38 protein-coding genes and 1 pseudogene are annotated in these 42,701 nt (G+C 62.5%); 17 read left to right on the forward strand and 22 right to left on the reverse strand.

Going from position 1 to position 42,701, the window contains the following annotated elements; genetic code table 11:
- Positions 1-234 precede the first annotated feature (234 nt).
- The 11 genes from ACE3QM_RS18595 to ACE3QM_RS18645 all read right to left on the reverse strand — a co-directional run bounded on the left by ACE3QM_RS18595 (position 235) and on the right by ACE3QM_RS18645 (position 11,843).
- The gene (locus tag ACE3QM_RS18595; RefSeq protein WP_374423963.1) at positions 235-780 is read right to left on the reverse strand and encodes a glutathione peroxidase; all 546 of its coding nucleotides are present in this window, start codon (positions 778-780) and stop codon (positions 235-237) included.
- Between the two features lie 108 nt (positions 781-888).
- Positions 889-1,251, reverse strand: a complete 363-nt coding sequence (trxA, locus tag ACE3QM_RS18600; RefSeq protein ID WP_048411958.1) for a thioredoxin — start codon at positions 1,249-1,251, stop codon at positions 889-891.
- 139 nt (positions 1,252-1,390) lie between these two features.
- A complete protein-coding gene (gltS, locus tag ACE3QM_RS18605; protein ID WP_231463116.1) occupies positions 1,391-2,593 on the reverse strand; it encodes a sodium/glutamate symporter in 1,203 nt (400 codons plus the stop codon).
- 150 nt (positions 2,594-2,743) lie between these two features.
- The gene (locus ACE3QM_RS18610) at positions 2,744-3,688 is read right to left on the reverse strand and encodes a class I SAM-dependent methyltransferase (RefSeq protein ID WP_374423966.1); all 945 of its coding nucleotides are present in this window, start codon (positions 3,686-3,688) and stop codon (positions 2,744-2,746) included.
- Positions 3,689-3,783: 95 nt separating this feature from the next.
- Entirely contained in the window at positions 3,784-4,308 is a 525-nt protein-coding gene (coaD, locus tag ACE3QM_RS18615) for a pantetheine-phosphate adenylyltransferase (RefSeq protein WP_048411955.1), read from the reverse strand.
- 179 nt (positions 4,309-4,487) lie between these two features.
- Positions 4,488-5,459 carry a peptide ABC transporter ATP-binding protein gene (locus tag ACE3QM_RS18620; RefSeq protein ID WP_374423969.1) on the reverse strand — a complete coding sequence of 324 codons (972 nt, stop codon included), beginning with the start codon at positions 5,457-5,459 and terminating at the stop codon, positions 4,488-4,490.
- Positions 5,456-6,430: an ABC transporter ATP-binding protein gene (locus tag ACE3QM_RS18625; RefSeq protein WP_048411953.1), complete on the reverse strand. Its 975-nt coding sequence runs from the start codon at positions 6,428-6,430 to the stop codon at positions 5,456-5,458. Before ACE3QM_RS18625 ends, ACE3QM_RS18620 begins: the two co-directional genes overlap by 4 nt.
- A 10-nt stretch (positions 6,431-6,440) precedes the next feature.
- A complete protein-coding gene (locus ACE3QM_RS18630) occupies positions 6,441-7,355 on the reverse strand; it encodes an ABC transporter permease subunit (protein WP_048411952.1) in 915 nt (304 codons plus the stop codon).
- Between the two features lie 19 nt (positions 7,356-7,374).
- Positions 7,375-8,403, reverse strand: a complete 1,029-nt coding sequence (locus ACE3QM_RS18635; RefSeq protein ID WP_374423971.1) for an ABC transporter permease subunit — start codon at positions 8,401-8,403, stop codon at positions 7,375-7,377.
- Between the two features lie 557 nt (positions 8,404-8,960).
- Complete coding sequence (locus ACE3QM_RS18640) at positions 8,961-10,559, reverse strand: ABC transporter substrate-binding protein (protein ID WP_231463110.1); 1,599 nt, start codon at positions 10,557-10,559, stop codon at positions 8,961-8,963.
- Positions 10,560-10,721: 162 nt separating this feature from the next.
- A complete protein-coding gene (locus ACE3QM_RS18645) occupies positions 10,722-11,843 on the reverse strand; it encodes a beta-ketoacyl-ACP synthase III (protein WP_374423973.1) in 1,122 nt (373 codons plus the stop codon).
- 551 nt (positions 11,844-12,394) lie between these two features.
- On the opposite strand from ACE3QM_RS18645, the gene iscR reads away from it, so the two are divergent.
- From iscR to iscX, 8 genes are all read left to right on the forward strand, one after another.
- Positions 12,395-12,883 carry a Fe-S cluster assembly transcriptional regulator IscR gene (gene iscR / locus ACE3QM_RS18650; protein WP_231463103.1) on the forward strand — a complete coding sequence of 163 codons (489 nt, stop codon included), beginning with the start codon at positions 12,395-12,397 and terminating at the stop codon, positions 12,881-12,883.
- Between the two features lie 30 nt (positions 12,884-12,913).
- A complete protein-coding gene (locus ACE3QM_RS18655) occupies positions 12,914-14,131 on the forward strand; it encodes an IscS subfamily cysteine desulfurase (protein WP_374423976.1) in 1,218 nt (405 codons plus the stop codon).
- Positions 14,132-14,192: 61 nt separating this feature from the next.
- Complete coding sequence (iscU, locus tag ACE3QM_RS18660; protein ID WP_048411946.1) at positions 14,193-14,576, forward strand: Fe-S cluster assembly scaffold IscU; 384 nt, start codon at positions 14,193-14,195, stop codon at positions 14,574-14,576.
- A gap of 17 nt (positions 14,577-14,593) precedes the next feature.
- Complete coding sequence (iscA, locus tag ACE3QM_RS18665) at positions 14,594-14,917, forward strand: iron-sulfur cluster assembly protein IscA (RefSeq protein ID WP_048411945.1); 324 nt, start codon at positions 14,594-14,596, stop codon at positions 14,915-14,917.
- Between the two features lie 68 nt (positions 14,918-14,985).
- Entirely contained in the window at positions 14,986-15,519 is a 534-nt protein-coding gene (gene hscB / locus ACE3QM_RS18670) for a Fe-S protein assembly co-chaperone HscB (RefSeq protein ID WP_048411944.1), read from the forward strand.
- Positions 15,520-15,614: 95 nt separating this feature from the next.
- On the forward strand, positions 15,615-17,477 hold the full coding sequence (gene hscA, locus ACE3QM_RS18675) for a Fe-S protein assembly chaperone HscA (RefSeq protein ID WP_048411943.1): 1,863 nt from the start codon (positions 15,615-15,617) through the stop codon (positions 17,475-17,477).
- Positions 17,478-17,486: 9 nt separating this feature from the next.
- On the forward strand, positions 17,487-17,828 hold the full coding sequence (fdx, locus tag ACE3QM_RS18680; protein WP_048411942.1) for an ISC system 2Fe-2S type ferredoxin: 342 nt from the start codon (positions 17,487-17,489) through the stop codon (positions 17,826-17,828).
- Positions 17,829-17,960: 132 nt separating this feature from the next.
- Positions 17,961-18,155, forward strand: a complete 195-nt coding sequence (gene iscX / locus ACE3QM_RS18685; protein WP_048411941.1) for a Fe-S cluster assembly protein IscX — start codon at positions 17,961-17,963, stop codon at positions 18,153-18,155.
- 64 nt (positions 18,156-18,219) lie between these two features.
- Here the strand turns inward: iscX and ACE3QM_RS18690 are convergent, their stop codons facing one another.
- The gene (locus ACE3QM_RS18690) at positions 18,220-19,212 is read right to left on the reverse strand and encodes a hypothetical protein (protein ID WP_374423979.1); all 993 of its coding nucleotides are present in this window, start codon (positions 19,210-19,212) and stop codon (positions 18,220-18,222) included.
- A 178-nt stretch (positions 19,213-19,390) separates the two neighbouring features.
- Between ACE3QM_RS18690 and ACE3QM_RS18695 the strand changes: the two genes are divergently transcribed.
- Positions 19,391-20,026 carry a glutathione S-transferase family protein gene (locus tag ACE3QM_RS18695; protein WP_048411939.1) on the forward strand — a complete coding sequence of 212 codons (636 nt, stop codon included), beginning with the start codon at positions 19,391-19,393 and terminating at the stop codon, positions 20,024-20,026.
- A 92-nt stretch (positions 20,027-20,118) separates the two neighbouring features.
- Positions 20,119-20,739 (forward strand): uridine kinase, encoded by a 621-nt coding sequence (gene udk, locus ACE3QM_RS18700; protein WP_048411938.1) that lies wholly within the window; start codon positions 20,119-20,121, stop codon positions 20,737-20,739.
- Between the two features lie 348 nt (positions 20,740-21,087).
- Here the strand turns inward: udk and ACE3QM_RS18705 are convergent, their stop codons facing one another.
- Positions 21,088-21,486 carry a VOC family protein gene (locus ACE3QM_RS18705; protein ID WP_048411784.1) on the reverse strand — a complete coding sequence of 133 codons (399 nt, stop codon included), beginning with the start codon at positions 21,484-21,486 and terminating at the stop codon, positions 21,088-21,090.
- An 81-nt stretch (positions 21,487-21,567) separates the two neighbouring features.
- Complete coding sequence (locus ACE3QM_RS18710) at positions 21,568-22,359, reverse strand: inositol monophosphatase family protein (RefSeq protein WP_048411783.1); 792 nt, start codon at positions 22,357-22,359, stop codon at positions 21,568-21,570.
- 202 nt (positions 22,360-22,561) lie between these two features.
- On the opposite strand from ACE3QM_RS18710, the gene ACE3QM_RS18715 reads away from it, so the two are divergent.
- Both ACE3QM_RS18715 and ACE3QM_RS18720 read left to right on the forward strand, forming a co-directional pair.
- Positions 22,562-23,341, forward strand: a complete 780-nt coding sequence (locus ACE3QM_RS18715; RefSeq protein ID WP_231463814.1) for an RNA methyltransferase — start codon at positions 22,562-22,564, stop codon at positions 23,339-23,341.
- The gene (locus tag ACE3QM_RS18720; RefSeq protein ID WP_231463816.1) at positions 23,331-24,251 is read left to right on the forward strand and encodes a DUF1853 family protein; all 921 of its coding nucleotides are present in this window, start codon (positions 23,331-23,333) and stop codon (positions 24,249-24,251) included. Before ACE3QM_RS18715 ends, ACE3QM_RS18720 begins: the two co-directional genes overlap by 11 nt.
- A 47-nt stretch (positions 24,252-24,298) precedes the next feature.
- Here the strand turns inward: ACE3QM_RS18720 and fnr are convergent, their stop codons facing one another.
- Positions 24,299-25,045 carry a fumarate/nitrate reduction transcriptional regulator Fnr gene (fnr, locus tag ACE3QM_RS18725; protein ID WP_043590811.1) on the reverse strand — a complete coding sequence of 249 codons (747 nt, stop codon included), beginning with the start codon at positions 25,043-25,045 and terminating at the stop codon, positions 24,299-24,301.
- 109 nt (positions 25,046-25,154) lie between these two features.
- Between fnr and hemN the strand changes: the two genes are divergently transcribed.
- Positions 25,155-26,561, forward strand: a complete 1,407-nt coding sequence (hemN, locus tag ACE3QM_RS18730; protein WP_048411780.1) for an oxygen-independent coproporphyrinogen III oxidase — start codon at positions 25,155-25,157, stop codon at positions 26,559-26,561.
- A 67-nt stretch (positions 26,562-26,628) separates the two neighbouring features.
- On the opposite strand, the gene ACE3QM_RS18735 is transcribed toward hemN, so the two are convergent.
- Positions 26,629-28,044 (reverse strand): sodium:alanine symporter family protein, encoded by a 1,416-nt coding sequence (locus ACE3QM_RS18735; protein WP_048411779.1) that lies wholly within the window; start codon positions 28,042-28,044, stop codon positions 26,629-26,631.
- 754 nt (positions 28,045-28,798) lie between these two features.
- On the opposite strand from ACE3QM_RS18735, the gene ACE3QM_RS18740 reads away from it, so the two are divergent.
- Positions 28,799-30,787: a methyl-accepting chemotaxis protein gene (locus ACE3QM_RS18740; RefSeq protein ID WP_374423984.1), complete on the forward strand. Its 1,989-nt coding sequence runs from the start codon at positions 28,799-28,801 to the stop codon at positions 30,785-30,787.
- A gap of 201 nt (positions 30,788-30,988) precedes the next feature.
- Here the strand turns inward: ACE3QM_RS18740 and ugpQ are convergent, their stop codons facing one another.
- The 4 genes from ugpQ to ACE3QM_RS18760 all read right to left on the reverse strand — a co-directional run bounded on the left by ugpQ (position 30,989) and on the right by ACE3QM_RS18760 (position 34,805).
- Positions 30,989-31,741, reverse strand: coding sequence for a glycerophosphodiester phosphodiesterase (gene ugpQ / locus ACE3QM_RS18745; RefSeq protein WP_374423985.1), 753 nt, complete (start codon positions 31,739-31,741; stop codon positions 30,989-30,991).
- A gap of 144 nt (positions 31,742-31,885) precedes the next feature.
- Positions 31,886-32,899, reverse strand: coding sequence for a cytochrome d ubiquinol oxidase subunit II (locus tag ACE3QM_RS18750; protein WP_374423987.1), 1,014 nt, complete (start codon positions 32,897-32,899; stop codon positions 31,886-31,888).
- Entirely contained in the window at positions 32,896-34,236 is a 1,341-nt protein-coding gene (locus ACE3QM_RS18755; RefSeq protein WP_048411775.1) for a cytochrome ubiquinol oxidase subunit I, read from the reverse strand. Before ACE3QM_RS18755 ends, ACE3QM_RS18750 begins: the two co-directional genes overlap by 4 nt.
- Before the next feature lie 2 nt (positions 34,237-34,238).
- Positions 34,239-34,805, reverse strand: coding sequence for a GbsR/MarR family transcriptional regulator (locus ACE3QM_RS18760; RefSeq protein ID WP_048411774.1), 567 nt, complete (start codon positions 34,803-34,805; stop codon positions 34,239-34,241).
- A 315-nt stretch (positions 34,806-35,120) separates the two neighbouring features.
- Here ACE3QM_RS18760 and mutS point away from each other — a divergent pair, with 315 nt between their 5' ends.
- Both mutS and ACE3QM_RS18770 read left to right on the forward strand, forming a co-directional pair.
- Positions 35,121-37,667: a DNA mismatch repair protein MutS gene (mutS, locus tag ACE3QM_RS18765; protein ID WP_231463822.1), complete on the forward strand. Its 2,547-nt coding sequence runs from the start codon at positions 35,121-35,123 to the stop codon at positions 37,665-37,667.
- A 66-nt stretch (positions 37,668-37,733) separates the two neighbouring features.
- A complete protein-coding gene (locus ACE3QM_RS18770; RefSeq protein ID WP_048411772.1) occupies positions 37,734-38,159 on the forward strand; it encodes a hypothetical protein in 426 nt (141 codons plus the stop codon).
- Positions 38,160-38,223: 64 nt separating this feature from the next.
- Here ACE3QM_RS18770 and aceK read toward each other — a convergent pair whose 3' ends face one another.
- A complete protein-coding gene (aceK, locus tag ACE3QM_RS18775) occupies positions 38,224-40,014 on the reverse strand; it encodes a bifunctional isocitrate dehydrogenase kinase/phosphatase (protein WP_374423992.1) in 1,791 nt (596 codons plus the stop codon).
- A gap of 172 nt (positions 40,015-40,186) precedes the next feature.
- Positions 40,187-40,705 (reverse strand): annotated as a pseudogene (locus tag ACE3QM_RS18780) (pseudouridine synthase); the annotation flags it as partial.
- A 333-nt stretch (positions 40,706-41,038) separates the two neighbouring features.
- Here ACE3QM_RS18780 and ACE3QM_RS18785 point away from each other — a divergent pair.
- On the forward strand, positions 41,039-42,701 hold a 1,663-nt coding region (locus tag ACE3QM_RS18785), incomplete at its 3' end, for an NADP-dependent isocitrate dehydrogenase (RefSeq protein ID WP_374423994.1).

A 42,701-nucleotide genomic window follows, 5' to 3' on the forward strand; every position in this document is an offset into this window, starting at 1 on the left:
TTCGTTTCCGTCGCTGCGTTGTCTGCTGAGGAGGCGAACTATACGTCACGCCCCCTCACCCGTCAACACCTTTCGCGATAAAAACCGTAACAAAAGCAGGCCACACACCCCAAACCATTGATACGTCAGCGGATATCCACAAGGGGTATTTAATGAAGCCCCATCACACCCGCGAAACACCTAGCAAAACGGGCCGGGGAGCGACTCCGGCCCGTGCCTGAAATACGTGTTTCCTCAGTTTTTCACGCCCTCTTCCGGCTTCAGGAAGGGAAGGAAGGCCTTGACCACCTCGGGATCGTCCGGCTTGGTGCGCGTTCCTATGCTGATAACCTTGCTGGCGCCGGGCAGGATCAGGTATTTGTGGAAGTTCCAGGTCGGCGCGTCGTCAGTGGCCTGGATCAGCGCCTTGAAGAAGGGCTGCGCGTCCTTGCCGCGCACATGCCCCTTGCTCGCCATTGGGAAGGTCACGCCGTAATTGGCTTCACAGTAGGCGCCGATCTCGCTGTTGCTGTCCAATTCCTGGAAAAAGTCATTGCTGGGAAAACCCACCACCATCAGGCCGCGCGCGCCATAGTTCTGGTACAGCGCTTGCAGTTGCTTGAACTGCGGGGTGAAGCCGCAGTGGCTGGCGGTATTGACGACCAGCAGCGGGCGATCGGCATATTCGCACAGCTTGATCTCGCCCCCCATCAGGCCCGGCACGGTGTAGTTCAGCAGGGCTGGACACGCCGCCATGGCCGCCTGGCCGCAAAACATCAAGAGTATGCCTAATTTTTTCATCTCGCCCTCCTCGGCTTCGCCATGCTTGATGGCCACATAAGATAATAAGGCAATGCCTGGAGCATTGCCTTATCTATTGTCGCCGCTTCCGCCGACTGGCGGCTGCTGTCATTCCTGCTGGCTGGCGATATCGGCCCGTACCTTGTCCATGTCGAGCTCGCGCAGCCCCTGGATCAACTGCTCGAATTGCGCCGCCATCATCGCGCCGGCCTGGTTGAACACCATGATGCCGTCCTTGATCGCGATCAGTGTCGGGATGGAACGGATATTGAAGTGCGCAGCCAGGTCGCGCTCGTCTTCGGTATTGATCTTGCCGAACACGATGTCGGCGTGTTTTTCCGATGCGGCTTCAAAGGTAGGGCCAAACATTTTGCACGGGCCGCACCACGGCGCCCAGAAATCGAGGATGACCAGGCCTTCCTCTTTCATATTGGCGTTGAAGTTGTCGGCATTGAGGTTGATGTAAGCCATAAGATGTCTTTCGCTGTTCAGAGCGCCCGCCAGCGGCGGACTGTTGCAGCAAAGATAGGTACGCCGCGGCGGCATTGCAAGACTGTCGCCCAGTTGAATTTATCAATCCAAGCAATAGCGACGGCCTTGCTCCGCAAGCTCAGCCAATAAAAGGCAGGGCCAGATATAGCTTGATCACGATGGCGTTGACGATGTCGATGAAGAAGGCTCCGACCATCGGCACCACCAGGAAGGCCAGATGCGAGGGACCAAAGCGCTCGGTCACCGCCTGCATATTGGCGATGGCCGTGGGCGTGGCTCCGAGACCGAAACCACAATGGCCAGCGGCCAATACCGCAGCATCGTAATTACGCCCCATCACCCGGAAGGTAATGAAGATCGCGTACATCGCCATCGCCACGGTCTGCGCCAGCAACAACACAAAGATGGGCAGCGCCAACGCCGCCAGATCCCACAAACGCAGCGACATTAGCGCCAGCGCCAGGAACAGCGACAGGCTGACATTGCCGAGCACCGACACTTCACGCTCGAAGATCTGGTACCAACCCAGTGCCGCCAGCCCATTGCTGATCAGCACGCCAACGAACAACACGCAGACGAAGGTGGGCAGTTCCAGCGGCGTGCCCTTGAGCAGGCCGCCGATGAAAGTGCCGCCCAGCAGGCAGACGGCGATCAACGCCAGGGTTTCGATGAAGGAGTGCGGCGTGATCAGCCGCTGTGCGTCCGGCTGCTCGAAAGCCAGCGGCGGATCGTCGGCGTTGTGCTCGGCGCCCGGCGTCTTCACTTTCTTGACCAGGAAGCGCGCCACCGGGCCGCCGATCAAGCCGCCCAGCACCAGGCCGAAGGTGGCGCAGGCCAGCGCCAGTTCCGACGCCGAGGCCAGTCCGTATTTGGAAGTAAAGGTGCCGCCCCAGGCGGCGCCAGTGCCGTGACCGCCGGACAAGGTGATGGAGCCGGCCAGCAAGCCCATCAACGGGTCCAGGCCCAGCAGGCTGGCCAAGGCGATGCCCAGGGTGTTCTGCACCAGCAGCAAGCCGACCACCACCGCCAGGAAGACGCCGACGGTCTTGCCGCCCTGACGCAGGCTTTTCAGATTGGCGTTAAGGCCGATGGAGGCGAAGAAGGCCAGCATCAACGGAGTTTGCAGCGAGGAATCGAAGCGGACTTCGCTGCCGGTGAATTGACGGAACAGCAGCAGCAAGGCGGCGATCAGCAGGCCGCCGACCACCGGCTCGGGGATATTATAGGTGCGCAGTAGAGCGACATGCGCCACCAGTTTGCGCCCGAGCAGCAATACCAGCGACGCGGCCACCAGGGTGCCGTAGAAATCGAGTTGGATCATCGGGTCTCCATATTATTGATGAGCGAAGGCACGCGCTTGATTCAGACTAGCATGCGTCGAAATCTTGTCGCGCCCTGCAATACGATAGGAAACCCGGTGATAAAGTTCGGCTTCTAATTAATCGAAGCCTTATATATAGGATTCGGAACGCTAGCTGCGCTGAATCTGCCAACACTGGTGAATGGAGCGGTTGCGGAAGTCTTCCGGCACCGATTGCGCGCTGATGTCGCGGATGACGTAGTCTTCAGCCAACCTCTCGTCCAGCTTGAAGCTGCGCAGATTATTGGAAAAATACAAGGTGCCGCCCGGCGCCAGCAGCGCCATCGCGTAATCGATCAGCCAGACGTGGTCGCGCTGCACATCCAGGATGTCGCGCATCTTCTTGGAGTTGGAAAAGGTGGGCGGGTCCATCACGATCAGGTCGAACTGCTTGCCGCCATCCACCGCGTCTTCCAGGTACTGGAACACATCGGCGCGCACCAGTTGATGCCGGGCGAGGTCCAGGCCGTTGAGTTCGAAGTTGCGGCGCGACCAATCCTGATAGGTATTGGACATATCCACCGTCTCCGAACTGGCCGCGCCGCCGCAGGCGGCATAGACGGTGAAGCTGCCGGTATAGGCGAACAGATTGAGAAAGCGCTTGCCGGCGGCCTCTTCCCGCACCCGTTTGCGGGTGTTGCGGTGGTCTAGGAACAGACCAGTGTCCAGGTAGGCGTCCAGATTGACGATGAAGCGCTGGCCGAATTCATCGATGATGAAGTCGTCGCCCAACTGCCCCACTTTCTCATACTGGCTGACGCCCTTCTGGCGACGGCGGTTCTTCAGCGTCACCGCTTCCGGCGCCACGCCGGTCACAGCGCACAGGCTGTCCACCACCGCGTTGATCCAGTCGCGGTAGGCATCGTCTTCCATCTCCCAGCCGGTATCGTATTCCTGCAGATGAACGCGCTCGCCGTACAGGTCCACCGCGAACGGGAACTGCGGCACATCCTTGTCGTAAACGCGCCAGGCATCCAAGCCCTGGCGGCGCGCCCATTTGGCGTGGTGCTTGTAATTCTTGGCCAGGCGATTGGCGAATGGGCTGACGTCCAGCATGGGTCCTCGATTTCAACGGTGGCATGACAAAAAACAAACGCGCCGCTGACTGCTGGCGGCGCGCTGACGGATATCCGATTCTATTACAGCCGCGGCTATTCGGACGAATACATCTCGATCAGCTTGCGGTAAACCGGCTCCGGCAGGTACTGGCGAATCACGCTTTCCCAGCCGCGCGGTCCCACCAGGCCCTTGACCATCGTCGACGACACCTCGGCGTATTCACGCGGCGGCAGCAGGAAGATGGTGGTGATGTCCGGGTGCAGGTCGGAGTTGATATAGCGCATGGTGCGCTCGTACTCATAGTCGCTGGCGGTGCGGATGCCGCGGATGATGTAGTTGGCGCCTATGCTCTGCGCATAGTTGACCAGAAACTGGTTCTCGAACACATCCACGCGCAGCTTGCTGAAACCGCCGGTAACCGAACGCAGCAAGCCCACCCTTTCCTCGACGCTGAAGGTACAGTGTTTTTCCGGGTTCACTCCGACCGCCACGATCAATTCGTCAAACAGTTCCACCGCTTCGCGAATCATCCAGAGATGACCATTGGTCACCGGGTCAAAGCTGCCCGCATACACGGCTCGCTTCAATTCTCGTTTTCCTTTGACTGTGTGTGCCATGGCGAATGTATCGTGGTCGTTGGGGGTGGGTAAAGCAATTTTTGTGCGTTGCGCAAAATGTTTTGCCTCTGTCGCGACTATCCACGGCAGAATCTGTCCATTCCTCTGATTATCGACAATGCCGCGCCAAAAAAAAGCGGAGCCGCTAACGCGACTCCGCTGGCTGGGCCACAATAGGCTCAGACGTTGATTTCTTCCGCCCGGTGGCAGGCAATCATGCGCTGATCCAGCTCGCGCAACTCCGGCACCTCCTGCCTGCAGCGTTCCTGCGCATGCGGGCAGCGCTTGTGGAAGGCGCAGCCGCTAGGCGGCTTCAGCGGACTGGGCAATTCGCCCTCGATCTTGATCTTGATGCGGCGCTGTTCCGGATGGATGGACGGCGTCGCCGACAGCAGCGCCTGGGTATACGGATGCAGCGGCCGCTCGTAAACGCGGTTCTTTTCTCCCACCTCCACCGCGCGCCCCAGATACATCACCATCAGATCGTCGGCCACATGTTCAACCACCGACAGATTGTGGGAAATGAACACATAGGCGGTCTTGAACTCGTCCTGCAGATCCATGAACAGATTGAGCACCTGGGCCTGGATCGACACGTCCAGCGCCGAGGTCGGCTCATCGGCCACCACGATTCTGGGATTCAGCATCATCGCGCGGGCGATGGCGATGCGCTGGCGCTGGCCGCCGGAAAACATGTGCGGATAACGGAAGTAGTGCTCCGGCCGCAGACCGACGCGCTGCATCATGCCGCGCACTTTCTCCTCGCGCTCCCTGGCGCTCAAGGCGGTATTGATCTGCAGGGGCTCGGCCAGCTGGCTGCCTATCTTCTGACGCGGGTTCAGCGAGGCGTAGGGGTTCTGGAACACCATCTGCACCTTGGTGCGCATCGCCTTGAGTTCTGCGCTGCTGGCGGTCGCCGCATCCTGACCGTCCAGCAACAGCGAGCCGGAAGTCGGTGCTTCGATCAGCGTCAGTTGCCGCGCCAGCGTGCTCTTGCCACAGCCGGATTCGCCCACCACCGCCAGCGTCTTGCCGGCCTGCAGCTCGAAGGAGACGCCGTTGAGCGCCTTGACTTGCGCCGAGGGCTTGAAAAATCCCTGCGACACATCGTAATAGCGGGTCAGATCCCGCGCTTGCAGTACGCTGCTCATTTCGCCTCCTGATCCGGCAATGGGTAGTGGCAGCGCACAACGCCGCCTTCCACGGGGGTCAAACCCGGACGCTGGGTCCGGCAGTTGTCCTTGACATAGGGACAACGCGGCGACAACAGGCAGCCGCTGGGGCGGTCGTACTGTCCCGGCACGATGCCGGGCAAGGTGTTGAGGCGATGCGCGCCTTTGCTGTGCTCCGGAATCGACGACAGCAGCGCCTCGGTATATGGATGGGCCGGATGATTGAACACGCCGGGCACCGCGCCCATCTCCGCCACCTGGCCGGCGTACATCACCGCCAGCCGGTGCGCCACCTCAGCCACCACCGCCAGATCGTGAGTGATCATGATCAGCGCCATGTTCTGGCTCTTTTGCAAGGACACCAGCAGTTCCATGATCTGGGCCTGGATGGTCACGTCCAGGGCCGTGGTCGGCTCGTCCGCGATCAAGAGCTTGGGATTACAGGCGATGGCCATCGCGATCACCACGCGCTGGCTCATGCCGCCGGACAACTGGTGCGGATAGGCGTCCAACCGCGAGGCCGGCGCCGGAATCTCCACCAGTTCCATCAGTTCCAGCGCGCGCCGCTTCAGCGCCGCGCCGCGCAGGCCCTGATGCAGTTTCAGCACTTCCATGATCTGGTAGCCGACGGTATAGCTGGGATTCAGCGAGGTCATCGGGTCCTGGAAGATCATCGCGATGTCCTTGCCGACGATCTTGCGGCGCTCACGCGCGGAAATGGTCAGCAGGTTCTTGCCGTCGAAGCTCAATTCATCGGCCACGATGCGGCCCTGGCCTTCCAGCAGCCCCATCATCGCCATCATGGTGACCGACTTGCCGGAGCCGGATTCGCCGACGATGCCGACGATCTCGCCCTGGTCCACCGTCAGGTCCAGCCCTTCCACCGCGCGGAAGGGATTCTTTTCCGAACCGAACTCCACCGAGAGGTTCTTGATTTGCAGCAAACTCATGTCTATCCCCTCAAGCGGCGCGCTTCAGTTTCGGGTCCAGCGCGTCGCGCAGGCCGTCGCCCATCAGATTGATGGCGAGCACCGACAGCAGAATGGTCAGGCCGGGCAGCGTCACCACCCACCAGGCGCTTTCTATGTAATCGCGGGCCGAGGCCAGCATGGTGCCCCATTCCGGGGTCGGCGGCTGCACGCCCAGGCCGAGGAAGCCCAGCGCGGCGATTTCCAGGATGGCCGAGGAGAAACTCATGGTCGCGTGCACGATCAGCGGCGCCATGCAGTTGGGCAGCACGGTGACGAACATCAGCCGCGGCAGGCCGGCGCCGGCCACGCGCGAGGCGGTCACATAGTCGCGGTTCAACTCGGTCATCGCCGATGCGCGGGTCAAGCGCACATAGGCGGGCAAGGCCACGGTGGCGATGGCTATCATCGCGTTCATCAGACCCGGCCCGAGAATGGCCATGATGGCCACCGCCAGCAGCAAGGAGGGCAAGGCCATCATGATGTCCATCAAGCGCATGATCGCGCTGCCCAGCGCCTTGGGAAAGAAAGCGGCCAACAGGCCGAGCACCACGCCCGGCAGCAAGGCCATCACCACCGAGCACAGGCCGATGAACAGCGATAGCCGCGCGCCGTGGATCAGTCGCGACAGGATGTCGCGGCCCAATTCGTCGGTACCGAACAGGAATTGCATAGAGCCGCCATCCACCCAGGCCGGCGGCGTCAGCAGATGGTCGCGGTATTGCTCGATCGGGCTATAGGGCGCCACCAGCGGCGCCAGCAGCGCACAGGTGGTGACGATCAGCATGAAGATCAGGCCGGCCACCGCGCCCTTGTTGTGGGAAAAGCCCTGCCAGAACTCCTTCAGCGGCGAGGGGTAGGCCAGCGCCAGATCCTGGCCGGCGTTGGCTTGCGTATTCTGAGTCATAAGATCCACCTACTGGCTGTTACTTGGCGTGACGGATGCGCGGATTGGCGATGCCGTACAGGATGTCGACGACGAAGTTGGTGACGATCACCATCGTGGCCACCATCAGGATGCCGTTCTGCACCACCGGATAATCGCGGCGGCTGATGGCGTCGATCAGCCATTTGCCTATGCCCGGCCAGGAGAAGATGGTTTCGGTCAAGACCGCGCCGCCCATCAGCGTGCCCACTTGCAGGCCGATCACGGTCAGCACCGGGATCAAGGCGTTGCGCAGGGTATGGATGAAGATCACCCGCGCCGGCGACAGGCCCTTGGCGCGCGCGGTGCGCACATAGTCCTCGCGCAGCACTTCCAGCATCGACGAGCGCGTCATCCGCGCGATCACCGCCAGCGGGATGGTGCCCAGCACGATGGCGGGCAGAATCAAGTGCATCAGCGCGTTCTTGAACGCGCCGGCATTGGCTTCCGGATCGGCGGCTTCCGCCAGCCAGGAATCAATCAGCATGAAGCCGGTTTGCGGATGGATGTCAAAACTCAGGTCAACGCGGCCGGACACCGGGGTCCAGCCCAGCTTGACCGAGAAGAACATGATCAGGATCAGGCCCCACCAGAAGATGGGCATGGAAAAACCGGTGAGCGAGATGCCCATCACGCCGTGATCGAACAGCGAACCGCGCTTGATCGCGGCGACGACGCCGGCCAGCAGGCCCAGCACGGTGGCGAAGATCAGCGCGGCGATGGCCAGTTCCAGCGTGGCCGGGAACAGGGTCTTGAACTCGGTCCAGACCCCGGTCTTGGTAACCAGCGATTCGCCCAGGTCGCCGTGCAGCAGATTGACCACGTAATCGAGGTACTGGGCATACAGCGGCTTGTCCAGGCCGAGGCGGTGCAAGGCCTCGGCGTGCATTTGCGGGTCGAGCGCGCGCTCGCCCACCATCACCTCGACCGGATCCCCCGGGATCATGCGGATCAGGCCGAAAGTCAGCAGCGTGATGCCGAAGAAAGTGGGCACCAACAGGCCCAGCCTTCGCAGAATAAAGGAAAACATGAGAACTTCTCCCTTGCGCCGGCCCCAATGGGCGACTGGGCGCAATACTCAACTTTGAGACCCAGGGCTGACGACACCATGACGATGCAACGGCGCGCGACGACCCTATTGCGTTTTGGGAGACGTTACCGGGGATAAACGGAGAAGAAGCAAGGAAAACAGCAGGAAGAGCGCCGAAGCGATGGCATGCAACTGAACCACCCACCCACATCAGCTGCGCCACCGCCACGGCAAGTGCAAGATAGCACTCGTCGCCGCAGATGAGCTTGACCCAGGTCAAGCCGGACGCACAGCCTCTCCACGCTGTGACTGACTACCCTCTGAAGACCACCCTGTAGACGTTCCGCCGCCATCGGGCCCGCCGCCTCTGCGTGCGGCTGGAAACCCAAGGCTTGTAATGGCTAATAGAACCCAGTTTCTGCGCTGAGGCAAGACGCGCCGGCGCCGGCCGCGACGCGGCAGGCGGGACAGGCCCGCATCAGGAGTTCCATTCGCCGAACTTAGTCAAAACATCGGGGGCTAAGCCCCCGATGTCGCTGCTTGCATGAGGGGGCGGCTTACTTGACGCTGACACCGTAGAAGGAATTCAGGCCAAACGGGCTGACCTTGAAGCCTTGCACCGATTTCAGCATCGGCTGATTCACGGTGGAGTGGGCGATCGTGGTCATCGGCACTTGCTGTTTGACGATTTCCTGAGCCTTCATGTACAGCTTGGTGCGCTCCGCCACATTGGAGGTGCGCTTGCCTTTCTGGATCAGGTCCTCAAACGGCTTGTAGCACCACTTGGAGAAGTTGTTGCCGTTCATCGCGTCGCAACCGAACAGCACGCCCAGCCAGTTGTCCGGGTCGCCGTTGTCGCCAGTCCAGCCGATCAGCATGGAATCATGCTCGCCAGCCTTGGCGCGCTTGATGTACTCGCCCCATTCGTAGGAGGTGATCTTGGCCTTGACGCCGATCTTGGCCCAGTCCGCCTGCACCATTTCCGCCATCAGCTTGGCGTTGGGGTTGTACGGACGCTGCACCGGCATCGCCCACAGGCTCAGCTCGAAGCCGTTGGGATAACCGGCCTTGGCCAGCAAGGCCTTGGCCTTGGCGGCATCGTAGGGCACGTCCTTCAGGCTCTTGTTATACGACCACTGGGTCGGCGGCATCGGGTTGGTGGCCGGCTGGCCGGCGCCTTGGTACACCGCGTCGATGATGGCTTTCTTGTTGATCGCCATATCCAGCGCCTGGCGCACTTCCAGCTTTTCCAGCGGCTTGTGCTTGACGTTGTAGGCCAGGTAGCCCAGGTTGAAGCCCGGCTGGGCAACCACCGCCAGCTTGGAATCGGCCTTCATCGCCGCGATATCGGTCGGCCGCGGATTGACGGTGATCTGACACTCGCCGGCCTTCAGTTTTTGATAACGCACCGAGGCGTCGGTGGTGATGGCGAACACCAGATTGTCCACTTTCGCGCCATCCGCCTTGTTCCAGTAATCCTTGTTGGCGGCGAAGCGGATCTGCGCGTCTTTCTGGTAGCGCTTGAAGATGAACGGGCCGGTGCCCACCGGCTGCTGATTGATCAGCTGCGGCTTGCCGGCCTTGAGCAGCTTGTCGGCGTACTCGGCGGACTGCACCGAGGCGAAGCTCATCGCCAGGTTTTGCAGGAAGGCCGCGTCCAGGCTCTTCAGCGTGAACTTGACGGTATTGGCATCCACCTTCTCGACCTTGACGATATTGGTGTCCAGGCCCATGTCGGTGAAATACGGGAATTCGGTCGGGTAGGCTTTGCGGAACGGATGGTTCTTGTCGATCATGCGGCTGAAGGTAAACACCACATCATCGGCGTTGAACTCGCGGCTGGGCTTGAAATAGTCGGTAGTCTGGAACTTCACGCCCTTGCGCAGATGGAAGGTGTAGCTCAGGCCATCGGCGGCCACGTCCCATTTCTCGGCCAGCGCCGGCACAACCTTGGTGCCGCCGCGCTGGAATTGCACCAGGCGGTTGAATACGGTTTCGGCGGACGCGTCGAAGTCGGTGCCGGTAGTGTATTGACCCGGATCGAAACCGGCCGGGCTGCCTTCCGAGCAGTACACCAGAGTGCCGGCGGCCTGGGCCGACATCGCGGCCCCCGCGATCAGGCCGGCTGCCAACAGCGCTTTCTTGACAGTTTTCATAATTATTTCCTTTCCCTTGTACAGACTCGTAGGTCTTGCTTTATCGGTGGGTTCAATGCCCGCCATGGGGGGATACATTATGCAGAGAGGACGCTTTTGACAAGCGTCCTCTGCTTTTTTCTGCCAAGCGCCCTTCGCGCTAGGACTATTTTTACCGACTTATCAGATTTTCCTCAGCACAACACTGCCCACCGAATAGCCCGCGCCGAAAGAAGAGATGACACCGACATCGCCGCTGCGCAGGTCGTCAGAATGCAGATGGAATGCGATGATCGAACCGGCGGAACTGGTGTTGGCATAGCGGTCCAGGATCACCGGCGCCTCGACATCGCCGGCCTCGCGGCCGAGCACGCGCCGGGCGATCAGCTGGTTCATCGCCAGATTGGCCTGGTGCAGCCAGAAACGCGCCACCTCGGCCGGCGCGATGCCCAGGCCGTCCAGGTGCGCGGCGATATGCTCGCCCACCATCGGACACACTTCCTTGAATACCTTGCGGCCCTGCTGCACGAACAGCTTGTCCGCTTGGCCGATGCCGCTCTCGTCGCAACGATTGAGAAACCCGAAATTATTGCGGATGTTATTGGAGAACACCGTGGCCAGCTTGCTGCCCAACACCTCGTAACGCTGCGCCGAACTGGCCGCATCGGCCCGCTCCAGCACCACCGCGGTGCAGGCGTCGCCAAAAATGAAGTGGCTGTCGCGGTCGCGGAAATTCAGGTGGGCGGAACAGATTTCCGGGTTCACCATCAGCACCGCGCGCGCCTGGCCGCTGGCGATGGCGTTGACCGCGGTCTGAATGCCGAAGGTGGCCGACGAGCAGGCCACATTCATGTCGAAGGCGTAGCCATCGATGCCCAGCGCCTGCTGCACCTCGATCGACACCGCCGGATACGGCCGCTGCATATTGGAGCAGGCGACGATGACCATATCGATGTCGGCGGCGCTGCGGCCGGCCCGCTCCAGCGCCTGGCGCGCTGCGGCCACCGCCATTTCCGCCTGAATCGACAACTCGTCGTTGCCGCGCTCCGGCAGATGCGGCGCCATTCTGGCCGGGTCCAATACTCCGGACTTATCCATCAGAAAGCGTTGCTTGATGCCGGAAGCCTTTTCGATGAACTCGGCGCTGGATTCGGCCAGCGCTTCCATTTCACCGGCGGCGATGCGTGCCGCGTGCTGCTGATTGTGAGCCTGCACGAACGCGTTGAACGTTGCGACCAGTTCCTGATTGCTGACCGCGTGCGGCGGCGTGAACAAGCCGGTTCCGCTGATGACGACCTTGTGCATGAATTGTCCTTTTAGCCCCCGTAAGCCGGGTAAGAACCGCCAAGCAAATCTCGGATCCCGCGTTGCGCCGACTGTTCGCGTCGGCGCCCCTTGTCACAGGAGCGCGGTGAGACTTTGTTAGCGGCTTAATCTTAAGTGTAATAATTATGTGGCGACTCCAGCTGCGCCGGCCGCGCTGCCGCGGCCGCAAAACGCGCCCTGTCGCGGTCTGCCCATAGGCAAACCATTCCGTCGCCGGATTCTACACCAAGCCCTTCATCTGAAAGTAATAAAAGCGCAAACCCCGCCACCAGCGCCGTTGCGGCGGATTCGCCGCCATGGAGCGCGTCCGGCCGCCGTCCCAGAAGGCCATATGCAGCGGCTCCCGCAGCGCAAGCCAGTACCCCAATCAGCAAAAACCGAGTAAAATGATCGGCTTTGCGCGACGGCGCCTCCGCGGTGCCCGCCTTGACCAGCGTCAATAATACTTGACTAAAACAGTCGGATATTAGGTATAATCGTCTGCATCAGGAATTCATCCCTCCAAAACCCCACTCTTGGAGACCAGAGACATGCGTTTAACCACTAAAGGCCGCTTTGCCGTCACCGCGATGCTGGACCTGGCCTTGCGCGAAAGCGGCGGCCCGGTCACGCTGGCCGGCATCAGCGAGCGCCAAGGCATCTCGCTCTCCTACCTGGAACAATTATTCGGCAAACTGCGCCGCGCCGAACTGGTGGACAGCGTACGCGGCCCCGGCGGCGGCTATACCCTGGCCAAAACGACAATAGATATTTCCGTGGCCGACATCATCACGGCCGTGGACGAACCGGTGGACGCCACCCAGTGCGGCGGCCGCGAGAACTGTCGCGGCAATCAGCGCTGCATGACCCACGATTTGTGGACCAATCTGAACGTCACCATTTTTGACTACCTGTCCAAGGTCAGCCTCGCCAGCCTGGTGGAGCAGCAAAAAGCCAAGGACGGCAAAGAAAACACTGTATTGCAGGATAAGCGCGAATGCAGCGTGCTTCACGCTTCTGCCGCCTCCGGCGCCCTGTAGGCGCGGACCCCTCTTCTGTGGAGAACATAAATGAGCCAGCTCAAGCTTCCTATCTACCTCGACTACTCGGCCACCACGCCGGTAGACCCGCGCGTTGCCGCCAAGATGATTCCCTATCTGTGCGAACAATTCGGCAACCCGGCCTCTCGCAGCCACAGCTTCGGCTGGGACGCGGAGGAAGCGGTGGAGAACGCGCGCGCTGAAGTGGCCAAGCTGATCAACGCCGATGCCAAGGAAATCGTGTGGACCTCCGGCGCCACCGAATCCGACAACCTGGCGATCAAGGGCGCCGCCCATTTCTACAAGAGCAAGGGCAAGCACCTGATCACGGTCAAGACCGAGCACAAGGCGGTGCTGGACACCATGCGCGAGCTGGAACGCCAGGGCTTCGAAGTGACCTACCTCGGCGTGAAGGACGACGGCCTGCTGGATATCGAAGAGTTCAAGGCCGCGATCCGCCCGGACACCATCGTCGCCTCGGTGATGTTCGTCAACAATGAAATCGGCGTGGTGCAGGACATCGAGCAATTGGGCGAAATCTGCCGCGCCAAGGGCGTGATCTTCCACGTCGACGCCACCCAGGCCCCGGGCAAGGTGGTCATCGACATGGAAAAGCAGAAAGTGGACCTGTTGAGCCTGTCCGCCCACAAGGTATACGGCCCCAAGGGCATCGGCGCCCTGTACGTGCGCCGCAAGCCGCGCGTGCGCCTGGAAGCGCAGATGCACGGCGGCGGCCATGAGCGCGGCTTCCGCTCCGGCACCCTGGCCACTCACCAGATCGTCGGCATGGGCGAAGCCTTCCGCATCGCCCGCGAAGAGATGGACAGCGAGCGCGAACGCATCCGCATGCTGCGCGACCGCCTGTGGAACGGCATCAAGAACATGGAAGAGGTTTACATCAACGGCGACATCGACCAACGCGTGCCGCACAACCTCAATGTCAGCTTCAACTTCGTCGAGGGCGAAAGCCTGATCATGGCGATCAAGGAACTGGCCGTGTCCAGCGGTTCGGCTTGTACCTCGGCTTCGCTGGAGCCGTCCTACGTGCTGCGCGCGCTGGGCCGCAACGACGAAATGGCGCACAGCTCGATCCGCTTCACGCTGGGCCGCTTCACCACCGAGGAAGAAATCGACTTCGCGGTGAATCTGCTAAACCAAAAGATCGGCAAGCTGCGCGAACTGTCTCCGTTGTGGGAAATGTTCAAGGACGGCGTGGATCTGAATTCGGTTCAATGGGCCGCCCACTAAGGGCGACGGCAATATCCAGCGCCGAGCCGGCCTTGCCGGCGCGGCACTGAAGGAGATAATCATGGCATACAGCGACAAGGTAATGGATCACTACGAAAACCCGCGCAACGTGGGCTCTTTCGAAAAAGGCGACGACAGCGTGGGCACCGGCATGGTGGGCGCGCCGGCCTGTGGCGATGTGATGAAGCTGCAAATCAAGGTGGGCGAGGACGGCGTGATTCAGGACGCCAAGTTCAAGACTTATGGCTGCGGTTCCGCCATCGCCTCTTCCTCGCTGGTGACCGAGTGGGTCAAGGGCAAATCGCTGGACGAAGCGCTGGACATCAAGAACACCGCCATCGCTGAGGAACTGGCGCTGCCGCCGGTGAAGATTCACTGCTCCATCCTGGCCGAGGACGCGATCAAGGCCGCGGTCAACGACTACAAGCAGAAGCACGGCAAATAATTCAGCGGGGACACATCATGGCTATCACGCTTTCCGAACGCGCCGCCGCGCACGTCAGCGCCTTCATCGCCAAACGCGGCAAGGGCCTGGGCATCCGCTTGGGCGTCAAGACCTCCGGCTGCTCCGGCATGGCCTACAAGCTGGAGTTCGTTGACGCGGCCAGCGATGACGACGTGACCTTTGAAAGCCATGGCGTCACCGTGTTCACCGATGCCAAGAGTCTGGCCTATATCGACGGCACCGAGCTGGATTACGCCAAGGAAGGTTTGAACGAGGGTTTTCAGTTCAACAATCCCAACGTCAAGAACGAATGCGGTTGCGGCGAAAGCTTCAACGTCTGATCCCGATGGGCGGGACGCGCTAACGCGCGCCCCGCTCCACTGCACGCTAAGCTTTCCAGCCTTCCCCTATGAGCACCGACTTCAGCCAAGACTTCTTCTCCCTGTTCGACCTGCCGCGCCGCTTCGCCATCGATAGCCAGGCGCTGGAACAAGCCTGGCGCACCGCGGCGGCCCAGGTCCATCCCGACCGCTACGCCAGCGGCAGCGACGCCGACAAGCGCAGCGCGCTGATGCAGGCGACCCGGGTGAATGAAGCCTACCAAACGCTGAAGTCGCCGCTGAACCGCGCCCGTTATCTGCTGACCCTCGCCGGTGTCGACACTCAGGAAGACACCAATACCCAGATGCCCACCGACTTCCTGATGGCGCAGATGGAGTGGCGCGAGAACATCGAAGCCGCTCGCGATGCCGACGATCTGGCGACGCTGGAAACGCTGTCGCGCCAACTGCGCGCCCAGAGCCGCGAACATCAGGCCGAGCTCGAGCAAGCGCTGGATCAGCGCTCGGATTTGGACGCGGCGGCGCTTCTGGTGCGAAAATTGCGGTTTTTGCAAAAGCTGGACCAGGAAATCGGCGATGCGATCGAGGGCTTGCTCGGCTGAGTCCACGGCCGCCGCCCGCGCCGCTCCCCGTGAGCCGGCGCCGCGCCGGACCTTGCCGCTGCCAGCGGCTCACCTCCTACTGACTTGAACTGAATATGGCCTTACTGCAAATCGCCGAACCCGGACTCTCCGCCGCTCCGCACCAACACCGACTCGCCGTCGGGATAGACCTGGGCACCACCAATTCGCTGGTGGCCTCGGTGCGTAGCGGCTCCGCCTCCGTGCTCAAGGACGAGCACGGCCGCAGCCTCTTGCCCTCGGTGGTGCGCTATGCCGACGAAGGTCATGTCAGCGTCGGCTACGAAGCCCAGAAAGAGCAGAACAAGGACCCGCACAACACCATCGTCTCGGTGAAGCGCTTCATGGGTCGCGGCCTGGCCGACCTGCCCGATGCCGGCAACCTGCCCTACCGCTTCGTCGACGCCCCCGGCATGCTGCAGTTGGTCACCCGCGGCGGGGTCAAGAGCCCGGTCGAGATCTCTGCCGACATTCTGCGCACACTGAAACAGCGCGCCGAAGCCAGCCTGGGCGGCGATCTAACCGGCGCGGTGATCACGGTGCCGGCCTATTTCGACGACGCCCAGCGCCAGGCCACCAAGGACGCCGCGCGCCTGGCCGGGCTGAACGTGCTGCGCCTGCTGAACGAACCCACCGCCGCCGCCATCGCCTACGGGCTGGACAACGGCAGCGAAGGGACTTACATCGTCTACGACCTGGGCGGCGGCACCTTCGACGTATCGATTCTCAAGCTCAGCCGCGGCGTGTTCGAAGTACTGGCTACCAGCGGCGACTCCGCGCTGGGCGGCGACGATTTCGATCACCGCGTCTACTGCTGGGTGCTGGAGCAAGCCGGCCTCTCCGGGCTTGGCGCCCAGGACACCCGCTTGCTGCTGACCCGCGCCCGCGAGGCCAAGGAAGCGCTGACCGAGCACGCGGAAACTCAGATCACCGCCTTGCTGTCCGACGGGCTGACGCTGGATCTGACGCTGGACCAGGAAACCTTCCGCCGCATCAGCAAGAATCTGGTGGACAAGACCCTGCTGCCGGTGCGCAAGGCATTGCGCGACGCCGATGTCGCGCCGGAAGACGTCAAGGGCGTGGTGATGGTGGGCGGCGCCACCCGCATGCCGCAAGTGCAAAAAGCCGTCGGCGACTTTTTCGGCCAGCCGCCGCTGACCAATCTGGACCCGGACAAGGTCGTCGCGCTGGGCGCGGCGATCCAGGCCAATGTGTTGGCCGGCAACAAGGGCGATGAGGAATGGCTGCTGCTGGACGTGATTCCGCTGTCGCTGGGCATTGAAACCATGGGCGGACTGACCGAGAAGATCATTCCACGCAATAGCACCATTCCAGTGGCGCGCGCCCAGGATTTCACCACCTTCAAGGACGGCCAGACCGCGATGTCCATCCACGTGCTGCAAGGCGAGCGCGAACTGGTGAGCGATTGCCGCTCACTGGCCCAGTTCACCTTGCGCGGCATTCCGCCGATGGTGGCCGGCGCCGCGCGCATCCGCATCACCTTCCAGGTGGACGCCGATGGCCTGCTGGAAGTGTCCGCCCGCGAACAGACCTCCGGCGTGGAAGCCCGCATCGAGGTCAAGCCCTCTTATGGCCTCAGCGACGAGGAAATCAGCCGCATGCTGACCGAGTCCATGAGCCATGTGCATGAAGACATCGAGGCGCGAAAACTGCGCGAGGCCATCGTCGACGCCACCAGCCTCAGCGAGGCCTGTCGCGCGGCGCTGGCGGCCGATGGCGATCTGCTGGACGCCGATGAGCGCGCCACGCTGGATCAGGCGCTGGCCGTGGTCGATGCCGCCATCGCCGCGGCCCAGACCGCGCGCGATGTCAATGAAGCCAGCGGCCGCCTAAACCGCGCCTCCGAAGAATTCGCCTCGCGGCGCATGGATCGCAATATCCGGCGCGCGCTCAAAGGCCACAATATTTCTGATTTGTAAGGATCCGCCATGCCGCGAATCATCGTACTGCCCCACGCCGACCTCTGCCCTGAAGGCGCGGTCATCGACAACGCCGAAGCGGGCCAAAGCATCTGCCAGGTCTTGCTGGACCACGATATCGAACTGGAACACGCCTGCGAGATGTCCTGTGCCTGCACCACCTGCCATTGCATCGTGCGCGAGGGCGGCAACTCCCTGAACGAAGCCGACGAGCTGGAAGAAGACCTGCTGGACAAGGCCTGGGGGCTGGAAGCCCAATCCCGGCTGTCCTGCCAGGCGATTGTCGCGGAAGAGGATTTGGTGATAGAAATCCCCCGTTACACCATCAACCACGCCCGCGAACACCACTAGGAACACGCCCAAAAATCCCTGTAGCCGCGTTGCGCCGCCTTGCCGTACCTCATGTACTGTCTGCGGCGGCGCGCCTTGCTACAGCCGCTGCGCTGGATTTTATGAGCGGTTCCCCGCTCAGGAGACAAGAAGATGAAATGGACCGACGTGCTGGACATCGCCATCGAACTGGCGGAAACCCATCCGGAGATCGACCCCAAAACCGTGCGCTTCGTCGATCTGCACAACTGGGTGGTCACGCTGCCGGACTTCGACGATGATCACAGCCGCGGCGGCGAACGCGTGCTGGAAGCGATACAGCAAGCCTGGATCGACGAAGTGGAATAAACAGGCCAAGACCATTTGCCTGATACGGAAAGCCGCCGCCCCCGGGACGCGGCTTTTTGCTCGCCTAACGCACCGCCTGGCCGCTGCTCCAAGCCTGGCGCAAGGCGCGACCGCAAACCGCCGATTGCAGATAGGGCTTGTCCGTCGCCGAACGGGACAGCCAGCCGGCGTGCGCCTCGCGCGCCAGCACGCCGTAATGGGCTTTATCCCGGCTGATCCATGGATAGAAGCCGAAAGCGCCCGGACTGCTGAACGCACCGTCGCCGCTGCCGGGATCGTCTTCCACCCAGTGGCCTATCGAATAATGCCAAACCTCGTTTTCCGGTATCGGGCTCTGCAGCGCCTGCCGCGGGCAGGCGCGTGGATTGGCGCATACCGCGTGCGCGCCCAGCAAGGCATGGATGGCAAGCCGCCCCGCGATGATGGCCTGCAGGAAACGGGCATAATCGCCGGCGCTGCCCACGCCGCCGCCTGCCGGCTGCGGCTGCGCATAGCCGAAGCCCCAGTCGGCGCCCATCACCGATAAGCCGTTGCGGACTTCAACCGCCAGCGCCTCATTGCCATCCTCGCCCAGCCCCATTTCCAGCGCATGCCGCTGCATATGCCCGCCGTTGTAGAAGAAACGGCCATCCCCCGCCGCATCCGGCCGCCCATAGTCATTGATGCGGCTATTCATGCAGCTGGCCACTGTCTGCCAGGTGCCACAGCCGCGCAGCCCGGTATAGGCGCTGCGAAAACTCAGCAAACGGATATCGGACTCGCTCAAGCGGCCCTGGCGCCGCTGCACGACATAGGCGGCGTAAATCCACTTGGAGGCGGAAGCGAGCGCCAGCCGTGTCTGCCGCCCCGGCGCGCCCGCGCCGACGGCGCCGCTGGCCAGTAATCCGCCGCCATCGCCGATTTCCCAGTAAAACGGCCGCGCGGCGCGGCAAGCCTCCGCCCGCTCGGCCGTGGCCTGCGTCGCGGTGGCGCGCTCCGCCTGCGTCGGCGGCTGCGCCGCAACCATGGCAGCCAGCCCGAAAGCCATCGCGCCCAGCCAGATTTCCATGCCCCTCATCGCCCGCCTCCGTTTTCCCTCCGCGCCGATCCTCGCCGGCGGCCGCCACAGCTCAGTGTAGTCGACGCCGCGCACAAGCTTTGATATCCGCATAGGAAAACCCAGGCCGATGGCGGTATCATCGGGTTCAGGCTGCGACAGCCCGTCGGCAGCCTCCCCAACCGAACGGAGTCACTGGATGTTCACCCTCATCATCGGCAATAAAAACTACTCATCCTGGTCCTTGCGCCCCTGGCTGGTGCTGAAAATGCTGGACGAGCCGTTTGAAGAGCAGCAGATCGATCTCTACCTGTCCGACACCAAGGCGCGCATCCTGGCCGCCAATCCGGCCGGCAAGGTGCCGGTGCTGATAGACCGCAAGCTGCGGGTCTGGGATTCGCTGGCGATCTGCGAATACCTGGCGGAATGCTTTCCCGCCGCCAAGCTATGGCCGGACGACGCCGGACTGCGCGCGGTCGCCCGCTCCATCGTCGCCGAAATCCATTCCGGCTTCTCCGCGCTACGCGAACACCTGGCGATGAATCTGACGCTGCGCCACATCAATTACCAGAGCACGCCAGCGGTGGAATTCGACATCGCCCGCATCATCTCGCTGTGGGAAGAGCATCTACCGCGTCACCAGGCAGACGGCGAATTCATCTTCGGCGGCTTCAGCATCGTTGATGCCTTCTTCGCTCCCATCGCCACCCGCTTCCACACTTACAACGTCAAATTGCCAGAACAATCGCAGGCTTATGTCGACCGCCTGCTGGCTTTGCCGGCGATGCGGGAGTGGTATCGCGCCGCTCAGGCGGAAGGTCAGCGCGCTTCATAACGGATAATGTCGCAATTAGAGTGGAAGGACGCGCCATAACTCATTAGAATGGCGCGTTTTTTTATATTTTTTACGCGTAGAAGGATAGTTTCATGACCACCCCGTTCATCATCGGCGTTGCAGGCGGCAGCGGCAGCGGCAAAACCACGGTGACCAACCAAGTTCTGGAAACCATTGGCTCCGAGATGGCGGCTGTGATCATTCAAGACTTTTACTACCGCGACCAGAGCCATCTGACCTTCGAACAGCGCCTGGCGACCAACTACGACCACCCGCAGGCTTTCGACTGGCCGCTGCTGATCGAGCACATCGATGATCTGCGCAATGGCCGCGCCATCGAAATGCCGGTCTACGACTTCGCCAACCACACCCGCGCCGAGGAAACCATCACTGTGCAGCCGGCGCCGGTCATCGTCATCGAAGGCCTGTTCCCGCTGTACGACGCCGCGTTGCGCGACATGATGTCCTTGAAGATCTTCGTCGACACCGATTCCGACGTGCGCTTCATCCGCCGTCTCAAGCGCGACATCACCGAGCGCGGCCGCACCACCGACAGCGTGATCGAGCAATACCTGACCACGGTGCGCCCGATGCACAACCAGTTCATCGAACCGACCAAGCGCTTCGCCGACGTGATCCTGCCGCACGGCGCCAACGATCCGGCGGTGGACATCATCACCACCAAGGTGGCGAGCCTGATGGTACATAATTGATTCACGCGGCGGCATCCACGCCGCCGTCTTCCGCCCGCTCTTCCAGCGGGCGCCACGCACAGGAGCATTCCATGCATACGATCAAACCGCGCAACCCACACGCTTGCGCGCCCATCATGAAAAAAGGCGGCGCCCACGCGCGCAGCCGCTCCGGACAGCGCCAAGCCGGACGCCAGGCCATGCTGGCCGAACTGGATCTGGAGCTGGATCTGAATTGGCACGAGGCGGACGCCTACCCCCCGCAGCCGCAAGCCGCGGCCGACGACGAGCCGGCGGTTTTTGGCGACGTGAATAACAAAGAGCCGCGCAATGCGCGGCTCTTTGTTATTCACGGGGCCCTGCCGGCGTTTAAACGCCGGACTTCAATTGCAGCAAGTCCCAGCGATTGCCGTACAAATCCTCGAACACCACCACGGTGCCATATGCTTCCTCGCGCGGCTGCTCACTAAAGCTCACGCCCGCCGCCGCCATGCGGCGGTAATCGCGCCAGAAATCGTCGGTATGCAGGAAGAAACCGACGCGGCCGCCGGTCTGCGTGCCCACCACCGCCTGCTGCCGCTCATTGCTCGCCTTGGCCAGCAGCAGCGCGCACTCGCTCGCCCCCGGCGGCGCCACGCGCACCCAGCGCTTGTCCTCGCCCTGCCGTTCGTCCTCCAGCAACACAAAACCCAACTTGTCGACATACCAGGCGATGGCTTCATCGTAATCCGTCACCACCAGGGCGATCGAACCCAAAAACTGTTTCATCTCACGCTCCAAACAAAAACGGCGTCCCCGAGGACGCCGTGACCCGCTTAGCCAAGCCCCAGTGGGCCAAGCCGACAGCGCTTACTTGCCGATATGCGGCGCCAGCGTGTGCAGCAGCTGCGCCAGCACTTTCGGGTTGGCGGCGACAATGTCGCCGGACTCCAGCCAGCCCTGCTCGCCGGACAAGTCGGTGACGATGCCGCCCGCTTCCTGCACGATCAGGCTGCCCGCGGCGATGTCCCAAGGCTTGAGGTTCAGCTCCCAGAAGCCTTCCACGCGGCCGCAAGCCACATTGCACAAGTCCAGCGAGGCCGCGCCTTCGCGGCGCACGCCGGCGGTCTTGGCCAGCACATCCTTGAGCATGCCCAGGTATTGGTCGATATAGCTTTGGTCGGACACCGGGAAACCGGTGGCGATCACGCATTCATTCATCATGAAGCGCTTGGACACGCGGATGCGGCGATCGTTGAGGAAGGCGCCGACGCCGCGCGAGGCGGTGAACAGATCGTTGCGGTTGGGGTCGAAGACCACGGCTTGCTGCACCTGGCCCTTGTGCGCCAGCGCGATGGAAATCGCGTACTGCGGGTGGCCGTGCAAGAAGTTGGTAGTGCCGTCGATGGGATCGATGATCCACTCGTATTCCGACGAACCGATGCCTTTCGCGCCGGACTCTTCTGCTAGAATCGCGTGCTTGGGATAAGCTTCCAGAATGGAAGCGATGATGGACTCTTCCGCGGCGCGGTCCACTTCGGTCACGAAGTCATTGTGTTTCTTGCGCTCTACGCGCACCGCGTCGAGATTCAGCGACGCGCGCTGAATGACACTGCCAGCGCGGCGAGCGGCTTTCACCGCGACATTGAGCATCGGATGCATTGACGGCCTCTACACTTTCAACCATGACAGACGTCCGCCACATGACGCGACGTCTGCTAGTAACAATCTGGGTTAAGGAACAAGAAAAACCCGGCGCAATCGGGCAAGGCGACATGCCTGCCCATCCGGCAAGCGCTGGCCTTGCGCGCAAAACGGCGCGCGGGCTTTTCGATAAGCCGGCTATTTTAATGTGAAACTGCTGATGAATAAACCCCAAGTACCTGATTTTCTGAAAAACATTCGCGTGGTGTTGGCGCGGCCCAACCATCCGGGCAATATCGGCTCCGCCGCGCGGGCGATGAAGACCATGGGCCTGAGCCGGCTGTATCTGGTTGAACCCAAAGTGTTTCCCAGCGACGAAGCCAATACCCTGGCCTCCGGCGCGGTGGATCTGCTGGAGCAGGCCACCGTGGTGTCCAGCCTGGCCGAGGCCTTGCAAGACGTCACCATCGCCTGCGCGCTGACCAGCCGCCGCCGCGAGCTGACCACCCCGCTGTCCACCCCGCGCCAGACCACGCCGGAATTGGTGGCGCGCGCCCGCGCCGGCGAACAGGTGGCCCTGGTGTTCGGCAATGAAACCTTCGGCCTGTCGATCGAAGAAGTCGAGCAATGCAATCGCCTGGTCACCATTCCCGGCAACCCGGACTACTTCTCGCTGAACCTGGCGATGGCGGTGCAGGTGATGACTTATGAGCTGTTCAGCCACACCGGCGTGGACGTCGACTACCTGCGCGCGGACAGCGACGCGGCGGCGCTGGGCGAGGTGGAAGGCTTCTGCGGCCACCTGGAACAGACCATGGACAAGATAGGCTATTTCCGCCGCCGCAACAGCGAGCGGATGATGCGCCGGATGCGCACCCTGTTCAACCGCGCCGGCCTGCTGCGCGAGGAAATCGACATCCTGCGCGGCTTCCTCAAACAGGTTCAGCGCGCCGCCGACGGCGAAGTCCGCCGCGATGCCCCCGCCAAGGATGACGACTAAGCCGCTGTTCACCCTGCCCTACGCGCACCCGGCGGTGCGCGATCTGGCTTTTCTGCTGACCGCCCCGGCGCCGTGGAACAGCGGCGCCGACATCGCGCCGCAACGGCTGCTGGGCGCCGACGGCCCGGCGCTGCTGCAAGCGCTGGACGCCGATCCGGCCGAACTGCACGGCTGGCTGGCGCGCCAGCCCACCCGCCGCCTCGGCCATTACGCGGAACGGCTGCTATCGTTCTGGTTCCGGCTGGCGCCGCATATCCAGCTGCTTGCCAACAATCTGCCGGTGCGCGGCCCGGACGGCCGCACCATCGGCGAGTTCGACTTCCTGCTGCGTCTCGACGGCCAGCCGCTGCACCTGGAAACCGCCAGCAAGTTCTACCTCCAGCTGGGCCGCGACGCGGACACCCTGACCGGCCCCAGCCTGCGCGACGCCTGGGCCTTGAAAGCCCGTAAATTGCAAACCCAGCTGCGCCTATCTCGCCACCCGGCGGCCCAAGCCATGCTGCCGTCGGGTTTTGCCGGCTGCGCGGTAGGCGCCCGGCTCAGCGGCTGGCTGTTCCACGCCCTGGACACCGCGCCGGAACCGCCTCCGCAGGCCCAACCGCTATACGGGCAATACTGGCCGCTGCGCGGCGAATGGCCGGCCTCCAGCACGGCCTCGCGCTGGGCCTGGCTGCCCAGACTGAGCTGGCTGGCGCCGGCGCGGCTCGGCTTCGAACAGACCCATACCGCGGCGGCATTGCGCGCGCAGCTGGAACAGGCGGCGGCGCCGCAATTGCTGGCGGAGCTGCAAGCCGGCGCCGATGCTTGCTGGCATGAAGTGGCGCGCGGCTTCGCCGTGCCGCCCGGCTGGCCGCAGGAAGCGCCCTTGTCGCGGCTGTTGGAGCAAATCGCCGGCAGCCCTAGCCCATGAAAAAAGGCAGGCCCATGGCCTGCCTTCAGCAATGCGGCGCTGCGCGCTCAATGCCCGTTGGCGTGCGCGCAACCGGAGATCAGCGCTTTTAGCTCGTCCACCATCACCAGCTGGATATGCTTATGGTCTACCGTAATCCAGCCTTGCTGCTGGAACTTGGACAACGTGCGGCTGACGGTTTCCAGTTTCAGGCCCAGGAAGCTGCCGATTTCCTCACGGCTCATGCGCAGGATGAAATCATTGGCGGCAAAGCCACGAGTGGACAGACGCTGCGACAGATTGAGCAGGAAGGCGGCCAAGCGCTCCTCCGCCTTCATGTTGCCCAATAGCAACATTACATTCTGATCACGAACGATTTCGCGGCTCATCAAGCGGTAGAAATGGTGCTGCAGCGTGGGAATTTCGCGTCCCAGGCTCTCCATGCGGCTGAACGGCAGTTCGCACACCTCGCTGTCTTCCAGCGCAATGGCGTCGCAACCGTGTACATTGGCGGAAATGCCGTCCAGGCCCATCAATTCGCCGGACATATGGAAGCCGGTGACCTGTTCACGGCCGTCCTGGCTGGCGACGCTGGTCTTGAAGAAGCCGGTGCGCACCGCGAACAGCGAACGGAAGCCCTCGCCGCTGCGGAACAGGTACTCGCCGCGCTTCAAACGGCGGCTCTGGCGGATCACCGCGTCAAGCTGGGTCAACTCCTCGCGGTTGAGCCCAACCGGCAGACAGAGTTCCTTCAGGCTGCAGTTGGAGCAGGAGACCTTCAGGTTATGCAAAGAGATATGGTTCTGATCGGACATGGCATGTTTAGTGCAAGCTTGCGCTGAAGCTTGACCCTTATCAAAGCGAAATTCGCAGGATTTCCGCAAATTTACCAGTCCACCAGAGGTTTTGCTATCCAAATACGACATGAAGACCACCCACCCATTTTCTCCTGCCCATTTTGAATTCGACCGCGCGCTGATCGAGCGCCTCGACGGGACAGGTCCTAGATATACGTCATACCCGACTGCGGATCGCTTTACGCCGGGTTTCGCCGAAACAGACTACATCCACTGGCTACGGCAGCGCAGCATCGGCGCCAACCGTAAACCTTTATCATTGTACGCTCATATACCTTTTTGCAACACTATCTGCTACTACTGCGGTTGCAACAAGATCATCACCAAGGACAGCAGCAAGGCTGACTTGTACCTGGACTATCTGGAAAAAGAAGTCCGCATGGTCGCCTCCTGTCTGGGGCGCCGCGAGCAGGTGATACAGCTGCATTTCGGCGGCGGCACCCCCACCTTCTTGTCCGACGCGCAACTGGAACGACTGATGACCTTGCTCAAGACTCATTTCGAGTTCTTGAAGGAGGGGGAGTATTCCATAGAAATAGACCCGCGCAAAGTCAGCGCCGCGACAATCTTCAAGCTGGCCGAACTCGGCTTCAACCGCATCAGCGTCGGCATTCAGGACTTTGAGCCGGCGGTGCAGCAGGCGGTGAACCGGGTGCAGTCCGAAGAGGAAACGCTGGAGGTGATCCAGGCCGCGCGCGATGCCGGCTTCAAGTCGGTCAGCGTAGACCTGATCTACGGCCTGCCGCTGCAGACCCGGGAATCGGTGCGCCGCACGCTGGACAAAGTGATCGCCATCGGGCCGGACCGGCTGGCGCTGTACAACTACGCCCACCTGCCCACCGTGTTCATGCCTCAGCGCCGCATCAACGAGGCCGACCTGCCCTCGGCGGAAACCAAACTGGATATTCTGCAAGACTCGGTGCAGCGCCTGGCCGACGCCGGCTATGTCTTCATCGGCATGGACCACTTCGCCAAGCCGGACGACGAGCTGGCCACCGCGCTGCGCCAAGGCCGGCTGCAGCGCAATTTCCAGGGCTATTCCACCCACGCCGACTGCGACATGATAGGTCTTGGCGTGTCGTCAATCGGCAAGGTCGGCCCCTGCTACAGTCAGAGCGCCAAGGATCTGGACAGCTACTACGCGGCGCTGGACAGCGGCCACCTGCCGGTATTGCGCGGGCTGACGCTGGACAATGACGACATTTTGCGCCGCAGTATCATCCAGGGCCTGATGTGCCGCTTCTCGCTGTCGGTGGAGGCGCTGGAGGAAATCCACGGCATCAACTTCGCCGAGTACTTCGCCGAAGAACTGCCGCAGATCCGCGAGTTCCAGCAACTAGGCCTGCTGTCCTTCGACGGCGACTTCATCATGGTGGAACCCAGGGGGCGCTTCCTGATCCGCAATATCGCGATGATCTTCGACCGCCACCTGCGCGAGCGCCGCACTCAGGCGCGCTACTCCAAGACCATTTGAGCTTGCTCCACAGCAAAACAGCCCGCGTCGAAACGCGGGCTGTTTATCGTTGGAACCAGGTTCAGACTTACCAGATGTCTTTTTCCACCTTGGCCGCCAGTTCCGGGTAATCCGCCACCTTGAACACCGGAGTGGACTCGCCCTGCTTCAACTGGCGCTCGTAATCCTTCAGCACGATGAAGAAATAGCGCGACAGCAGCACAATGGCCACCAGATTGATCAAGGCCATCAAGCCCATGGCGAAGTCGGCCATATCCCATACCAACGGCAAACTGGCCACCGCGCCGAACATCACCATCGCCAGCACGATCAGGCGGAAAGCCAGCAATATCCGCTTGTTGCTGCGGATGAACTCGACATTGCCCTCGGCATAGGCGTAATTGCCGATGATGGTGGAAAACGCGAACAGGAACATCGCCACCGCCAAGAAGGACGCGCCTATCGGCCCGAACTGCGCCTCGATCGCCTTCTGCGTCAGTGCCACGCCGCTCAAGCCCTGGTCGTGCACGCCGGACAACAGGATGATGGCCGCGGTGGCGGTACAGATCACCATGGTGTCGATGAAGACGCCGAACATCTGGATCGCGCCCTGGCTGGCCGGATGGCGCGAAGTCGCCGTCGCCGCCGCGTTGGGGGCGGAGCCCATGCCGGCCTCGTTGGAGAACAGGCCGCGCTTGATGCCCAGCATCATCGCCTGGCTCACCGCGTAGCCAGCGAAACCGCCCGCCGCTTGCTCCAGGCCGAAGGCGCTCTTGACGATCAGCACGATCAAGCCCGGCAGCTCGGCGGCATGCACCGCCAGCACATAGAAGGTCATCAGCAGGTAAATCGCCGCCATTACCGGCACCAGCCATTCCGCCACCCGCGCCACCGAACGGATGCCGCCAAAGATGATGGGGGCGGTCATCACCACCAGCGCCACGCCCACCATATAGCGGTTCCAGCCCCAGGCGCCCTCGGTGGCCGCCACGATGGAATTGGCCTGCACCGCGTTGAACACCAGGCCGAAGGCCAGAATCAGGCACAGAGCGAAGACCACGCCCAACCAGCGCTGGCCCAGGCCTTTTTGAATGTAATAGGCCGGGCCTCCGCGGAAGGTATCGTCATGGTGATTGGTCTTGAACAGCTGCGCCAAGGTCGACTCGGCAAAAGCGCTGGCCATGCCCAGCATCGCGGTCAGCCACATCCAGAACACCGCGCCGGGACCGCCGGCGGCAATGGCGATGGCCACGCCGGCGATATTGCCGGTGCCCACCCGGCTGGCGAGGCCGGTGGCAAAGGCCTGGAACGGCGAAATATCATCCTTGCTGCGGTGGCCGCCACGGCCACCCATCATTTCGCGCCAGCCGCGCGCGAACAGCCGCAGCTGCAACAGGCCGGAGCGCAGCGAGAAATACACACCGACGGCCAGCAGCAGGCCGATCAGCACCTTGCCCCAAATCACATCATTGGCGGCATTGATAAAAGAATGAAGCAACTCCATGATTCCTCTTAAAGCTCTGAGCGTGACAATCTGGAAATGGGCGACGCGCGCCGGAAGGATTTCAGACTGGAAGGTTGGTTTCTGCCCCGGTCTTGATGCCGGGATGAGGGCTTATCACGGGTTCACGATCTGCTGCGCGTCGTGAGACGTCACACGATGAATGCGGCTCTGAAATGCTCATGCGCCAAGCACATTCCGCTTCCTCAGCCATTTTCGCCTTGTCTCGCTCTTGCCCGCGAGATCGTGAATCGGCTCTAAAACCCTGAATCGAGCCGCCGCGGCGATCGCCACGCGGGCCGATATGGGCGGCTCAAACGCACCAGAACAGACTGAGCGATGACGCTATTTTGTCAGACTGTTTCCATGCGAAACCCGGCGAATTTAGCAAAATAGAGTGTTTGCTGGCAATGGAATTCACACGCGGTCGCTCTGCCTCCACCACCGCGCAAGCAACACCATAAGCATATTTATTCAGCTGTTATTCCTGACAGCATCCGACGCGGCAAAACACCAATAGCATTTTAAATGACCAAGGCATTTTTTTGGCAAGCCATGCCAATAACGCCCAGCAGGCGTCGCACTGCACTGCGCTTCTGGCTGATATAGCCCTTAGTCATTGCCAAGCTTGCCGTCCATCGCTCAGCTCTCTTGCCCGAAAATTGCCTATTCTGGTACAGACACGGCCAAGAACCCTATTGCGGGCGCCGCCGCCATCGCCGGGAGCGAGATGATGACAACACCCATGGTAAGGTTGATGCAAGGTCTGAGCTACCCCAGCCGTTTCGCGCTGATCGGCGCGGTATTCGCGGCGGCCCTGCTCTATATGGTGTACGGCCTGTACCGCACCAATCAGGACAATATCGACTTCTCGCAAAAAGAAAGAGTGGGCGTCGCCTACATCCAGCCGCTGAATCGGGTGCTGGGCGCGCTGGAACTGGCGCAGGACCTGGCGGTGCGAGCCGCGCAGGGCAACGCCGCCGCCAAGGCCGCACAGCCGGAGGCCGTGGCCCGACTCGACCAGGCATGGACGCAGTTGCAAAACGCCCATGCCCAATCCGGCGGCGCCCTGCAGAGCGAAGACGCCTGGAAAACCGCCAGCGCGGCGCGCGCGGCGCTCGCGCAACTGGGCAGCGCCCCGCCCGACAAGATCATCGCCGGTTTCGACAATGCCGCCGACAAACTCAACACCCTGCTGGGCGTCGCCAGCGACAACTCCAACCTGACGCTGGACCCGGACATCGACAGCTACTACCTGATGGACGCGGCCACCACCAAGCTGCCGACGCTGGCCAACACCATAGGCGAGGCGCTGGCCTGGGCCGCCAAGCCCGAAACTGGGCAAGCGCTGACGCCGGCCGAGCGCGACCGTCTGGTCGAATTGCGCCCGCTGATCAGCAGCGCGCTGGACGGCCTGAACAGCGACCTGGCCAAGGCCCAGGCCTATAATTCCGCCGTCAAGAGCGCGCTGGACGCCGACAACCAGCAATTGGCAGCCTTCCGCCAGCTGCAAGTGACGGCCATAGACGGCGCGGTGGCGGGCAAGACCGGCTCGGCGCTGGGCGTGGCCGGCCTGGCGGCGCGCAGCGCCAGTGTCATCACCCATTTCAGCGATAGCGCGCTGCAGAACCTGGATGGCTTGCTGCAGGCCCGCATCGGACGGATGCAAGGCCAGCGCAATCTGTATATCGGCATCGGCCTCGCCACCATGTTGCTGGCCAGCTTCCTGTTCCATCAGCTCTATCTATCCATCACGCTGCAACTGGGCGGCGAGCCCTTCTATGTGCAAAGCGTGGTCGAACAACTGGCAGCCGGCCAGTTGGGCATCCAGATCCAGCTGCGCGCGCAGGACAACAGCAGCCTGCTCGCCGCCATCGGCCAGATGCGCAATCAGCTGCGCGAAACCGTCGTCCAGCTATTGGACACCTCGCGCGAAGTCAACGCCGCGGCCGACCAGATGGCGCAAAGCGCGCAGAACATCAGCCATAGCAGCACTCAGCAGACCCAGTCGGCGGCCAGCATGGCGGCGGCGATCGAGCAACTGAGCACCAGCCTGATGGTCAGCGCGGAACAGTCGGAACAGGCCAACCAGCTGTCCCGCACCGCGGTTAGTCAGTCCAGCGAGGGCAACGCCATCATCAGCGAGGCCGGAGCCAGCATGGACAGCATCGTTCGCGATGTGAGCTCGGCTTCGGAAACCATAGGCGCGCTGGGCAAACAGTCGGAATCCATCGCCAGCATCGTCGACGTGATCCGCGATGTCGCCGATCAAACCAATCTATTGGCCTTGAACGCCGCCATCGAGGCGGCGCGCGCCGGCGAACAAGGCCGCGGCTTCGCCGTGGTTGCCGACGAAGTGCGCAAGCTGGCCGAGCGCACCGCGCAGTCCACCACCGAGATCAGCGGCATCGTGTCCGAGATTCAGCGCACCTCGCAGCAGGCCATCGCCAATATGCAGACCGGGATGAGCGCAATCATGCAAGGCCAGGATAATACCCGCAGCGCCGGCGCCAGCATCGCCACCATCCGCCAGTGCGTGGACCAGGTGCTGGACAGCATCCACCAGATCAGCCAGGCGCTGCGGGAGCAGAGCAGCACCAGCCAATCGCTGGCGCAAAACGTGGAAGACGTGGCGCGGATGTCGGAAACCAATGCCAGCGCCGTCGAAGCCAGCGCCCAGACCGCGAGCGAGTTGCAAGCGGTGTCGCAGCGGCTGGGGCAGCTAGCCGGCCGCTTCAGCGTCTAAGAGCCTGTTCAAAGTCTCGCGAGCAAGAGCGAGACAAGGCGAAAACGGCTGAGAAAACGGAATGTACGGTTGGTACATGAGCATTTCGAAGCCGGTTTCAACGCCCATTTCTATCCATCCCGCCGATGCGCAGCAGACTTTGAACAGGTTCTAAGAACCTGTTTACGATCTCCCGAGCACCAGTGAGCTCGTCAACCCCTGCTACCCCGCCGCCAGCAGATCCAGCCGGTCGGTGCAGACACTATCCACGCCCCAGGCCAGCAGCCGCTCGGCGTCGGCGGGCCGGTTCACCGTATAGCACAGCAATTGAAAGCCGGCTTGCTTGATCGCGGCGGCCAACTCCGCGCTCAGGCCCAGATAATCGCAGTGCAGCGCGATGCAGCCCAGTTCGCGCAAGCGTGTCTCCCAGTCCGCCGGCACCTGCTCCACCAGCCAGGCGCGCGGCACATGCGGCGCGGCTTCGCGCGCTGCGCGCAGCGCTTCCGCGGAAAAAGACGACAGCAAGGGCGGAACCGGAGCCGCGGCCCATAGCCGCGCGGCCGCGGCCGCCACCAGCGCGCCGGTGTCCTTCTCCCGTCCCGGGCAGGGCTTGATCTCGATGTTCAAGGCGATGCCCTGGGCCAGGCAGTAGGCGGCGACATTGTCCAGCGTCGGCATCGGCTCGCCGGCAAACGCCGCGCCCTTCCAGCCGCCGGCGTCCAGCCGCGCCAATTGCGCCATGCTCATCGCCGCAGCCGCGCCGTGGCCGTTGCTGGTGCGTTCCACCGTGTCGTCGTGCAACAGAAAGCAGACATCGTCGGCGGACAGTTTCACATCGCACTCGGCGCCGCGATAGCCGTAGCGCCGGCCTTCGCGGAAACCGGCCAAGGTGTTTTCCGGCGCCAGGGCGCCGCCACCGCGATGGGCGATGAAGCGCGGATAAGGCCAGGCCGGAGTGGAACCGGAGTCAGACATAAGGGCTTCCTTGAGCTTGCCGCGTGGACAAAAGGGGCTATTGTCGCCGCGACGGATTGCAGGCGGATGACGAACTCCCAGTATGGCAACAGCCGCCATTGCAAAGCAAAGGCGGCTGTTGTGAGCGCATGACCCGGCCTGGATTTACTGATAAGTCAGCGCATTGGCCTTGCCATGGAACACCCGATAAACGAAGGCGGTGTACAGCAAGATCACCGGCAACACCACCGCCGCGCCCCAGAAGATCACCCACAGCGCCGCGGTGTCGCTGGCCGAGTGCCAGATGTCCAGCCGGCCTATCACCACTTCCGGGAACACGCTATAGGTCAGCCCCCAGAACGACAGCAGCACGACGCCTACGGTGCAGGCAAACGGAGCCCAGCACCAGTTATCGTTGCCGGCGGCCTGGCGCACCGCCAAGCGCGGCAGGATCACCCACAAGGTGGCGAACAGCACGATGCAGCCCAGCGGCAGCGGCAATAGCAGCAGGAATTCTGGCAAGGCGAACCACTTGGCGGCGATATGGCTGCTGGCCAGCGGCGTGGCCACCGACACCAGCAGCACCGAAAGCCCCGCGCCGGCCAGGCTGCGCCGCGCCCAGGCCACCGCCTTGGCCTGCAAGGCGCCGCTGGTCTTCATGATCAGCCAGCCGGCGCCCAGCAGCGTGTAGGCCGCCGCCAGGCCGATCCCGGCCAGCAGCGCGAAGCCCCAGGCCAGCCAGCCGTCGGCGAAACCGGTCAGATAGCGGCCCAGCATCACACCCTGGGTCAGCGCCGCCAGCAGCGAGCCACAGGCGAAGGCGACATTCCACCACGGCTTGTGCGGCTCGCGCGCCTTGACGCGGAAGTCGAAGGCCACGCCGCGCACGATCAGGCCGGCCAGCATCAGCGCCACCGGCAGATACAGCTCGCCGAGGATGATGCCGTGCGCCAGCGGGAAGCCCACCAGCAACAGGCCCACGCCCAGCACCAGCCAGGTTTCGTTGGCGTCCCAGAACGGACCGATGGACGCGATCATCATGTCCTTCTCGTCATTGCTGGCGAAGGGCAGCAGCAGCCCGACACCGAGGTCGTAACCGTCCAGCACCACATAGATGAGCATGGACAAGGCCATCAGGCCGGCGAATACCACCGGCAACCAATACGCGGCGCCACTCATGCCAGTTTCTCCTCGAGATGCGCAGTGTCAGCGCCGGACTGGCCGGCGGCCTTGCCGGCCATGTAGAACAATACCGAGACATAAGCGCTCAGCAGTACCAGATACAGGCTCAGATACATCGCCAGCGTCGACGCCACCATGCCGCCGGTCGCCGGACCCGCCGCCTGCGCCGTGGTCAGCACCCCTTCCACCAGCCACGGCTGGCGGCCGATCTCGGTCACATACCAGCCGGCCAGCGTCGCCACCCAGCCGGCGAAAGTCATGCCCACCAGCGCGCGCAGCATCAGCGGAGCCAATTGACCGCGGCGGCGCAGCTGCCAACAGGCCAGCCAGGACACCAGCAGCATCAGCGCGCCGACGCCCGCCATCACCCGGAAGCTCCAGAACACCTTGCCCACCGGCGGATGCTGGGCGAACTCGTTGAGACCGCGGATCTCGCCGTTGGGATCATGGGTGATGATCAGGCTGGCCAGCTTGGGAATGCCCACCGCCATATCGTTCTGGCGGGTTTCCGCGTTGGGCAGCGCGAACAGCAGCAGCGGCGCGCCCTTCTCGGTGTGCCAGATGCCCTCGATCGCCGCCAGCTTGGCCGGCTGATGCTTGAAGGTGTTCAGGCCATGCATGTCGCCCACGAAGATCTGCAGCGGAATCAGCAGCGCCGCGGTGATCACCCCGGTTTTCAACGCCAGCTTGGCGCCATCGCTGCGGTCGCCCTTCAGCCGGCGATAGGCCGACAGACCGGCGACCAGGAAGGACGCGGTCAGGCCGGAAGCGATCAGCATATGGCTGAGCCGGTACGGCAGCGAGGGGTTGAAGATCACCTCCAGCCAGCTGGTCACCACCGCCTTGCCGTTCACCATCTCGAAGCCGGTCGGGGTCTGCATCCACGAGTTCAGCGCCAGGATCCAGAACGCCGACACCGTGTTGCCGAAGGCGACCAGGAAGGTGGCCCAGGTATGCACCCGTTCCGACACCCTGGAACGGCCGAACAGCATCACGCCGAGGAAGGTGGCCTCCAGGAAGAAGGCGGTCAGGATCTCATACGCCAAGAGCGGGCCGGCGATATTGCCCACCGTCTGCATATAGCCGGGCCAGTTGGTGCCGAACTGGAAGCTCATGGTCACGCCGCTGACCACGCCCAAGGCAAAGGACAGCGCGAAAATCTTCACCCAGAAACCATAGGCGTCCATCCAGCCCTGTTGGCCGGTTTTCAGATAGCGCAGCTTGAAGAACAGCAGCACCCAGCCCATCGCAATATTGATGGTGGGGAACAGAATGTGAAAGGAAATATTGGCGCCGAACTGCATGCGCGCCAATACCAGCGGGTCAAAGTCCATGGCTACTCCCTGTCGCCGTCGCGACTGGTCAGTTTCGAAAGCGAGTGGGTGAATTGCAGGATTTTCTGCACCTGCGACCCCATTTTCATCAGGCGCTGCAAAGTCTCCACGTCCATGTGCTGGATATCGGAGAACCAGGTGGTGACCAACTCGATCAGCTGGTACATCTCCTTCATCCGCGCCTGGGCATGGCGCTCGGCCTCGCTGGCCGGCGCTTCCATGATGGCGCCGCGCAACATGGTCAACGTCGGCTCCACCTCGCGTTTCTTGCGCTCCTCGGCCAGGGTCTTGAAGATGGCCCACACATCATCGGGCGTGGAGAAGTATTCGCGACGATCGCCAGGGAAATGCTGCAGCCGGACCAGGCGCCAGGACTCCAGCTCCTTCAGCCCCATGCTGACATTGGAGCGCGAAAAGCTCAGGCTCTCGGCGATTTCATCCGCGTTCAGCGGCTTCTCCGATACATATAGCAGCGCATAGATCTGGCCGACAGTGCGATTGATGCCCCAGCGGCTGCCCATTTCACCGAAATGCAGCACGAAGGACTGAACGAGAGGCGGTATATTCATGACATTCTCAATTTTCAGGAATTTCTGAAACTTTGATATAAATCATAAATTCGCAATGAAACCAAGTCAATCACAACCATCGTTGAGCGCGGCGCTTGACAAGACGGCACCCCATGCAAACCGCATCACCACTAGCTCGGCCAGCGCGGCTGACGCCGCTGGCGGCCTGCGTTAAAATAGCGCCGACTCTCCAAAACCCCGCCTCGCGCGGGGCCAAACATTAATCAGGGATGCCCTGGCGCCCACGCGGCCTTGATGCGCGGGCAGCTGCCACGGCATCCTGTTGTCTATTGAAAACATAAGAGCCCTTAGCCGATGAGCACGCCACAGCACACCCCGATGATGCAGCAATACCTGGCCATCAAACGCGAACACGCCGACAAGCTTGTGTTCTACCGCATGGGGGACTTCTACGAGCTGTTCTATGAGGACGCGGAGAAGGCGGCGCGCTTGCTCGACATCACCCTGACCACCCGCGGCGCCAGCGGCGGTAACCCGATCAAGATGGCCGGCGTGCCCTACCATGCCGCCGAAGGCTATCTGGCGCGCCTAGTCAAGATGGGCGAATCCGTCGCCATCGCCGAACAGATAGGCGATCCGGCGCTGTCCAAGGGCCCGGTGGAACGCAAGGTGGTGCGCATCGTCACCCCCGGCACCCTGACCGACGCCGCGCTGCTGGACGACAAGCGCGACAATCTGGTGATGGCGGTGAACATGGTCAAGGGCGTGCTGGGCCTGGCCTGGCTATCGCTCGCCAGCGGTGAATTCAAAGTGCTGCAGACCCGGGTGGACGACCTGCACAGCGAGCTGGAACGCTTGAAGCCGGCCGAGCTGGTGATCCCGGACGACACCGGCCTCAATGTGTTCGAGACCGTGGCCACGCCCAAGAAAAAACTGCCGCCGTGGCAGTTCGACATCGAATCGGCGCAGATGACGCTGACCCGGCACTTCGGCACCCGCGACCTGGCCGGCTTCGGCGCCGACACCCTGCCGGTGGCGGTGGGCGCCGCCGGCGCGCTGCTGGAATACGTCAAGACCACCCAGAGCGTGAACCCGGCCCACATCGCCAATCTGGCGGTGGAAGACGCCGGCGAACTGATCCGCATGGACGGCGCCACCCGCCGCAACCTGGAACTGACCGAAACCATACGCGGCGAGCCGTCGCCGACGCTGGCCTCGCTGCTGGACGGCTGCGCCACCAGCATGGGCAGCCGCCTGCTGCGCCATTGGCTGCATCACCCCATCCGCAGCCACGGCAAGCTGGCGCGCCGCCTGGAAGCGGTGCGCGCCCTGCTGCCGGCCTATGACGACGCCCACGCCCAACTGAGCGAAGTGGCGGACATCGAACGCATCACCGCCCGCATCGCGCTGCGCAGCGCCCGCCCGCGCGACCTGGCCGCGCTGCGCGATTCGCTGAAGGCGCTGACCGGCGTCAAGCGGCTGGCCGCCAGCCTGGACGCCGAACTGCTGGGCGAACTGGCGCGCCTGCTGCCGGACGATTCCCCGGTGGAAACCATGCTCAGCCAGGCCATCCTGCCCGAGCCCTCCACCTTCCTGCGCGACGGCGGCGTGATCAACCACGGCCTCAACGCCACGCTGGATGAGTTGCGCGCGATCCAGACCGACTGCGGCGCCTTCCTGCTGGCGCTGGAAGCGCGCGAAAAGGAACGCACCGGCATCCCGACGCTGAAAGTGGAATTCAACCGCGTGCACGGCTTCTACATCGAAGTCACCAAGGCCCAAGGCGACAAGGTGCCGGACGACTACCGCCGCCGCCAGACCTTGAAAAACGCAGAGCGCTACATCACGCCGGAACTGAAGGAATTCGAGGACAAGGCGCTGTCGGCGCAGGATCGCGCGCTGGCGCTGGAAAAACAGCTATACGAAGACCTGCTGGATCAGCTGGCACCGCACATCCCGGACCTGAAGCTGATCGCCCAGGCGGTGGCCGGGCTGGACGTGCTGTCCTCCTTCGCCGAGCGCGCCAGCGTCAACAACTACGTGGAGCCGGAGTTCGTCGCCGACACCCGGCTGGAAATCATCGAAGGCCGCCACCCGGTGGTGGAGGCCGAGGTGGAACGCTTCATCGCCAACGACACCAAATTGTCCGACGCGCGCAAGCTGCTGCTGATCACCGGCCCGAACATGGGCGGTAAATCCACCTATATGCGCCAGAACGCCTTGATCACGCTGATGGCCCACATCGGCAGCTTCGTGCCAGCCCAACGCGCGGTGATCGGCCAGATCGACCGCATCTTCACCCGCATCGGCGCTTCCGACGACCTGGCCGGCGGCCGTTCCACCTTCATGGTGGAAATGACCGAAACCGCCAACATCCTCAACAACGCCACCGAGCAATCGCTGGTGCTGATGGACGAAGTGGGCCGCGGCACCTCCACCTTCGACGGCCTGGCGCTGGCCTGGGCCATCGCCAAGGCGCTGATAGAAAAAAGCCGCGCCTATACGCTGTTCGCCACCCATTATTTCGAGCTGACCAGCCTGGCCGGCGATTACCCCAGCGTCGCCAACGTCCATCTGTCCGCGGTGGAACACAAGGACCGCATCGTGTTCCTGCACCATGTGGAAGAAGGCCCGGCCAGCCAGAGCTACGGTCTGGCGGTGGCGCAACTGGCCGGCGTGCCCGGCAAAGTGATCCGTGAGGCGCGCCGCTATTTGACCGAACTGGAGAACCACTCCGCCAGCCGCGTGCAGCCAGATCTATTTGTCAGTTTACCCGCGACGGCAACTGTGGAACCTGAACCGAATCCGGCGGTCGAACGCCTTCTGGAGGTCGATCTAGACGATCTCTCGCCACGGGAAGCTCAGGCTTTACTCTATGAATTAAAGAAACTGGCCAATTGACCAGGCCAGACCCGGGGACGTTTCCTATATTACTAGAAGGTAACATCCGAGACAGGAGCAACAACAATGTCGCTTGAAAACACTGCCACCGCCCCGGGCCTGGTCCAGCTGTTCAGTCAGGTTACGGACGATGGAAGCATTGCCCTTTCCTCCATCCGTGAGCGGGCCAACCTTGAATTGTCCAGCTTCGCCGCCATGGCGAGCCAACAATTGCAGCAGCTGGACATCAGCATGCCGCCGGCGATCAGCCTGATCAGCACGCCGGCCTGCCAGCTGGCCTTGGAAAACAACCACCCGCATGCCGAGGAAATCCGGACCTGGTTGCAGGGCAATGACAATATCACCCGTAAATTCAAGGAAGTGGAAGTGCTGTACGAGATCGTGCGCGCCGCGGAAAGCATAGGCGAGACCTTCCCGGAAAGCTCGACCTTCCACATTGGCTTAACCAGCGCCGGGCCCATCGCCTACTTCGAGGACAGCCACCGCGCCTAGACGCCGCGCCCGCGCGCATTCAACACCCAGACGGGGAAGCAAACGCTTCCCCGTTTTTCTTGCGTCAATCCCGCTGCGGGCAAAGCGCCCGCTCCCGCCGATAAAAACGCGGATAGGCGTTGATGAAGCGCATCTCCTCCGGGTAGGGATAGAAGTCCTCGATGTGGCCAGCGCCGATGCGGCGCTGGCGCTGCTGCCAGAACGCCGGGCTCAGCAAATCCTGATGGTGGCGCAGAAACGTCTGCCTGACCTCGGCGTCACCCAACAGGAAGGCGCCGAACTCTTCCGGAAACACATCATTGCGCGCCACCGGATACCAGACCTCGCCCGACATCTCCATTTCCGGATACGGCGCCTCCGGAATCCGGCGGAAGCGGCAATCGCTCAGGTATTCGATCTCGTCGTAATCGTAGAAGATCACCCGGCCGTAGCGCGTCACCCCGAAGTTCTTGAACAGCATGTCGCCGGGAAAGATATTCGCCGCCGCCAGCTCCTTGATCGCCAGTCCGTAGTCGCGCACCACCCGCGCCTTTTCCGCCGGCTCGGCGCTCATCAGGTAGAGATTCAACGGTTTCAAGCGCCGCTCGATATACAGATGCTTGATCACCAGTTGCTCCGCCCCCTCCTCCAGCAGCGACGGCGCCTGCGCGCGCAGCTCCCGCAGCAGCTCCTCGGTGAAGCGCGCCTTGGGAAACGCCACATTGGAAAATTCCAGCGTGTCCGCCAGCCGCCCCACCCTATCATGACGCTTCACCAACTGATACTTGGCCTTCACCGTCGCGCGGTCCGCCTCCTTGGCGCCACCGAACTCATCCTTGATCAGCTTGAACACATAGGGATAGGACGGCAGCGTGAACACCAGCATCACCAGGCCGCGGATGCCGGGCGCGATGACGAAACTGTCGTTGGAATGCTGCAGATGCTGGATGAAGTCGCGATAAAAGGTGTTCTTGCCCTGCTTCTGCAAACCCAGCATGGTGTAGAGCTCGGCCTTGCTCTTGCCCGGCAGCATGCCGCGCAGGAATTGCACATAGCCGGACGGCACTTCCATGTCCACCAGGAAATAAGCGCGGCTGAAGGAAAACAGCATGCCTATGCGCCATGGCTCCAGCAGCAAGGTGTCCAGACACAAGCCACCCAGCGCGTCGTGCAGCACCGGGACCGCGAATGGGTACTGCGCGCCGCCATTGATCACCTTGCCCAGCACATAGGCGGACTTATTGCGGTAGAACGGCGACGACAGCACCTGAACCTGGTAATTGGCCTCCTGCCGCGGCCAGCGGCCCTCCAGAAACGCCAGCGCCTGACGCAGCGACAACGCGATATCACGGCGCAGCCGGGTGAAGGCTCGCTGCCAGCCGAAGTCCTCGACCATGCGCCGCAGCACCGCCCTCAGGCCGTCGCGCGCCGGATAATAGCTGCGATAGGACGGCGGATCCGACTCTATGTACTCGGTGGAAATCGCCGGGCGGATGAAGATGAAATCGTTGTTGAAATAATCGCGGTGCAGGATGCGGGTGAACACCGAGTTGAAAAAGGTTTCCGCGCACTCCGGCTGCTTGTGCCTGACCAGCAGGCCGATGAAGTAGAGCTTGGCTTGCTGCCAGATCTCGTCGTCCAGCAGCTCGGCGTGAAGCTCGCCATGCAGCCGCGCCACAGTTTCCGCCACCCGCTGGTCGTAGAACTGGATACGGTCGCGCACCGCCTGCTGCACGCCCTGCCAGTCGCCGGCCTCGAACAAGGCCTTGGCGCCGCGGTTGCAGTCGCGAAAGCGCCGGTAATGCTTGTCGAAACCATCCACCAGCGCCTGCGCGATATCGCGCGCCACCGGATTGTAGGACTCGGGTATCTGCATGCGCCCGCCTCGTCGATGTGGAACCGCCGCGTCGCGGCCCGGCGCCGGTTCAAGGCTTGCGCGGGCCTCCGCGCCGGAAGCCGCCGCCGCGCGGCTGCGCGCCCGGCTTGGCGATGCGCTGAGCATGGGGCAGCCGCGGCAAATCCGCAAGGTCCACCTCCAGCTCGCGCATGTCTCCCGGCTGCAAGCCGTCCAGCGCCCACGGGCCTATCGCCGCCCGCACCAAGCGCAAGGTCGGCAGGCCCACCTTGGCGGTCATGCGCCGCACCTGGCGGTTCTTGCCCTCGCTGATGACGATCTCCAGCCAGCCGTCCGGCACCGTCTTGCGAAAACGCACCGGCGGCTTGCGTTCCCACAGATCGGGGGCGTCGATGCGCCGCGCCTGCGCCGGCTGAGTGGTGAAATCGCCCAGATCCACGCCACGGCGCAGTTGCTCCAGCTGTTCCTCGCGGATCTGGCCCTCCACCTGCACCCAATAGGTCTTGGGCAGTTTCCAGCGCGGATTGGCGATGCGGTGCTGCAGCTCACCGTCTCCGGTCAGCAGCAGCAGCCCTTCGCTGTCGGTGTCCAGCCGGCCAGCCGGATACACGCCGGGCAAGGGCACGCAGGACTTGAGCGTTGGATGCGAGGGGTGCTCGGAAAACTGACAGATGACACCGTAGGGCTTGTTGAGCAGAATGAGTCGGGACATGGCGGAAACAGCGACAATGAATGAATGAGCCGAATGATAGCAAGAGCCGGCCGCAAAGTAGCGGCAGATTGCCGACGCATGGGCACTCCCGCTGCTTATAATTCACATTCGAACAGACCCCAAGCAGTTATAACGCATAAAAGTTCACATGCGCTGCGAGCCAAGCGCCCGCACAGAGGTATAATTCGCTTTTGAAAATTGCCCGAGAGTCGCCGGATCGCGCTCAGGCCGCGTCGCCTGGACCCCGCGTCCGCCTTTCCAAGCTCTTTCAATGCGCCGGCAGCGCCTCGCGCAACCGTTCTGTCGTCACAAGATAACTATGGAGATAGAGTAATGCCTTCGGAACAGCCCAGCATCATTTACACCCTGACCGACGAAGCGCCGGCGCTGGCTACCAGCGCCTTCCTGCCTGTCGTCCAGGCCTTCGCCGGCTCCGCCGGCATCAAGGTCGCCACCGCGGACATTTCGCTGGCGGCCCGCGTCCTGGCCGAGTTTCCCGACTATCTGGCTGACGAACAGAAAGTGCCGAATACCCTGGCGGAGCTGGGCAAGCTGACCCAGCACCCCGACACCAACATCATCAAGCTGCCCAATATCAGCGCCTCGGTGGCCCAGCTGATCGCCTGCGTCAAGGAACTGCAGGCCAAGGGCTATGCGCTGCCGGACTATCCGGAAAACCCGGCCTCCGACGCCGACAAGGCGATCAAGGACCGCTACGCCCGCTGCCTGGGCTCGGCGGTGAACCCGGTGCTGCGCGAGGGCAACTCCGACCGCCGCGCGCCGCTGGCGGTGAAGAACTACGCCAAGAAGCACCCGCACTCGATGGGCGAATGGAAGCAATGGTCGCAAACCCATGTTTCCCACATGCACCATGGCGACTTCTACCACGGCGAAAAGTCGATCACGCTGGACAAGGCCCGCGACGTGAAGATGGAGCTGACCACCAAGAGCGGCCAGACCATCGTGCTCAAGCCCAAGGTCGCGCTGCAGGCCGGCGAGATCATCGACTCCATGTTCATGAGCAAGAAAGCGCTGTGCGAATTCTACGAGCGCGAGATGGAAGACTGCCGCGAAGCAGGCATCCTGTTCTCCTTGCACGTGAAAGCCACCATGATGAAGGTGTCCCACCCCATCGTGTTCGGCCACTGCGTCAAGATCTACTACAAGGAAGCGTTCGAGAAGCACGGCAAGCTGTTCGAGGAACTGGGCGTCAACGTCAACAACGGCATGGCCACCCTGTACGAGAAGATCGAGACCCTGCCGGCATCCAAGCGCGAAGAGATCATCCGCGATCTGCACGCCTGCCAGGAGCATCGCCCGCGTCTGGCGATGGTGGATTCGGCCAAGGGCATCACCAACTTCCACTCGCCCAATGACGTGATCGTCGATGCCTCGATGCCGGCGATGATACGCGCCGGCGGCAAGATGTGGGGCGCCGACGGCAAGCCTTACGACGCCAAGGCGGTAATGCCGGAATCCACTTTCGCCCGCATTTACCAGGAGATGATCAACTTCTGCAAATGGCACGGCAACTTCGATCCCAAGACCATGGGCACCGTGCCCAACGTCGGCCTGATGGCGCAGAAGGCCGAGGAATACGGCTCCCACGACAAGACCTATGAAATCCAGGAAGATGGCGTCGCCAACATCGTCGACCTCGCCAGCGGCGAAGTGCTGCTGACGCAGAACGTCGAGCAAGGCGATATCTGGCGCATGTGCCAGGTGAAGGACGCGCCTATCCGCGACTGGGTCAAGCTGGCCGTTACCCGCGCCCGCAACTCCGGCATGCCGGCGGTGTTCTGGCTGGACCCGTACCGCCCGCACGAGAACGAGCTGATCAAGAAGGTGCACGCCTACCTGAAGGATCACGACACCAATGGCCTGGAAATCCACATCATGTCCCAGGTGCGCGCGATGCGTTACACCCTGGAACGCGTGGCGCGCGGCCTGGACACCATCTCGGTGACCGGCAACATCCTGCGCGACTACCTGACCG

Source organism: Chromobacterium sp., assembly GCF_041912965.1.
GTDB lineage: Bacteria > Pseudomonadota > Gammaproteobacteria > Burkholderiales > Chromobacteriaceae > Chromobacterium > Chromobacterium aquaticum.

Coding starts and splice junctions, on each gene's coding strand:
- ACE3QM_RS18595 (WP_374423963.1), bottom strand. CDS start 780: ATGAAAAAATTAGGCATACTCTTGATGTTTTGCGGCCAGGCGGCCATG.
- trxA (WP_048411958.1), bottom strand. CDS start 1,251: ATGGCTTACATCAACCTCAATGCCGACAACTTCAACGCCAATATGAAA.
- gltS (WP_231463116.1), bottom strand. CDS start 2,593: ATGATCCAACTCGATTTCTACGGCACCCTGGTGGCCGCGTCGCTGGTA.
- ACE3QM_RS18610 (WP_374423966.1), bottom strand. CDS start 3,688: ATGCTGGACGTCAGCCCATTCGCCAATCGCCTGGCCAAGAATTACAAG.
- coaD (WP_048411955.1), bottom strand. CDS start 4,308: ATGGCACACACAGTCAAAGGAAAACGAGAATTGAAGCGAGCCGTGTAT.
- ACE3QM_RS18620 (WP_374423969.1), bottom strand. CDS start 5,459: ATGAGCAGCGTACTGCAAGCGCGGGATCTGACCCGCTATTACGATGTG.
- ACE3QM_RS18625 (WP_048411953.1), bottom strand. CDS start 6,430: ATGAGTTTGCTGCAAATCAAGAACCTCTCGGTGGAGTTCGGTTCGGAA.
- ACE3QM_RS18630 (WP_048411952.1), bottom strand. CDS start 7,355: ATGACTCAGAATACGCAAGCCAACGCCGGCCAGGATCTGGCGCTGGCC.
- ACE3QM_RS18635 (WP_374423971.1), bottom strand. CDS start 8,403: ATGTTTTCCTTTATTCTGCGAAGGCTGGGCCTGTTGGTGCCCACTTTC.
- ACE3QM_RS18640 (WP_231463110.1), bottom strand. CDS start 10,559: ATGAAAACTGTCAAGAAAGCGCTGTTGGCAGCCGGCCTGATCGCGGGG.
- ACE3QM_RS18645 (WP_374423973.1), bottom strand. CDS start 11,843: ATGCACAAGGTCGTCATCAGCGGAACCGGCTTGTTCACGCCGCCGCAC.
- iscR (WP_231463103.1), top strand. CDS start 12,395: ATGCGTTTAACCACTAAAGGCCGCTTTGCCGTCACCGCGATGCTGGAC.
- ACE3QM_RS18655 (WP_374423976.1), top strand. CDS start 12,914: ATGAGCCAGCTCAAGCTTCCTATCTACCTCGACTACTCGGCCACCACG.
- iscU (WP_048411946.1), top strand. CDS start 14,193: ATGGCATACAGCGACAAGGTAATGGATCACTACGAAAACCCGCGCAAC.
- iscA (WP_048411945.1), top strand. CDS start 14,594: ATGGCTATCACGCTTTCCGAACGCGCCGCCGCGCACGTCAGCGCCTTC.
- hscB (WP_048411944.1), top strand. CDS start 14,986: ATGAGCACCGACTTCAGCCAAGACTTCTTCTCCCTGTTCGACCTGCCG.
- hscA (WP_048411943.1), top strand. CDS start 15,615: ATGGCCTTACTGCAAATCGCCGAACCCGGACTCTCCGCCGCTCCGCAC.
- fdx (WP_048411942.1), top strand. CDS start 17,487: ATGCCGCGAATCATCGTACTGCCCCACGCCGACCTCTGCCCTGAAGGC.
- iscX (WP_048411941.1), top strand. CDS start 17,961: ATGAAATGGACCGACGTGCTGGACATCGCCATCGAACTGGCGGAAACC.
- ACE3QM_RS18690 (WP_374423979.1), bottom strand. CDS start 19,212: ATGAGGGGCATGGAAATCTGGCTGGGCGCGATGGCTTTCGGGCTGGCT.
- ACE3QM_RS18695 (WP_048411939.1), top strand. CDS start 19,391: ATGTTCACCCTCATCATCGGCAATAAAAACTACTCATCCTGGTCCTTG.
- udk (WP_048411938.1), top strand. CDS start 20,119: ATGACCACCCCGTTCATCATCGGCGTTGCAGGCGGCAGCGGCAGCGGC.
- ACE3QM_RS18705 (WP_048411784.1), bottom strand. CDS start 21,486: ATGAAACAGTTTTTGGGTTCGATCGCCCTGGTGGTGACGGATTACGAT.
- ACE3QM_RS18710 (WP_048411783.1), bottom strand. CDS start 22,359: ATGCATCCGATGCTCAATGTCGCGGTGAAAGCCGCTCGCCGCGCTGGC.
- ACE3QM_RS18715 (WP_231463814.1), top strand. CDS start 22,562: ATGAATAAACCCCAAGTACCTGATTTTCTGAAAAACATTCGCGTGGTG.
- ACE3QM_RS18720 (WP_231463816.1), top strand. CDS start 23,331: ATGACGACTAAGCCGCTGTTCACCCTGCCCTACGCGCACCCGGCGGTG.
- fnr (WP_043590811.1), bottom strand. CDS start 25,045: ATGTCCGATCAGAACCATATCTCTTTGCATAACCTGAAGGTCTCCTGC.
- hemN (WP_048411780.1), top strand. CDS start 25,155: ATGAAGACCACCCACCCATTTTCTCCTGCCCATTTTGAATTCGACCGC.
- ACE3QM_RS18735 (WP_048411779.1), bottom strand. CDS start 28,044: ATGGAGTTGCTTCATTCTTTTATCAATGCCGCCAATGATGTGATTTGG.
- ACE3QM_RS18740 (WP_374423984.1), top strand. CDS start 28,799: ATGCAAGGTCTGAGCTACCCCAGCCGTTTCGCGCTGATCGGCGCGGTA.
- ugpQ (WP_374423985.1), bottom strand. CDS start 31,741: ATGTCTGACTCCGGTTCCACTCCGGCCTGGCCTTATCCGCGCTTCATC.
- ACE3QM_RS18750 (WP_374423987.1), bottom strand. CDS start 32,899: ATGAGTGGCGCCGCGTATTGGTTGCCGGTGGTATTCGCCGGCCTGATG.
- ACE3QM_RS18755 (WP_048411775.1), bottom strand. CDS start 34,236: ATGGACTTTGACCCGCTGGTATTGGCGCGCATGCAGTTCGGCGCCAAT.
- ACE3QM_RS18760 (WP_048411774.1), bottom strand. CDS start 34,805: ATGAATATACCGCCTCTCGTTCAGTCCTTCGTGCTGCATTTCGGTGAA.
- mutS (WP_231463822.1), top strand. CDS start 35,121: ATGAGCACGCCACAGCACACCCCGATGATGCAGCAATACCTGGCCATC.
- ACE3QM_RS18770 (WP_048411772.1), top strand. CDS start 37,734: ATGTCGCTTGAAAACACTGCCACCGCCCCGGGCCTGGTCCAGCTGTTC.
- aceK (WP_374423992.1), bottom strand. CDS start 40,014: ATGCAGATACCCGAGTCCTACAATCCGGTGGCGCGCGATATCGCGCAG.